Below are 48957 nucleotides of genomic sequence, written 5' to 3' on the forward strand. Positions count from 1 at the left end.
CAAACAGACACCAAAAACTGGCATCAAAAAACACCACACCCACAAACGGGAAAACAGGGCATGGCAAAAAACAACAACAAACAAAAACCACCAAACACACTATTGAGTTCTCAAACAACACACCCGCTTTTGGGGCAACCCTGCCAGTCTATACCGATCTGGACAGAGACGTCAAACCCCGTCCGCCAGTCCGATTGGCCTGGGGCCGTGGGCTTCTCATAAGAGGATACGCCAGTTCCGGACAAACCCCAAAGCGGGTTCCGGGGATAGGGGCAGTGCGCGCCAGCCCGGCGGCGCCGGTCAGGCTACGCGCTCGATTTCCGCGCCCAAGCTCTGCAGATTCTCGACAAACAGCGGATAACCGCGGTCGATGTGGAAGACGTCGTGGACCTCGGTATCGCCGTCGGCGACCAGCCCGGCCAGGACGAGCCCGGCACCGGCCCGGATATCGGACGACCAGACCGGCGCACTGGAAAGCTGCGGGATACCCCTGACCACCGCGTGATGGCCGTCGGTCCTGGCGTCGGCTCCTAGGCGCACCATCTCCTCGACGAATCGGAAGCGGGCTTCGAAGACGTTCTCGGTGATCATCGACGTGCCGTCGGCGATCGACGCCAGGGCGATCGCCATCGGCTGCAGGTCCGTCGGGAAGCCGGGGAACGGAAGCGTCGCGACGTTTACCGCCTTCGGACGCTCGTACTGGACCACCCGGAACCCGTCGTCGGACTGCGTCACGGTGGCGCCGGCGTCGTGCAGCTTGTGCAGGACCAGCTGCAGGTGCTGCGGGTCCACGCCGGTCACGGAGATGTCGCCGTGCGTCATCGCGGCGGCGATCCCCCACGTCGCCGCCACGATCCGGTCGCCGATCACCCGGTGCTCGGTTGGATGCAGTCGGTCAACGCCGGTGATCGTCATGGTCGGGGTGCCCGCGCCGGAAATCTGGGCGCCCATCTGGTTGAGCATCGCGCAGAGATCGACGACGTCGGGTTCGCGGGCGGCGTTGTGGATGGTCGTGACACCCTCGGCGACGACGGCCGCCATCAAGATGTTCTCGGTGGCACCAACGGATGGAAACTCCAGCTGGATCTCGGCGCCGCGGAGGTGGTCGGCCTCGGCCACCACGCAACCGTGCTCGATGTTGCACCGCGCACCCAGCTGGCGCAGGCCTGCCTGGTGCATGTCCAACGGTCGTGAGCCGATCGCGTCGCCGCCCGGCAGCGCGACCTTGGCACGCTTGCACCGGCCGACGAGCGGTCCCAATACGCACACAGAAGCGCGGAATTGACGAACGGCGGCAAAGTCGGCGTCGTACTTGGGTTCGTCGGGCGAGGTGATTCGGACGACGTCGCCGTTCAGCTCGACGGTGGCCCCGAGACCCCGTAGCACCTCGGCCATCAGCGGTACGTCGAGGATGTCCGGACAATTTGTGATCGTGCTGGTGCCTTCAGCCAGCAGGGTCGCGGCCATCAGCTTCAAGACGCTGTTCTTTGCTCCCCCGACGGCAACTTCGCCAGATAACCGGTTTCCGCCGGTCACCACGAATCGCTCGCTCACGCGGGTAAGTCTAAACAGCGCCGCGGGCCATGTCAGTTTCCTCGGCTACGGGTTCCGGTACGGTTTGACCATGGCGGTCCATCTCACCCGGATATACACGCGTACGGGCGATGACGGCACCACGGGCCTGAGCGATTTCAGCAGGGTGTCAAAGAATGACGCCCGCCTCGTGGCGTATGCCGACTGCGACGAAGTCAACGCCGCCATCGGCGTCGCCATCGCCCTGGGAAATCCCAGCGAGCAAACGTCGAAGGTACTCAAGCAAATTCAGAACGACCTCTTCGATGCGGGCGCCGACCTTTCGACTCCGGTGGTCGAGAACCCCGAACACCCGCCGCTGCGAATCACCCAAAGCTATATCGACCGACTGGAAGCCTGGTGCGACGAGTTCAACGAGCCGCTTCCCCCGCTGAATTCGTTTGTGCTGCCCGGCGGTACTCCCCTATCGGCCTTATTGCACGTGGCTCGCACGGTTGCCCGCCGCGCTGAGCGATCGGCCTGGGCAGCGGTCGAGTATCACGGCGATTCGATCACCGTGCTACCCGCGAAATACCTGAACAGGCTGTCGGACCTGCTCTTCATCCTGTCCCGCGCTGCCAACCCACAGGGCGACGTGCTGTGGCAACCGGGCGGTCCGGCAACGGATTAAAAGCTTCGGCGCCGCGCGCGAGGCGACGGCCGGGACTCCAGCCATGACAGAAACGCCGTCAGCGCACCACGATCCAGCGCGATCTCGTAGCCGCGACGACGTTCAGGGCTGGTATCGCGCAGCTCCAGCACCACGATTTCGTCGGTCATGATGTCGTACTCGTCGCCGCGCGGACCGCGGCGCGACACGATCTCCAGGCCGCGGCGGCTCAGCCGGCGGTCGGGCCACCAGCGCAGACTCGACAACCGATAGAAGCCGGCTTCGCCACCGCGATAACGCATTACACCGTGACGCCAGCCCTGGCCACCGACAGCCGGCACGTCCCGCAAAATCCCTGCGGTACCGCCTACCTGCCGTAGCTTCCACAGCCGGTAGAACAGCGCGATCACGACAAAAAGCAGCACGCAGATCAGCGCGACCATGACGAACATGAGCGCGCTCATCTGTCTATCCCATCGCTCCGCTCGCCCAGGTGCCGACCGCTAGTCGATCTGGCCCAGGGCGCGAAGCCTGGCTCGACCTTTTGCCGCGACTGCGGGATCGTCGGATTCGGAGTCCTGCCGCGCACGGTCGCTATCGATCTCGGACTCGAGTTCGGCGGACTCCGCAAGGATGATCACGCCTTCACCGGTGACCGACATGAATCCGCCGTCGACGGCGATGCGCAGATCCTCCTCGCCCTCTCGCTCGACGCGCACCATGGCGTCGTCGACGAGCTGAGCAACCAACGGGATATGGCGGGGCAAGATGCCGATCTCACCCGCAGTGGTGCGGGTGAACACGAACGTCGCCTTGCCCGACCAGATTTCCCGCTCGACGGCGACAATGTCGACGTCCAGATCTGCCATCGCTATTCGTCCTTGTCGGAATCGTCGCCCTTGTCGGCGTCGCCGTTCGAGTCCTTCTGAGCGGGGGCGCCATCACCGCCGCCGGAATCCATCTTGGCGCCGAGGCTTTCTGCCTTCTTCTCCAGATCCTCGAGACCACCGATCAGGAAGAACGCCTGCTCCGGCAGATGGTCGAAGTCGCCCTTGGTCAACTTGTCGAACGCTTCGATGGTTTCCTTCAGCGGAACCGTCGAGCCGGGCTGCCCGGTGAACTGCTCGGCCGCCATCATGTTCTGCGACAGGAAGCGCTCGATCCGGCGGGCGCGCTGCACCAGCTGCTTGTCCTCTTCGGCCAACTCGTCGATACCGAGGATCGCGATGATGTCCTGAAGGTCCTTGTAGCGCTGCAGGATTCGGATGACCTCTTGGGCGACGCGGTAGTGCTCGTCGCCGACCACGCTCGGATCGAGGATCGTCGAGCTGGAAGCCAGCGGGTCCACCGCCGGGAAGATGCCCTTGGAGAACACCGAACGGCTCAACTCGGTGGTCGCGTCGAGGTGGGCGAACGTCGTCGCCGGGGCCGGGTCGGTGTAGTCGTCGGCGGGCACGTACACGGCCTGCATCGAGGTGATCGAGTGGCCTCGGGTCGAGGTGATGCGCTCCTGCAGCTCACCCATCTCGTCGGCCAGCGTCGGCTGATAGCCCACCGCCGAGGGCATGCGGCCCAGCAGCGTCGAAACCTCCGAACCCGCCTGGGTGAATCGGAAGATGTTGTCGATGAACAGCAGCACGTCCTGGCCCTGCTCGTCACGGAAGAACTCGGCCATCGTCAACGCGGACAACGCGACTCGCATACGAGTGCCCGGCGGCTCGTCCATCTGGCCGAACACCAGCGCGGTGTCCTTGAGCACGTCGGCGTCGGCGAGCTCGACCCACAGGTCGTTGCCCTCGCGGGTGCGCTCACCCACGCCTGCGAACACCGACGTACCGCCGAAGTTGCGGGCGATGCGGTTGATCATCTCCTGGATCAGAACGGTCTTGCCGACGCCGGCACCACCGAACAGTGCGATCTTGCCGCCGCGGACGTAGGGGGTCAGCAGGTCGACGACCTTCAGACCCGTCTCCAGCATCTCGGTCTTGGGTTCGAGCTGATCGAACGCCGGCGGCTTGCGGTGGATCGACCAGCGGTCGAAATCCTTGCCGTAGCCGGGCTCGTCAAGGCAGTCGCCCAACGCGTTGAACACGTGGCCCTTGACGCCGTCACCGACCGGCACCGAGATCGAGCTGCCGGTGTCGGTCACCTCGACACCACGCACCAGGCCGTCGGTCGGCTGCATCGAGATGCAGCGCACGAGGTTGTCGCCGAGGTGCTGGGCGACCTCGAGGGTCAGCGTCTTGGCCAGGTCCTTGTAACCGATCTCGGCGTGCAGCGCGTTGAACAGTTCCGGCACGGAACCGCGCGGGAACTCGACGTCGACGACGGGGCCGGTGACACGTACGACGCGACCCGCGGTGTCGGTGCTGGTCGCTTTTTCAGCAGTAGCAGTCATTGTCTTCTTCGCTTTCTGGGGCTACTTCTTGGCGGCGTCCGCAAGCGCGTTCGCGCCACCGACGATTTCGCTGATTTCCTGGGTGATCTGAGATTGCCGTTCGCGGTTGGCCATCAGGGTCAGGTCCTTGATGAGATCGTCGGCGTTGTCAGTCGCCGACTTCATGGCGCGCCGGCGAGAAGCCGACTCCGACGCCGCCGCCTCGAGCAGCGCGGCGAAGATGCGGGTCGAGATGTAGCGGGGCAACAGGGCGCCGAAGAGGGTCTCGGCATCCGGTTCGAAGGAGAACAGCGTCTGCAGTCCGGGGTCTTCTTCGCTGTACTCCACCACCATCGGTGCGATCCGGCGTGCGATCGCCGACTGCGACAGCATCGACCTGAATTCGGTGAAGACGATGTGCAGTTCGTCGACTCCGAGGACGTTGTCGGCACCGGGGTCGTCGCCTTCGTCGTCCATGCCCGCCGTGAACGCGTCCACCAGCGTGCTTGCGATCTCCTGAGCGTTCTCGTAGTCGGGCCGCTCGGAGAACCCGGTCCACGACTCCTGGATGTCCCAGTTGCGGAAGCTGTAGTACCCGAGAGCTTTACGGCCCACCACGTACAGGATCGGTTCCTTGCCCTCCGAACGAAGAAGGGCAAACAGCTCCTCGGACCTCCGGAAGATGTTCGCGTTGTACGCACCGGCCAGACCTCGGTCCGACGACACCACCAATACGGCGGCCCGCCGGGGATTCTCACGCGGGACCAGCAGTGGGTGATCCAGTGCGCTCGCGCTGGCGAGTTCGGTGAGCATGTTTGTGATCTCGCGGTCGTAGGGCCGAGCCGCCTCGACTCGGGCCTGCGCCTTGGCGATTCGCGACGTCGCGATCAGCTCCTGGGCTTTGGTGATCTTTTTGATCGAGCCCGCGGAGCGGATGCGGCCGCGCAATTCGCGCAGTGTGGCAGCCATCTGTGTTCAGGCCTTACTTCTTCTTCGGTGCGGGCTTGCGGACCTTCACCGATTCCTTTTCGACGTCTTCCTCGTCCATCGCCTCGACATGCTCGTCGGGCACGACCGAGCTGCCGTCGGTGGTGGCGAAGCCCTTCTTGAAGTCGTTGACGACTTTTTCGAGCTTCTCCTCCAGCTCCTCGGAGAGCTTCTTGCTCTCCCGGATCTCCTTGAGGATGCCCTCCTGCGACCCCTTCACGTGATCGAGGAATTCGCGCTCGAACTTCTGAACGTCTTCGACGGGAACCGAATCCAGGTGCCCCCTGGTGCCGAGGAAGATCGCGACGACCTGTTCCTCGACGGGCATCGGGCTGCTCTGCGGTTGTTTGAGCAACTCGACGAGCCGGGCGCCGCGGTCGAGCTGCGCCTTCGAGGTCTCGTCCAGATCGGAGGCGAACGCAGCGAACGACTCGAGTTCGCGGTACTGCGACAGGTCCAGACGCAGCGACCCGGCCACCTCCTTCATCGCCTTGATCTGTGCGGCGCCACCGACACGCGACACCGAGACACCGACGTTGATGGCCGGCCGCACACCCTGGTTGAACAGGTCGGTCTCCAGGAAGCACTGACCGTCGGTGATCGAGATGACGTTCGTCGGGATGTACGCCGAGATGTCGTTGGCCTTGGTCTCGATGATCGGCAGCCCGGTCAACGAACCGCCGCCGAGCTCATCGGAAAGCTTCGCGCAGCGCTCCAGCAGCCGCGAGTGCAGGTAGAACACGTCGCCCGGGTACGCCTCGCGGCCCGGCGGGCGACGCAGCAGCAGCGAGATCGCGCGGTACGCCTCGGCCTGTTTGGTCAGGTCGTCGAAGACGATGAGCACGTGCTTGCCGTCGTACATCCAGTGCTGAGCGATCGACGATCCCGTGTACGGCGCAAGCCATTTGAAGCCGGCCGAGTCCGACGCCGGCGCGGCGACGATCGTCGTGTACTCCATGGCGCCGCCCTCTTCGAGGGTCTGGCGCACGCTGGCGATCGTGGTGCCCTTCTGCCCGATCGCGACGTACACGCAGCGGACCTGCTGATCGGGATCGCCGGACTCCCAGTTCTGCCGCTGGTTGAGGATGGTGTCCACACACACCGCGGTCTTGCCGGTCTTGCGGTCGCCGATGATCAGCTGACGCTGGCCGCGACCGATCGGGGTCTGCGAGTCGATGGCCTTGATGCCCGTCTGCAGCGGCTCGCTCACGCCCTGGCGCTGCACCACCGACGGCGCCTGGAGCTCGAGCGCGCGACGTTCGGTCGTCTCGATCTCGCCGCGGCCGTCGATCGGTTGGCCCAGCGGGTTGACCACGCGACCGAGGAAGGCGTCGCCCACCGGCACCGAGAGGACCTCGCCGGTGCGCTTCACCTGCTGGCCTTCTTCGATCTTCTCGAAGTCACCGAGGATGACGGCGCCGATGCTGTGCTCGTCGAGGTTCAGCGCCACGCCCAGCACGCCGCCGGGGAACTCGAGCAGCTCCTGGGTCATCACCGACGGGAGACCCTCGACGTGAGCGATACCGTCGCCGGCGTCGATGACGGTGCCGATCTCTTCGCGCTCGGTGTCCGCCTCGAAGCCGGAGACATACTCCTCGATCGCGCCCTGGATCTCATCCGCCGAGATCGTCAACTCTGCCATGGTCTTCTCCTCTTCGCGCGAGCGCTCATCGGCGGCTTTCTCGCTTTCCTACTTCGTGTGTGGGTCTTGGTGTGGTGGGTCAGTCGGGTAAACGGGTCTCGGCCGCCGCCAGCTTCGACGCCAGCGAGCCGTCGATCACCTCGTCGCCGACGGCGATCGTCAGGCCGCCGAGCAGTTCGGGGTTGACGTCGAGCTGAATCGACACCGGCCGGTCGTAGATACGGGTGAGCAGTTCGGTGAGCCGCTCGCTCTGGGTGTCGCTGAGCTCAGCGGCCGCGCGAACCTGCGCCACGACCTCGCCGCGCCGCGAGACGGCCAGGTTCGCCAGTTCGCGAACGGCCTCGTCGGCGCGCTCCCCGTGCAGCAGATCGAGCGTCTGACGCAGCAGGTCGGCGGTGTTCTTGCTCGCCCGTCGCCCAAGCACGTTGTTCAGCAACCCGATTCGTCCCTCGAGCGGGGCGGTGTACTCGCCCAGCAACGAGATCAGGCGCGGCTCGGAATCGAGGATGCGGCTGAACCGGAACAGCTGATCTTCGACGTCCTCGATCTGACCCTCCCCCTCGGCTCGCACAAGAAGCGCCAGCCGGGCGACGTGCTGGATGCTGTGAATCAGATCGGAGGTGGCCGACCACCGCTGCGACACAGCGGTTTTGACCAGGTCGAGCGCAGAGTCGGAGACCTGGCCCGAGAGCAGCCGCTCGACGAGCCGAACCTTGGGCTCGTCAGCGCTGGAGGGATCGGCCAGATGCCGGGAGAGCACAGGCTCGCGGCGCAACAGTTTCGAGGTGGACGCGAGATCGTCGGCCAGCCGCGTCAGCGCGTCCCCGTCCAGACCGTCGGCCACCCCGTCGAACCGCTCGACCAGCTGAGCCAGGGAGTCGCGGCTGGCGGCACGCAGCTTCGCCGTCACGACGTCGGTGAACGTCGTCGTCGACGGGGCCATCTCGTCGAGCTCGGCAAGGAAGCGGTCGACAGTCGCGGATTGTTCGGAGCTATCGGAGACGAAGTCGCGCACCAGGTCGCCTGCCCGCTGCACCGATTCGGCACCGAGGCTCTGCCGGAGCTCGCGAACGAGCTGCTGGCGCAGAAGCTGAACCTGTTGCGCCCCTAGCGTCTTGATGCGCTCCAGCTCGACGTCGGCCTGCGCGCGCAGTTGCTGGGCGATGATCTCGGCGTCCCTGCGGGCCTCTTCGATCACCTGTGCAGCCTCGGCCTTGGCCTGTTCCAGAGCTCTTGCGTGCTCGGTATCGGCGTCGGCCACCTTCTTCTCGGCCTCGGCGTGTTCGGTGAGCTGATCGCGGATCGTCTCCTGCTGGGTCCTCATCATGTTGCGCACCGGCGGCACGACAAACTTCACGATCAGGAACACAATGAGGACGAAGCCGATGAGCTGGCCGATAAAGGTCGACATTCGTCAGCGCTCCCGTCCTGTCGCGACCGGCACCGTGCGCGTAGCCACGTCGACGCCGAGCACCCGACTTGCGAGGTTGGCGGCCAACGTCTCCACCGACGACTGGAGATCGGTCGTCAGAGCCCGCGACTGCTGCGTGAGCTGTTCGTTCGCCTGCTGCAGAAGTGTCGAGACTTCCGCGTTGGCGCGGGCCCGCGCGTCGTCGACGATCTTGCGACCCTCTGCACGGGCCTCTTCACGGACCGACGTCGCCTCGCGGCGGGCGTCCGCCATCACGTTGCGATAGTCGGCGTCCGCAGCTGCCCTCAGTTGGGCTGCCCGTCGATTGTCCTCGGCCGTCTTGAACACCATCGCCTCGCGCTCGTGCAGGACCCGAGAAATCGGGGGCACGACCCACTTGGCGATCACTCCGAGCACGATCAAAAAGATCAGCAGCACGAAGATGAAGGTGCCGTTGGGGATGAGGAAGTTGCTCTGACCGCCTCCCTCAGCCGCCAACAGAACGACGTTCGAGTCAGCCATGGCCGGCTTTAACCTCCGACCGGCGTGGCGAACACGAACAGCGCCATGAACGCCAGGTTGATGAAGTACATGGCCTCCACCAGACCCACCGTGATGAAGAACGGCACGAACAGACGACCCTGAGCTTCAGGCTGGCGGGCTACGCCGTTGACCAGAGCGCTACCGACGACACCGTCGCCGATCGCAGCACCGATGGCGCCGCCGCCCAGAAGAAGTCCACCGCCGATGAGCGCTCCGGCAGCGATAGTGGGATCCATTCCTTATCCTCCTTGATTTCTGGTAGCAGTCCTACCAGGTGGTTTTGTCGAGCATTTACGCGTGGTCAGTGATGTTCATCCTCAAGCTCCATCGACTGACCGAAGTACAAGATCGTCAGCAGCGCGAAGATGAACGCCTGGATGGCGCCGATGAACAATTCGAACGACTTCCATAGGGCATTCGGTGCCCACAGAATGTATGCCGGAAACAGGGCGATGATCGTGACCATGATGCCGCCGGCGAAGACGTTGCCGAAAAGTCGGAGTGACAACGAGACTGGCTTGGCGAGCTCTTCGACGAGGTTGATCGGGGCGAGGAACGACACGTGCCCCTTGAGCAGTCGCACGGGGTGGCCGAGCGGACCGCGGCGCCAGAACCCGGCGGCGTGGTAGCAGATGAATACGAACAGGCCGAGCGCCAACACAAAGTTGATGTCGGCGGCCGCGGGTTTGAGCAGTTCGTGAATCCCGGTCTCGTCGCTGTACTGCCACGGAAAGACCGACAGCCAGTTCGCGATCAGGATGTAGACGAACAGCGTCACCGCGAGAGGCAGCACGAACGGCGCGATCTTCATACCGATCGCGGACTCGACCTGGTTGCGCACCTGGACGGTGATGGCTTCCCAGAAGAGCTGCACTCCGCTGGGCACACCGCTCGACGTCACCTTCGCGCGCAGGTAGAACGCGAGCGCCAGCACGATCACCGCGGCGATCGACGCGGAGAGCAACGTATCGGTGTTGACAGTCAGCCCAAACCAATTGGCCTCGGTATGCGTGCCGACGTGAATTCCGGAGTCGGCGGCGAGGATGGTTTCGGTCATTACTGGGTGGCCTCCCCTTGGGATCCAACGGTGTCAGTCGGGCTGCCTGCGCGCAGTTTCCGCGCAACGGGCACGGCGGTCGTGAACACGAGCAGCATCTGGAACAACGCCATTCCGAAGACCACACCCAGTCCCTCGGGCCGGAACGCAAATGCGATCACCAGGCCGATCACCGTCAGGACCATCAAGCGGACGGCGGAGTTCACGGCCATTTTGCTCTTCAGCGGGTGAGCGTGGGCGGTGATCCGCAGGGCCGATCGTCGTACCAGAATTGCGTTGAACAAGCCGAGGCCCAAGCCGATGCCGAAGAAGATTCCGACCATCGGATGGCCGAGCAGGGCGGTTGCCACCGTGGCGAGCACGGTCAGCGCAAAGCAGATCACCGAGAGCCGTAACGGGCGGAACGCAACGGATGGCAACACCAATGGCGCATCTTGCGCTGGCGTCGTCACAACTTCACCTCAATCCGCGGTTCACGGTGGCTGCCCCGATGATTTGCGTGCATGCGCCCTGAGCGTATCGGAGGGCGTTTGGCTCGCTGGAATCACCCACGGGGCAGCTCCCTTTGTCGGTCGTGGTTCCGTTCCGATCGGTGGTGTACCGATGGCCCGGGGGCCGGCAACCCGTGAGGTTTTTTCGGGTTCTGAATGCACCCTAACACATGGTGGGAGGCATAAAAGGGGGTCTACTACTTTTCGTCGTACATCGGCTGGAATTGGCCGTTTCGTCGACGGAGAAGAGGGATCAGGGTCACGACGACGGCGACGAGAATCGCGGCCAGCATGACGGCTCCGCTGTAGCGCGGATCGATGAAGATCGTGCTGGCCGCACCGAAGCAGACGATGGCCACCCACAGATAGATCACCAGGACGACTCGCCGGTGCGAATGACCGATCTGGAGCAACCGGTGATGCAGGTGCATCTTGTCCGGTGTCGTGAAATGCACGCCCGCGCGGGTACGCCGGATGATCGCCAGCAGGGTGTCGAGCGCGGGCACGAACATCACCGCGACCACGAGCAGGAACGGCGACAGCAGCGCGAAGACGTCGCGCACCCCGTACGCCGTCTGCGAGATGGGGCCCGCGGCGGTGGTGGCCGCCGCCGCCAGCATCAGGCCGATCAGCATCGACCCGGAGTCGCCCATGAAGATCCTGGCGGGGTGGAAGTTGTGCGGCAGGAACCCGAGGCACACCCCGGCCAGCACCACCGAGATCACCGCAGGCGGATAGAACAGGACATCGCCGCCGTGGTCGCGCAGCAGCCCGACGGAGAAGATGCAGATCGCCGATGCGGTGATCAGCCCGAGGCCGGCCGCGAGCCCGTCGAGCCCGTCGATGAAGTTCATCGCGTTGACGATCGACACCGTCAGGGCCAGCGTCAGCAGGATCGACGACACCTGATCCAAGACGATGGTGCCGACGCCGCCGATCGGGATGTAGAGCACGCTCCACGCCACCCCCATGGTGACGAGCACACTCGCCGCGGTGATCTGACCGGCGAACTTCGTCAGCGAGTCCAGGCCCCAGCGGTCGTCGATCAGGCCGACGACCATGATCAGCCCGCCGGCGACGACTACCGCGGGCATGCCCGTCGAGTAGACGAATCCCCGCGTCAGCGCAGGCAGTTGGGAGGCCAGCAGGACAGCGAACGCGACGCCGATGTACATGGCGAGCCCGCCCATCCGCGGGATGGGTTGCGCGTGCACGTCTCGGTCGCGCGGGATCGCGACGGCACCGAAGCGACGCGCCATGACCCTGACCCACCCGGTCGCGAAGTAGGTGATGATCGCGGCCGTCAGACCGACCAGCGCGAGCTCCCGGATCGGTACGCCCGCACCGCGATCGTTGAGTGCCAGCAGCGTGTCGGTGGCGTAGACCACCGGTGAACCGTACTGCACGAAAGCCAATCTCAGTCCGTCAAAGTCGTCGGCTCGACACCGAGCACGGTCGCGATCGCCTCCACACCGACCGGGCCTTCGCGTAGCAGGCGGGGGTGTGCGCCGGTGAGGTCGACGATCGTCGACGCGGCCTGCCGCTCGGATGGCCCTGCTTCCAGGTACACCTCGACTTGCTCGCCGAGTTGTTCGCGCGCCGCTTCTGCGGTGACGGCCGGGGGTTGTCCGGAGACGTTGGCACTCGAGACCGCCATCGGCCCGACTGCGCGCAGCAGTTCGATGGCCACCGGATGCAACGGCATGCGCAGCATCACGGTTCCGTGTGCATCGCCGAGGTCCCAATGCAGCGACGGCGCCTGGCGTACCACCAAGCTCAGCGCGCCCGGCCAGAAGGCGCGGATGAGTTCGCGTGCGCTGTTCGGCACGTTGTAGACCAGGCCCTCGATCGTGTGCCACGAACCGACCAGGACGGGCACCGGCATGTCACGGCCGCGCCCCTTGGCGGCGAGCAGGGCGGTGACGGCTTCACCGTCGAATGCGTCGGCGCCGACGCCGTAGACGGTGTCCGTCGGTAACACGACCAGACGGCCGCCTTTGAGCGCGCTGATCGCCGACGCGATACCGGACTCACGCTGGTCGGCGTCGGAGCAGTCGAACAACTGACTCATCCCGCGACTTCTCCTTCGGGCGTCATCTGGTCCTCCGCGCGGTCACGAACCGTGGCCGCCCGGTGAGGTCGTGCCGGGCGGTGATGTCGACGAAGCGCGTTGCGTGGCTGAACCGCTCGACGGTGCGGTCCGACGTCGTGTCGTCGTGCTCGACGGCCACAAGCCCGCCGGTGCGCAGCCACCGGCCCGCCAGGCCGACGATCGCCCCGATCACTCGCATCCCGTCCGGTCCCCCGAACAATGCGTGGGCCGGATCATGTTCGGCCACTTCGGGTTCCAGCTGCGCACCGTCGGGAATGTAGGGCGGGTTCGCGACGACGAGGTCGACCGAGCCGTCGAGTTCGGGCAGCAGCGCGGGTACGGTCACATCGGCGCAGACCACCTCGACGGCCGTTCCGGCGAGATTGCGTCGCGCGTATTGGAGCGCCGACTCCGAGTCGTCGACGGCGATGATGCGCGCGTCGGGCCGGTCATGCGCCAGCGCAAGCGCCAGCGCACCGCTGCCCGTGCACAGGTCGACGATCACCGGGGCATCGGGCAACCGTTGCGCCAGAGCCCATTCCAGCAAGGCTTCGGTCTCGGGGCGCGGGATGAACACACCAGGGCCGACGTGCACGTCGACCGGTCCGAACGCGGCGGTGCCGACCAGATGCTGCAGCGGGACGCGCCGGGCGCGCCGGGCGATGAGATCGTCGTATCGTTGCGCGAACTCAGGTCCGGCCTCGATGAACCGCAGACGGCCCCGGTCGGTGCCCAACACGTGCGCGGCCAGCAGTTCGGCGTCGACGCGCGGCGTGGCGACACCCGCTTCGGCCAGCACCGTCGCGGCGGCGTCGATGGTCTGGCTCAGCGTGGTGGATGCCGGCGCCGGGCTGGGCCGGGTCATGTGGCCTGCAGTCTCGCTTGCTTGTCGGCGGCGGCCAGCGCGTCGAACAGGTCGTCGAGGTCGCCGTCGAGCACCTGGTCGAGGTTGTGCGCTTTGAAGTTGATCCGGTGATCGGCGATCCGGTTCTCCGGGAAGTTGTAGGTACGGATGCGCTCGCTGCGGTCCACGGTGCGGATCTGGCTGGCGCGGTCGGCCGAGGCGTCGGCCTGCGCCTGCTCCTCGGCCATCGCCTGCAACCGCGCGGCGAGCACCTGCATCGCACGGGCCTTGTTCTGCAGCTGCGACCGCTCGTTCTGACAGGTGACGACGATGCCGGTGGGCAGGTGGGTGATGCGCACCGCGGAGTCGGTGGTGTTGACGCCCTGGCCGCCCTTGCCCGACGACCGGTAGACATCGACGCGCAGATCGGACTCGTCGATCTGCACCTCCTCGATCTCCTCGGGTTCGGGGTAGACGAGCACTCCGGCCGCGGAGGTGTGCACGCGGCCCTGCGACTCGGTGACCGGGACGCGTTGCACCCGGTGCACGCCGCCTTCGAACTTCAGCCGCGACCACACGCCGTCGGCCGAGTCACCCTTGCTCCGGATGGACAGCGTGGCGTCCTTGTAGCCGCCGAGGTCGGAGAAGGTCTCGTCGAGCACAGTGACGGTCCAGCCGTGGCGCTCGGCGTAACGGATGTACATCCGGGCCAGGTCGGCGGCGAACAGCGCGGACTCCTCGCCGCCCTCCCCCGACTTGACCTCGAGGACGATGTCGTCGGCGTCGTGCGGGTCGCGGGGTGCGAGCAGATCGGTCAGCTGGGTGTCGAGCTGCTCGACGGTGCCCACCAGCTCGTCGACCTCGGCCGCGAACGACGGGTCGTCGGCGACCAGCTCCCGTGCCGCCTCTAGGTCGCCGCGGGCCGCCTCGAGCTTGCGGTACGTCGCGACGATCGGCGACACCTGCGCGAAGCGCTTACTTACTTTGCGGGCGCGGGCGGCGTCGGCGTGCAGGTCCGGATCGCTGAGTTGGCGTTCGAGGTCGGCATGCTCGGCCAGCAGCGTGTCGATCGCTCCTCCCGACTGAGTCGGGGACTGCGCGCGAGCCATGTCGACCTCCTCTCCGTGGCCCCTCGCGAACGCAAACCGGCGCCCGGCCTGGCCGCTGATGCGGCAGAACGGGCGCCGGAAAGGACGCTACTTGTCCGCTGAGCCTTTGTCGGCGTTGTCGGCCGCGGCCTCGGTTTTTCCCGTCGCTGCGCTCGCCCCGGTGCGCTTGCCGTAGCGCTTCTCGAAGCGCGCCACCCGGCCGCCGCTGTCCAGGATCTTCTGCTTGCCGGTATAGAAGGGATGGCACTGCGAGCAGACCTCGACGTGAATCTGTCCGCTCTGCTTGGTGCTGCGCGTGGTGAACGTGTGGCCACAGCCGCAGTGCACCGTGGTCTCTACGTAATCAGGGTGAATACCCGTTTTCATGGTTTCCTCTTCGATCGTGGGCCCCGGGTCGCCCCTCCGTGCTGGAGGTGACGGGCGTGAACCGGAACCGAGGGTCGGCGGTCAATTATGCCAGCTAGGGCCACCAAGTGCCTAAACGCGTGCGCACCGGGCCGTATTCCGCTTCCACATTCGGCCGAACGTGGGTTACCGGCACGCGGCGGGGCCGGTTTGGCGTGCATATCCCCACATTCGCGCCTAGACAGGCTGGTACCTGCTGCCGTCGCGCCGCCACAGCGTCCTGCCGTCGGGTGTGACTCCTCGCGCCACGAGCTCACGCTTGAGGATCTTGTTGGTTGCGGTGCTGGGCAGGTCGTCGGCCAACCACACGTAGCGCGGCCAGGCCTTCGGCGAGAGGTCCCGCTGGGCTGCCAGGAAATGCTCGAACGTCTCCGGATCGAGGTCGGCGTCGTCCTGCAGCACCAGGGCGGCCATCACCTGGTCGCCGACGAGTTCGTCGGGCACCGGATAGACCGCGACGCGGTTGATCGCCGGCAACCGCAGCAGGATCCGCTCGATCGGCGCGGTCGCGAGGTTCTCGCCGTCGACCCGCATCCAGTCGGCCGTGCGCCCGGCCAGGTAGATGTAGCCGTCGGCGTCGCGGTAGGCCAGATCACCCGACCAGTACATGCCGTGGCGCATCCGCTCGTCGGTGGCTTCCCTGTCGTTGTAGTAGCCGCGGAACAGGCCGCTGCCGTCGGTGTTGACGAGTTCGCCGATCGCCAAATCGGCGTTGGTCAATGCGCCGTTCTCGTCGAACTCCGCCACCGGGCACTCGGTGACCGTGTCGCTGTTGTAGATTGCCACGCCTGGAAAGCCTTGTCCGATCGACCCTTTCGGTGTGTCGGGGGTGCGGGTGATGATCACGGCGTTCTCGGTCGAGCCGAAGCCGTCGTCGACGGTGACGTCGAAGCGTCGGCTGAACTGCTCGATGTCGCGGTCGGTGGCCTCGTTGCCGAATGCGACGCGCAGCGGGTTGTCGCGATCGTCGGGCTGCTCGGGTGTGGCCAGCACGTAGGCCAACGGTTTGCCCACGTAGTTCATGTAGGTCACGCCGTGGCGTCGGATGTCGGCCAGGAACCGGGACGCGGAGAACTTGGCGGGCACCATCGCGGCCCCGGCGACGAGTGCGGGTGCCCATCCGCCCACCACGGCGTTCGAATGGAACATCGGCATCGACAGGTAGCAGACGTCGCGCTCGGTGAGTTCGAACTTCTCGACCAGGGCGTTGCCCGCGAACAGCACCATCAGGTTGGCGACCTGGACCGCTTTGGGCTCGCCGCTGGTGCCGGACGTGAAGATCATCATGAATGTGTCCTCGACCGCGGCTTCCCGGTGCGCAACGCATGTCGTCGCGGTGGCCAGGAAATCGGACCAGGCGGTGGTGGAGGTGTCGAGCACCGTGACCCCCGGCAGGTCCAGGCCGTCGAGCAGCGGACGGTGCTCGGCGTCGGTGATCAGGAACTGGCAGTGCACCTTGGCGACGTCGCGCGCCAGGGCCTCACCGCGGCGTGTGGTGTTGATACCGCATACGACATAGCCCCCGAGGCCGGCCGCAGCCAGCGCGATCAGCATGTCGGGGGTGTTGCCGAGCAGGACGCCGACGTGCAGGGGACGGTCCTGGTCGGCGGCCCCGATGAGCGCGGCGGCCTGCGTCTTGGCCTCGGCGACGTACTGGCGGTACGTCCAGGCTCGGTCGCCGTACCGGATGGCGACGGTGTCGCGGTCGGCACGCTCGTTGAGCAGCTGCTGGAGCGTGTCCGCCATGGCTCACCTTCCGACAGTGAACAGATTCGCGATTGTGTCTACCATGACACAATGCTCCGATCGGCCCACTTGAGGGCGAGGTTAACGGAGGAGCCCACCCGGTGACGAGCGATGCCGCCACCAAGAGCGTCCACGATCGACTGATCGACGCGGCCGAGGTCTGCCTGCGCGCCAAGGGAATCCGCTCGACCACTGTGTCCGAGGTAGCCGAGGTGGCGGGGGTCTCCCGCGGTTGGCTGTATCGCCACTTTCCCGACAAGGTCTCGCTGCTGGGGGCGGCGATCGTGCGGCTCAACGAGGCCTATTGGTCCGAGGCGCACGAAATGCTCGAGCGCGTCGACGGCCTCGACCGGCAGCTCGCCGCCGGCGTCCTGCACGGGCGCACGGCCTATGACGACCCTGGCACGTTGTTGATGAAGCTGCGCATCGACGAGCCCGAGGAGTTCGCCGCGTGCGCGGGCGCCGGCGTCCAGGGCTTGGTGCCCGATCTGGCCGACTTCTGGTCTCGCTACCTGGTTACCGCGCGGGAGTCGGGCGAGATCCACCCCGACACGGATATCGCCGAGGCATCGGAATGGCTTGCCCGCGTGCTGATTTCGTTGGCAACGGTACCCGGTAAGACACTCGATCCCAGCGACGGCGACGCGGTGTTGCGGCACCTGCGCCGCTATGTCATGCCGGGACTGCGAGCCGACCCCGCCGTGTGATCTCTAGGCGACGTCGATGGCGACGGCGGGCCGGCCGACGAGCGTCATGAGGATGTCACGGATCGGCGCATCGACGCGTCGGCCCTGGCCGGCCTGGAAGTCGGCGTCCGTCGCGGCGAGTTGGACGCCACGAAAGCGTCGCTGCGCCTGGAAGGGAAAGCCCATCGTCCACACCCTTTCGGCCGCAGCGACCGCCGCGTCCACGGGCATGGGACGGTCGATCCCCAGAGGCACCGCGATGTCCTGGGTGTGCACCAACACATCCATCAACGGGTCGAGTTCGGCGGTGCCCGGCGGGCGTTTACGCGATCCCCGCATGGCGCGCAGCGCCGCGGTGAGCTCTGCAGGAGATCGGTTGTCCTGCACCGCTACTCGATAGATCATCGCGTTGATCCGAAAGCCGGATCGCAGCAGTTCGAACAACAATCTCGGTTTACCCGACGCGGAGTGTGTGATGTGCGCGGCCACATGACGAACGGTCCATCCCTCGCACAGGGTCGGTGTCGACCATTGTTCGGGTTCGAGGCCGTCGAGCATGTCGGCAAGGCCCGCGCGCTGTTCGTCGATATGCCGCCAGACGGTGTCGGATTCCACGCACGCCTCCTCCGGTTAGTCAGGTATCCTGACGAATATAGTCAGGTTTCCGTACTAAGGTCAATGGGGTGAGCGACTGGGTCAGCACGGCGACGTTGATGTTCATCGGCCATCGCGCTGCCGAGGCACGCGTCATGGAGGCATTAGTCGCGGCAGGTGCCGACGACATCACGCTCGCGCAGTCCAGGCTCATGCAACGCCTCGACCTGCGGCAGGTGAATTCGAGCGGAATGCGGCTCACCGATCTCGCCGAGCAGGCACGCGTGACCAAGCAGACCGCCGGCGCACTGATCGATCAACTGGAGCGGTCCGGCTATGTGGTGCGCACGACGGACCCCACGGATGCGCGCGCTCGGCTCGTCACATTGAGCGACAAGGGCATGGCGGTGTGCCGGGCCGCGGGCGAGGAGATCGCCAACGTCGAGGACGAGTGGCGACGCTACCTCGGTGAGCGCCGGTTTGAGCAACTTCGCGACGCACTGACGGCGCTGCGCGAGATCACCGACCCCTACCGGTGAGCGGTTTCGGTGCAACTCGTCGCGCTCAGCGCGACCGGCGGCACCGAAATCAACACGCGGTCAGTCGGCGTCCATGGAGCTCGGAGCGGTCTTGGAGACCTGCACCAGGAACTCGTAGTTGTTCTTGGTCTTGCGCAGCTGGCTCATCAACAGGTCGATGGCCTGGTGCGGATCCAGCCCCGACAACACGCGACGCAGCTTGTGCACGATCCCGAACTCGTCCGGCGAAAGCAGCAGCTCGTCCTTGCGGGTGCCGGACGGGTTGACGTCGACGGCCGGGAAGACGCGCCGCTCGGCTATCTTGCGGTCGAGCTTGAGCTCGGCGTTGCCGGTGCCCTTGAACTCCTCGAAGATCACCGTGTCACCGGTCGAGCCGGTCTCCACCATCGCGGTGGCGACGATGGTCAGCGAGCCGCCCTCTTCGATGTTTCGGGCCGCGCCGAGGAACCGCTTGGGCGGATACAGCGCAGTGGAGTCGACACCACCGGACAGGATGCGACCCGAGGCCGGTGACGCGTTGTTGTACGCGCGGCCGAGGCGGGTGATCGAGTCGAGCAGCACGACCACGTCCTTACCCTGCTCGACGAGCCGCTTGGCCCGCTCGATCGCCAATTCGGCGGCCTGGGTGTGATCGGACGGCGGCCGGTCGAACGTCGAGGCGATGACCTCGCCCTTGACCGAGCGCTGCATGTCGGTCACCTCTTCCGGACGCTCGTCGACGAGCACCACCATCAGGTGGCATTCCGGATTGTTGGTGGTGATCGCGTTGGCAATGTCCTGAAGGATCGTCGTCTTACCGGCCTTCGGCGGCGACACGATCAGCGCGCGCTGCCCCTTGCCGATCGGCATGATCAGGTCGATGACGCGGGTGGTCAGCTTCTCGGTGTTGGTCTCCAGGCGCAGCCGCTCGTTCGGGTAAAGCGGCGTGAGCTTGTTGAACTCGGGCCGCTTCTTGGCCTCCTCGACCGGCTTGCCGTTGACGGTGTCCAGGCGCACCAGCGGATTGAACTTCTGCCGCGGATTCTTGTCGCCGCCTTCTCCGTCTCGGGGCACGCGCACGGCGCCGGTCACGGCGTCACCGCGGCGCAGGCCGTTCTTGCGCACCATGTTCATCGAGACGTACACGTCGTTCGGGCCGGCCAGATAACCGGAGGTGCGCACGAACGCGTAGTTGTCGAGAACGTCGAGGATGCCGGCGACGGGTTGAACGACGTCGTCCTCACGCAGTTCGGTGTCGCGGTCACCGCCGCCGTCACCGCCACCGCGCTCACGGCGCCTGCGGTCCCGGAACCGGCGACCGCGACGACCGCCACGGCCTTCGCCGTCGTCGTCGTTGTTGTTGCCGCCTCCGCCACCGCCGCGGTTCTGGCCACCCTGCTGGTCGCCCTGCTGCTGGTCGGCGTCGGACTTGCTATCCGACCTGCTGGACTGGTCGCTCTTGCTGGACTGGTCGTTCTGGCGGTCACCGGTCTTGGCGTCCGCAGCTGCGTTGTCCGGCTGATTACCCGAGGCGTCGGGTGTGCCGGCTCCGCGCGACGCGCCACGACGCTCACGGCGCCGGGGCTGCTGCTCGGCGTCGGCATTCGAACCACGGTCGTCGCCGCTCTCGGTGCCCTGCTCGGCGTTCGGAGCGTTTTTGGCCGGTTCGGCGGTCTTGGCCTCGCTGGTCGCAGGAGCCTCGCCACCGGCGGAAGCCTTTCCGCGGCCGTTCGAATCGCCGCGCCGCTCACGGATGGCGGCGACCAGTTCGCTCTTGCGCATACCGGACGCGCCCTCGACGCCGATTTCCTTGGCCAAAGCGCGCAGTTCGGGCAGCACCATGGTCGACAAGGCGCCGCCGCGGTTGCCGGAAGCGACCTCGGCGGTCGGTGCGGTTTCCGCGGTCGGCGCGGCGTTCGGCGCGTCCGTCGCAGAAGTTGAAGAGTCTGAACTCACGGCGTTTGGCAGCTCACCGTTTTCGCTGCTGCCCCCAGCCGTGATCAGGTCCGTTTCAGTCACGGATGTCCTTTCTTTCCCTCGCAGAACGAGTCGTGCGGGGATTCGGTGCGATCAGTCGATCCACTGAACGCATGGGCCCCACCATTGCCCCTGCAACGGTGATGGCCGGGCCTCGCCGGTATACGGCGAACCGTCAATCCACGAGTAGACCACGGGGAAAATGGGTGGTGTCCTATTGTCGGCGCAGGTAGAGACGCTGCGATTGCCTGACGACAGCGAGAATATCCCGCATCGGGACGGGAAGCAAGAAAGACATGGGTGTCGTGTTGCTCCTGTGATTCCTGTTCCGACCGCTTTCAGCGCCGTGCTGCTGCGCCCGACATCCACTTCGCGCCGTCACCAATGGTCATGGGTTTGACGGTGAACCCGTTCGCGGTGCCGCACTCGAGAGCTTCTGTGGGCAACTCCGGTGACGTGCACAGTGCAAGTACCGAAGGACCCGCTCCTGAGAGCACCGCTGCCACGCCACAACGTCGCAGGACCCCCAGGTATTCCGCGGAAGCAGGCATGGCCGACGCCCGTTGCGGCTGATGCAGGACGTCTTCGGTCGCGGGCAACAGCAGGTCGGGCCGCGTTGTCAACGCGACCATCAGCAGGGCGGCCCTGCTCACGTTGAAGCGCGCGTCGGCATGGCTGACCTTCTCCGGTAGGAGCACGCGTGTCTCGGCGGTCGACGAGCGCTCGTCGGGTATCGCGACGAACAGGCGGATGTCGGGGTGCACCCGGATCGGCGCGGCGTCGAATCGGGGCGCCGACTCCGGTCCTTCCGTCCAGGACACCACGCCGCCGCCCAGCACCGCCGCCGAGGCGTTGTCGGGATGCCCTTCGAACTCCGAGGACAGCTGGACGAGGTCGTGTTCGGAAAGGATCTCCGAAGAAGTTTGCGCGGCAAGGCCGTTGACGACCGCGAGCCCGCTGACCACCGCTGCTGCCGAGGATCCGAGGCCTCTCGAGTGTGGGATGTCGTTGCGGCACCGCACCGTCATGCCGGGAGCGCTGATGTCCAACGCCTCGAGTCCTCGCTGGATGGCCCGCACCACGAGATGGCTCTCATCCAGCGGCACTTGTCCCCGGCCCTCACCTTCGACCTCGACCGTCAGACCGGAATCCGTTGTCTCGACCACGATCTCGTCGTAAAGGCCTAACGCGATGCCCAGGCTGTCGAAACCTGGGCCGAGGTTCGCGCTGGATGCCGCCACCACGGAGGTGGCCCTCAGTCCCGGCGGCAAAAGGTGAGTCACCGGCTATCCCAGCCCCAACTGCTCGACGACGGCCACCGGATCGACAGGCACCGCGACTACCGACGGCATGCCCTTCAACGCGGTGTCCGGATCCTTGAGCCCGTTGCCCGTCACCGTGCACACGACCGTCGAACCCTTGGCCACCCAACCGTCTTCGACCGATTTGAGCAGACCGGCGATGCTGGCCGCCGATGCGGGCTCGACGAACACACCCTCGCTGCTGGCCACCAGGTGGTAGGCCTCGAGGATCTCCTCATCGGTGGCGGCCAGGAATCGACCGTCGGACTGCTGCGCTGCGGCCACGGCGGTGGTCCACGACGCGGGCGAGCCGATTCGGATAGCCGTTGCGATGGTCTCCGGATTCTTGACCGGTTGCCCGTGCACCAGCGGCGCCGCGCCGGCCGCCTGCGTCCCGAGCATGCGGGGAAGACGATCCGAGACCCCGTCGCGGTGGTATTCGGTGTAGCCCTTCCAGTAGGCGGTGATGTTGCCTGCGTTGCCCACCGGCAGCGAGTGCACATCGGGCGCGACACCCAACGCGTCGACGATCTCGAAGGCCGCGGTCTTTTGTCCTTCGATCCGGTAGGGGTTGACGGAGTTGACCAGCGAGATGGTCGGGAAGTCGGCGGTCAGCTTGCGCGCGAGTTCCAGGCAATCGTCGAAGTTGCCGTCGACCTGGATGATCTTCGCACCGTGCATGACGGCCTGGGCCAGCTTGCCCATCGCGATCTTGCCCTGCGGCACCAACACTGCGCAGGTGATCCCCGCCCTGGCCGCATAGGCCGCTGCCGATGCCGATGTGTTGCCCGTCGACGCGCACAGCACCGCCTGCTGGCCGCGCGCCACTGCCTCGGTCACTGCCATGGTCATACCGCGGTCCTTGAACGAACCGGTCGGGTTGAGCCCCTCGACCTTGAGATGCACTGTGCACCCGGTGAGTTCGGACAACCGCTGCGCAGGCAGCAGCGGAGTCCCACCCTCACGCAGGGTGATCGGCGTCCAGCTGTCCTCGACCGGCAGCCGGTCGCGGTACGCGGCGATCAGGCCGGGCCAGGGTTGGTGAACGGTCTGCGCGGAGGCGCTCATTCGGTGGTTCCTTCCATGCGCAGCACGCTGTTGATGCTCTGCACAACATCGAGGTCGGCCAGTGCCGCCACGGTCTCCGACAGTGCCGCGTCCGTGGCCTCATGGGTCACCACCACGATGCGCGCACCGCAGCGCTGGCCGTCCTCGTCGAGCATGCCCTCCTGGCGCACCTCGGCGATGCTGACGTCACGTTCACCGAATTCGGCTGCCACAGCGGACAACACGCCGGCTCGATCAGCGACGTTCATGTTCACGTAGTAACGAGTGGGGATGAAGCCGATGGGCGCGATCGGCAACTTGGCGTATTTCGATTCGCGCGGCCCGCGACCACCCTGTACACGGTTGCGAGCCGCCATCACGAGGTCACCCATCACTGCAGAGGCCGTGGGCGTACCGCCGGCCCCCTGCCCGTAGAACATCAGGCGGCCTGCGGCTTCGGCTTCGACAACCACCGCGTTGAACGCCCCGTTTACGGCGGCCAGTGGATGGTCCAACGGCACTAGCGCGGGGTACACCCGCGCCGAAACCCGCTGCTGACCCTCATCGCCGGTGAGCCGCTCGCAGATGGCCAGAAGTTTGATGGTGCAGCCGAGCGCCTTGGCAGACTCGAAGTCGGCGCTGCTGACCTTGGTGATGCCCTCGCGGTACACGTCGTTGGAGCTGACGCGGGTGTGAAAGGCGATCGAGGCCAAAATCGCCACCTTCGCCGCGGCGTCGTACCCCTCGACATCGGCCGTCGGGTCTGCCTCCGCGTATCCGAGGGCGCTCGCGTCGGCCAGCGCGCTCGTGTAGTCGGCGCCCGTACTGTCCATCTCCGAGAGGATGTAGTTGGTGGTGCCGTTGACGATACCCGCCACCCGGACGACCGAGTCCCCCGCCAACGACTGGGTCAGGGGACGGATGACAGGGATCGCACCGGCGACCGAGGCCTCGAAATACAGGTCAACACGCGCGTTTTCGGCCGCCTGCGCCAACTCCCCGGTCGAGACCGCCATCAGCGCCTTGTTTGCGGTGACCACGGACTTGCCCTGCTCTAGCGCGGTCAGGATCGCTTTGCGCGCGGGTTCTACGGGCCCCATCAACTCGACGACGATGTCGACGTCGTCGCGGGAGACGAGTTCCTCGATGTTGTCGGTGAGCTTGTCGATCGAGATTCCGCGGTCGTCGGCCACTCGACGGACGCCGACGCCGCGCAGCACCAACGGCGCGCCGATGCGTGCGGCCAGGTCGTCGGCGCTCTGCTCGATGATGCGCACAACCTGGCTACCGACGTTCCCAAAGCCGAGAACCGCCACGCCGATGGGCTTTTCGGAATCAGTCATCGTTACCTCACTTCCAGACTCAGCAGATCGTCGGCCGTCTCCCGGCGCAGGATCAGGCGGGCTTGTCCGTCGCGCGCGGCGACCACGGCGGGACGGCCGATCAGGTTGTAACGGCTCGACATGGAATAGCAGTAGGCGCCGGTCGCCGCGACTCCCAGCAGGTCGCCGGGCCGGATATCGTCGGGAACCCAGGTGTCGCGGACGACGATATCGCCGCTCTCACAGTGCTTTCCGACGATACGACCGATTGTGGGCGCGGCATCGGTGGTGCGTGATATCAGCCGTGCGTCGTATTCCGCGCCGTAGAGCGACGTGCGGATGTTGTCGCTCATACCGCCGTCCACGCTGACGTAGCGGCGATGCGCAGTCGGACTCACGGCGACATCCTTGACGGTGCCGACCTCGTAGAGCGTGATGGTCCCGGGACCCGCGATGGCCCGACCCGGCTCGACAACCAACCGTGGAGTGGGTAGCCCGACGGCAGCCGACTCGTCGCGCACGATCGCGGTCAGCTTGGCCGCCAGGTCAGCGATCGGCGGTGGATCGTCCTGGGGCAGATACGAGATGCCGAGGCCGCCGCCCAGGTCGACGATCGACATCTGCGAGGTCTTGTCGACGCCGAACTCGGCAATAACGTCGCGAAGGAACCCGATTACCCGATGGGCGGCGATCTCGAACCCGGCGACGTCGAAGATCTGAGATCCGATATGGCTGTGCAGACCCTTGAGGCGCAGGTGATCGGCCTCGAACACCCGCCGGACGGCATCCATGGCGGCACCCGAAGCCAGGGAGAGCCCGAATTTCTGGTCCTCGTGCGCGGTCGAGATGAACTCGTGCGTGTGCGCCTCGACGCCGACCGTGACGCGGACCAGCACGTCCTGGACCACACCTGCGGCGCCGGCGATCTGGTCGAGTCGGTCGATCTCGATCATCGAGTCGACCACCACATGCTCGATACCGGCCTTGACGGCCGCGGTCAGCTCGGCAACCGATTTGTTGTTGCCGTGCAACGCGATCCGTTCGGCGGGGAAGCCACCGGCCAGCGCGACGGCCATCTCACCTCCGCTGGCCACGTCGAGCGAGAGGCCTTCTTCGGCGATCCAGCGGGAGACCTCGGTGCACATGAACGCCTTGGCGGCGTAGCGGACGTTTTCGCCCCCACCGAATGCCGCGGCGATCTCACGGCAGCGCGACCGGAAGTCGTCCTCGTCCACCACGAATGTCGGCGTGCCGAACTCTGCGGCGATGTCGGTGACCGGCACACCGCCGATCGACACCAGACCGTCGTCATCACGAACGGTGCTGCGGGGCCACACATTCGGCGCCAACAGCAGAAGCTCGGACGGCGACTGTGGGCGCGGCGGTGCACCTCCGTGGTGGATTTCTTCGGCGTGCCGGGGGCCGGCGGGATGGGCGATCACATGCGCTCCGGAGCTGAGACGCCGAGGATTCCAAGGCCGTTCGCGATCACCTGACGGGTGGCTGCGCAGAGCGCCAGGCGCGCACTGTGCAGCTCGTTGGGTGTCTCGTCGCCCTGCGGCAGCACACGGCAGGAGTCATAGAACCGGTGGTAGTCGCCGGCCAGATCCTCGAGGTATCGCGAGATGCGGTGCGGTTCTCGCAGTGCGGCAGCCGTTTTGAGCACGCGCGGGAATTCGCCGATGTTGCGGATCAGCGTGCCTTCCTTGTCGTGGTTGAGCAGTTGCAGGTTCTCGGTGCTGGGTACGACACCCAGTTCGGCGGCGTTGCGGGCCAGCGCCGACAACCGCGCGTGCGCGTATTGCACGTAGTAGACCGGGTTTTCGTTGGACGCCGACGACCACAGCTCGAGGTCGATGTCGATCGGGCTGTCGACCGAGGACCGGATCAGCGAGTAGCGGGCCGCGTCGACGCCGATCGCCTCGACCAGGTCGTCGAGCGTGATCACCGTGCCGGCCCGCTTGCTCATCCGGACCGGCTGGCCCTCGCGCACCAGGTTGACCATCTGACCGATGAGCACCTCGACCGTGGCCGGGTCCTCGCCGAGCGCGGCCGCCACCGCCTTGAGCCGGGCGATGTAACCGTGGTGATCGGCGCCGAGCATGTAGATGCACAGGTCGAATCCGCGCTCGCGCTTGTCCAGGTAGTAGGCGATGTCGGCGGCGATGTAGGCAGCCGCACCGTCGCTCTTGATGACGACGCGGTCCTTGTCGTCGCCGTAGTCGGTGGTGCGCAACCAGGTTGCGCCGTCCTTCTCGTAGATGCTGCCCGCCTCGCGCAGGCGCGCGATGGCCTGCTCGACCCGTCCGGACGTGTGCATCGAATCTTCGTGGGTGTAGACGTCGAAGTCGGTGCCGAAGTCGTGCAACGACTGCTTGATGTGGGCGAACATCAAATCCACGCCGATGGCGCGGAAGGTCTCGCGCATCTCGTCTTCGGGCAGGCCCAGCGCGTCGGGCTCCTTGGCGAGCACCTGCGCGGCGATGTCCTTGATGTAGGCGCCCGCATAGCCGCCCTCGGGTGTCGGTTCGCCCTTCGCCGCGGCGATCAAGGAGCTGGTGAACCGGTTGATCTGGGCACCGTGGTCATTGAAGTAGTACTCGCGGGTGACCGCGGCGCCCTGGGTCGACAGCAGCCGGCCGAGAGCGTCGCCGACGGCCGCCCAGCGGGTGCCGCCGATGTGGATCGGCCCGGTGGGGTTGGCGGAAACGAACTCGAGGTTGATGTTGCGTCCTGCGAGTGTCTCGGAGTGACCGTAGGCGGCGCCGGCCGTCAGGACGTCGGTGACGATGACGTTCTGCGCCGACGCCTCCAGGCGCAGGTTCAAGAAGCCGGGGCCGGCGACGTCCGCAGCGGAAATCCCGGCGTTGTCGGCCAGGGCCTCGGCCAGCCAGCCGGCCAGTTCCCGCGGGTTGGCGCCGACTTTTTTGCCCAGTTGAAGGGCGAGGTTGGTGGCATAGTCGCCGTGCTCGGGATTGCGCGGGCGTTCGACGGTGACGGTCTCCGGCAGCGCTGACGCGTCGAGCCCATGCTGGGCCAGCACCGCGGCAGCGGTGGACTTGAGCAGGTCGGCCAGGTCGGCGGGGGTCACGGGGGTCCATCCTATGGTCTCGGGTGGTCAGGCCCCGAATCCGTTTCCGATGAGCTGAATGCGTTAGGCTGTGCAGGCCCATCGGCGCTGTTTCTCACGCGCCCCCGTAGCTCAGGGGATAGAGCGTCTGCCTCCGGAGCAGAAGGCCGCAGGTTCGAATCCTGTCGGGGGCACCACTAAAATACCTGGTGAGAGGGCATTTTCACCTCTTTCATCGACGAAGTTTGCAACATGTTTGCGCTACCGGTCGGCAACCGCGACCGTTTCGGCGCAACTCCTTGCATCGGGTATGACACGGGTGGCATTATCGGCCTCGCCTCATCGTTTCCCGGATGAGAGTCACCGAGGCCCAGAACAGGGTGCGACTGTCGGCCCCTCCCCAGCAGGGAGGGCACCGCGACCGACAGGAACCGCACCCGTGTCCAGGCCATCGACGGCATCCAGCCCGTCCACACCTCGCCGCAAGAATCTGACCAGCGCTGAAGCCGCCGACTACTTGAATGTGTCGATGCGGACGCTTCGCAATTGGCTAGAGCAGGGAATCATCACCGGCCACCGACTCGGGCCGCACCTTCTGAGATTCGACGCTGACGAACTCGACGCCGCCCGTAACCACCTCTGAATAACGACGATGCCCCGGCCCGCTGGCCGAGGCACGTCAACTGACCCTGTGGAAGATCACCGATGAATATACCCGCCGACCCGCACCCGCACCCGCCAGCATCGTGGGCCGAACGACGCTTCGAAGCAGCGCGCCGGATGGAGCCGTTGCCGCACTCCATGCTCGCCGACCCCGACAACGTTAAGCCCCCGATGTACATGTTCCTGCGGGCTGGCACCACCGAACAGCTCTTCCGATCCGCTTTCACCCGTGGCGCACTCGACGGTCTACGGGAGGCATACCGGGAGTGCTGTCCTGAGTGCCGCTCGATCATCACCGGTATCGCTAGCTGTTACCAAGCCCAGGCGGCAGCATGACCGACCGGATAGGCCGCGCATTAGCGATTGCCGAACGACTCAACGCCGAGTTTCGGGACGAGCGAAACGGCCACGAGCAGGCGATCCCGCCTCCTGGCGCTGGCCCTAACGATTCGCGGCACGCGAGCAATGACGACGCCCGCGATGTGTGGCCGGTGCTCGATGACACCGCCCTATACGGAAACGCAGGTGCGATAGTCGATCTCCTTGCCCCGCACACCGAAGCGGACAAGCCCGCGTTGCCGGTACATCTTCTCGCCAGCTTCGGTGCGGCAGCTGGTCACAGCCCGCACATTCTGGTCGGCGGCAAGTGGCATCCTCCGCTGTTGCACGGGCTGGTCGTGGGCCGCACGTCGGACGGCGCGAAGGGCACGGCCTGGGACATCGTCCGCGCAGTTCTCCTGAGGGCGTTACCGGACTTCGCCGACAACATCATGTCCGGACTGACCTCCGGTGAAGGTGTCATCGAACTTGTCCGCGACGCCAGCGGTGACGACCCCGAGGCCAAGGACTTCGACCCCGGCGTAAGCGACAAGCGGCTGCTGATCATCGAAGAGGAATACCGCTCGGTGCTCAGCCGATCCCACGTCGAAGGCTCCCGCCTCGCAACGGTGTTGCGTGATGCGTGGGACGGGAACACGCTCGCCAGCCTTGCCCGCAAGCGGAACAAGATGGTTGCGACCGACCCGCACATCACCTTGATCGGCCACATCACCCCCGGCGAATTACGGGATTCACTTCGAGACTCGGACCTCTCCGGTGGCAGCATCAACCGGCTGGTGGTGGTGCTGTCTCGCCGGTCCCAACTTCATCCACGGCTAGGCAACGTACCCGACGACGAGATGGCGACAGCCGCAGCGATCCTCGCTGCCGCTCACACCTTCGCCGACAAGGTGGGCACCCTCAGTTTCACCGAACGCTTCTGGCGGCGTTGGGATCACGTCTACCCCGAACTTCGGGCCAGCCGACCCGACACCTGGGCATCGAAGTCCGTCGCCCGAGGCCCAGCGCAAGTCCTCCGCATCTCCATGCTGCACGCACTCTTCAACGAGACGGATGTCATCGACGCCGACCACCTCGATGCCGCGATGGCACTGTGGCGGTACGCCGAGGCGCGTGTGCTGTGGATATTCGACCAACCAGCCAGCGAGGACACCGGGCCTGCCGCGCTGGAACAGTTCATCCTCGAAGCTGGCAAACGCGGATGCTCACGGACGGACATCAGCGTCAAGCACTTTCACCGGAACAAGACCTCCGCTCAGATCGACGCTGAACTACAACCCTTGCTCGATGCTGGCCGGGTAGCCGAACGCCGGATCGACACGTCGGGAAGGGCACGTACCACCTACGTCCACGCTTCCCTCAACGAAAGAAACGAAAATACGAAAAATGCTGGTAACAGCCATGTTTAGCGTTCGTTCGTCGTACGAACTCAACGAATTAAGGGTGCCCTTTTTTCGTCTTAGTTCGTACCACGTTCGTACCCGAAAATGGGCGCTGACCAGGATCTTTCGTTTAGTTCGTTTAATTCCCGAAGTGACAACAAAATTCCGGTGCACTACACCAAAAGGAGGAACACCTGCATGACCACCCCTGAGCTTGATCCAAACCCGACTCCCGGTGACCGAATGCGCGCAGGTATGGCCGTCCGGGCATGGGTGCAAGACGACCACCGAATGATCGGCTACCTCAGTGCGCAAGCCACCGAAGAACATCGGGGCTATCACTTGCTCGCGGCACTGTGCGCCCAGATAGCCGACATGCTCAAGTTGCGCGGCAATGATGAGGCGATGGAACGGCTGGACCGGGCTATCGCCCGCTATGCCGAAGATGAGCGGAGACGATTGGAGGGCAACGCTTGACCAACAATGGCGTAACCATCTCTTCACCAGCCGAACTCACGGACTTGCACACCATCCTGTTCGGAGACATGTTCACCGCCCTGGTCGTGCTGCTGGCGACCGTGGACAAGCGGGTGCGGTGGCTGGCCGACCACCTTGTCGCCGACCCCGACACCGACCCGACCCGCGTGCTGTGGTTCACGGCCAACTACGGCGCACGCACCTTCCCCGCTCGCATCATCAGCACCGAAGCCGCCAGGTTGACGATCCTCGGCCAGCTTGACGAACTGCACCTATCCGCAACTCAGTTCACCCATTGGAGGACACCATGACCCGCCGCAGGACCGACCCCACGACCGACGCTCAGACACCCGAAACCACCGCCCCAGAGCCACGCACAGCCACCGAATCGGTTGGCGCGGAAGAGGACACCCGACAAGACGTTTCCGAGGCTGAGGACGCCGCCACCGAACAGCCGGCTGCTGATGAGTTGGAGCCGCGTTCGCTTCCCTGGTGGAAGAACCGTGCTCGCACCGCTGAATGGTTGCTGGCCGAAGCCAACGCGCAACGCGACCAACTACAGGCACGTTTGGACACGGTGCAGCAACGCGAAGTTGAGTCGCTGGTGACCGGCACGCTCCACGATCCGAGCGACTTGTTCCGGTTCGGTCCTCCGCTGGCCGAGCTGCTCGATTCGGAGGGGAACGTGGACCCCGAGAAGGTGAACACCGCACTCGCCGCCGTCGTGGCCGAACACCCACACCTCAGCACCCGGCACGGCATCAGCCCCGCCGCACCCGCCAGCATGGTGACGAGTCGCGGCGTGCCCGACCCCACCCAAACGAACACACCAACCTTCAAAGACCTGCTTTCGGGGGCCGTGCGAAACCGGTAAGCTCACCGACAACGGTTGCCTGGCAAGGTAACTCGGCACTTAGCCCGGTTGGGCTGACGTGGGTAGCCGGTCGGCACTCGCGGTAATTGCACAACGACGCTGACTGTCCCCCATGCGGGACGGTCACGCCGTTGTCTTACCGAAGAGGCACGACATGGCATTCCTTAGTGACGCTGCATCAGGCATTCTCACCCCCGAGGAGGTCGGCGAACTCATCGTCCGCCCAATCCAAGACGAATCCGTGGCTATGCGGCCCGAAGTCGCCACCGTCGTCAACACGGCCAGCCCGACATTTCGAATCCCGGTCGTGGACGAGGACGCTGCCGCCGCCTGGGTGCCCGAAGGCAACGACATCGACCTCACCGACCCCACCGTCACCGAAGAGGTCGTCACTCCGCTGAAAGTAGCTGCGCTGGTGAAGGTGTCGAGTGAACTCGCTGAGGACAGCTCACCGGAGGCAACCGAGGTCGTCCGGGCGTCCCTCGCCCGAAGCGTGGCACGCAAGATCGACGCCGCATTCTTCGGCAACACCGTCACCAACGGCCCGTCTGGGTTGCTGTCCCTGAACGACACCCAAACCGTCAGCGCGGGTTCAACACTCACGAATCTGGACTGGGCTATCGCCGCGAAGACTGCTCTCCGCAAGGTAGGTTCCACCGCCACCTCGTTCGTCGCCAACGCGGACACCGTCGCCAGCATCGAATCCCTCAAGACCGAAGCCAACTCGAACCAACCGCTGTTGGCTTCGACCGTTGGCGACGCCACCCGCGCACCGGGCGAAACCGTGTTGGGTGTGCCGTTGGTCGCTGTCGCGGACGGCACGTCGGTCGCTGACGGGCTGATCTGGGCACTCGACAAGGCCAAGGTGTTCGTCGTGCTGCGCCGAGACGTGACCCTCGACGTGTCAAGCGACTACTTCTTTAATAGCGACTCCCTTGCCGTCAGGGTTACCTGCCGGGTGGGCTTCGGCTTCCCGCACCACCAAGCCATTGCGAGGATCGGGATCGGCGGGAGTTAGATTCGGTCGTGGGCCGGTGTTACTCCTTCAGCCATGAGGCACCGACCCACTCATCCCCTGCCCAAAGCCCGCCGCGCCTCCTTCATTCCTCCCACGGCGGTCCTGAAAGGGGATCAACAGCCGCCCCGGCGCGTCGGTTCAGAATTCAGCCGATTCGCCGGGGCGACTGATCCTTTGATGCAAAGTCGACAAGGTTGACAGTCATCCTCGTATCGTTAGCTGCATGAGGGGATGGATAGTCACGGGGGCCACACTGATCGGCGTCCTTTGCGGGTGTTACACGGACAACAGCGGATCGTCATCGTTCACCCCCGGTGAAGTGATCGCAACCAGCGGAGTCCCCTCGGTGTCCGCATCCCCACCGCCGCAACAGAATGCTGTCATCGGTGCAACAATCCGGGCCACAACGGAAGTAACGACGATAGACGCGAGTGGCAACCCCTCCTTCGCTCCCGGCACAGCCGCCTACACTGTCGCGAACTTGCAACCAATCGCCCAGACGAATAGCTACACCGAAGTCACCGGAACCCTCTACTCGGTTGATGTGACGGTCCAGACCATCTCCGGAGTGGTCACCGTGCATCCGTGGAGTTTCGCCTTGCGCACTAGCGACGGCACGAACTTGACGCCCGACCTGAACGCGGTCAGCAACGGGCTACCCGCCACCGACCTGCCGCAAGGCCAGAAAGTGTCCGGTCCTATCGCCGTTGACGTACCACCAGGAAAGTCGATTACGGAAATCGTCCTGACAGATGGATACGGCGGCAGGCAGCTCGGTCGATGGACTGTCGCGTGACCCTGGCCCTTGAGCGTCCGGGTGCCCCGCATAGACGACGACAGCCAAGAACAGAGGGCGACTCCATTCCGGAGTGGATTATCTCACGCCAATTACTAGGTCTCGTGCGGCCTTATCATGCCAACCCTGCATCCGACCAGAGCTATCAAACAGTGGCGATAAGTACACCAGCAAAGCTCCTACGAGGAGAATGAGAGCTCCTACGAACGGGATAACTTGCCGTACAAATGCCGGACCAATGCCGATCACTGCGCCCGTATACTGGTCGACCACTTTTATGCCCACCGCCATTTTCCCGACCGTCGCGCCTCGGAAGGCGATAAATAGCCATTCGTACAACAATATGAAGGCCAGCGCCAGGATGCCCGTTAAGACGAAAATGACGTTCCCAATACCTGAAGATATCTGATAAAAGGCGCCAGCGATCGCCCGAAGGACGACGAGAATCACAACTACAAAAACAAAGTCGATCGAACGAGCGGCCAGACGCCGCCCAATTGAGGCTAGCGGCACCTCCCCCAATCCCCCGATCCGAACAAGGCCGGAAGGGGCTTCGGGCGTGTAACCCCCCTGTGGAGCACGCGGTTGGACTTGCTTGGTGACGGTCGGATTCTTGGCGGCGATTGGAGTCTTGACGGCGGTTGAGGTCTCGACGTTGGAAGCTCGGATGACCTTAAGTTGGTCAGTAGTAAAGCGGTAGCTATGTAACCCCATCGGTCTGAATGCGACCCAGATGTCGACTCCACGAACTTGCTCGACCAAACCGGTTTTTCCGTGGCGCTTGTCGCCTGGCTTCACCACTTGAACTGTGTCACCTATCGTAGGACGACGTTGGGCCTTACCACTCGGGCGATTTTCTATGGTTGGCTGTGTTGGCTTGGTCAATGCGGCTCCGCATTGCCCGCAATAGAGCTGGTCGTCAGGATTCTGATGGCCTTTTGCGCATTTCACCATTGAATTCACCCCTGACATCTCTATAGGTTGTGTTAACCCGCTTCGGACACAGTCGCCCGTAACCACCCCATGCACCGGACGTTAGCAGCCCGGCGCGCCTGCGACCAGATAGAGCAATGCCATGCACGCGCTTCCACGCAAACCCCCAACTAGGCACCCGGGGTGTCCCACTCCCCCGCCGTCTTCCGAAACTCCCACGGCACGGACTGAAGATTCCGCTGGGCGCACGCATATGATGTTGAATTAGACTGTGCCGCAGCCGGTTACGATGGGTGTCATGGTGAAGCGAACACGCGAGGCACAACGTTTGCTTGATGCGTTGGATGCTGAGTTGGCTCGGTCGTCGGAGCGTGCGGGTACGTCGTTGTCGTGGTCGGCGGCTGAGCGTGAGCACCTGGCGATGATCGGGGAGTGCATCGACCGCAAGGTGCATCTTCGGGGCCGGTACGAGAATTGCGACCCGACCGACCACAAGAATCTGTGCCGCTTGTCCACGGAGATAAGGCTGCTCGACAGCACCGTCTCGCGGCTCCTCAAGAACGTCGCCACCGATCTACCGCAACCGATGAGTCCACGGTCGGCGAAAGCACAGAGGGCCGCACTCGCACGCTGGGCGAGGGACAAAGGTGCCGTTAGCTGAACACACCGGGCCGGTCGGGCTGCGCATCCCTGGTCTGTACCGGCGCATCAAGACCTACGAGCTGGCGGTGTCCCTTCGACCCGACCCGCGCCTGGTGATCGGTGACGTGTCCGCTGAGGAACGCGCCGCGCTGGCGTCCCAGGCGTACGCACCCACCGCGCTGAATCAAGTCGAGTCGCTGAGGCACAACCTGCCGGTGACGGTGCCGCGCTGGTACATCGGCGGGCGCTCCTACCCCGAAGTCAACGGCTGGCACCCGTACGACAACCGCCGCGTTGATTTGTTCATTGTGTTCCCGAACGATGACATCAGCCCGCGCTGACGTACGAGGTGAAACAATCACCTCCATGACTGACCCCTGCGCTGATGCCGAACGAGCAATGGAGCAAGCACTACGCCTTATCGCTCAACTCATGCCCAGCACGACCGAAGTCGACATGGGGACCGTCACCGACAACGGTCGCGGATTCGACATCACCGACTTCCGCGCCGACCTACCCGAAGGCTTCATCGTCAACGCCCCACACCTGACCATCCGCACGCGATGATTCGCTAGCGGCCTCGCCTGGGCCGCGCCACGTCCGCGAACGCCGCCCTAATCACGACCCTCTGGTGATCGCTGAGGGGTGGTGCGTCGGCGACCGCCCGCTTGATGTAGTCCCGTTCTTCATCGGTCAGCTCGTCGTATCGGCTCACGTCTCCTCCTGCGTGGCCGCGCCCTCCGCGAGCTTCGATAGTGCCTCGGCAATCTCGGTGTCGCGTTCATCGACCGCCGCCTGATACAGCATCGCCGCCTTGGCGGTCTTGTGCCCGAGACGCCGTTGCGTCTCGGCGGGTGTGGCACCGGCCCGCGCCGCCATCGTGCCGCCGAAGTGCCTCAGCATGTGCATCGTGACGCCCGTGCGCCCGATGGCGTCCAGCGCGGGCCGATAGTAGGAATCGGCGAAGACCTTGTCGTTGAGGTGGCATCCGCCGCGAATGGGTGTGAACAGCAACGCCTCTGGTCGGTCGTCGGTATGGATGTCGAGGTGGTGTTTGAGCGCCGCTCGGATGTGCGGGGGCACCGCGACGGTGCGCACGTTGCTTGCCTTGGTGGTGTCCACTCGGCACCCGCCTTTGTGGGTAACGGCCCGCTCGACGGTGATGGACAAACACCCTGCGCTCACGTCGCGGCGACGAAGCTCGGTGACCTCCCCCCACCGCAATCCGCACCACGCCGTCAGCAACAACAGCGCCTTGTACCGCTCGGGCATCTTGTCGCTGTCGGCCAGCGCCGCCACCTCCGCCACCGACAGAATGACCGGCTGACGCTTCCGCGTGGCGTTCGACGCACCCTTGATTTGGCACGGATTGGTGCTCAGCACGCCGTCGCTGACCGCCGTCTCAAGAATCGAGTGCAACAGCCCGTAGACGCGGGCGTTGCGGGTGGGCTTGTCGGCGTCGAGCGACGCATACCAGCCGCGCACCCGCTCGGCTGTCATGTGGCGAACCTGGACGCTGCCCAGCACCGGCTTGATGTGCAACGCGAACTGTGACTCATACAGGCCACGGGTGCCCGGTTTGACCTTGCGTTCCGCTATCCACCGCTTGCCGAACTCCGCGACGGTCTCCCCCTTCGTCCACCGCTCCACCTCCCGCTCAGCCGGTGGCCGCCAGTCGCCGCCGTCGAGTAACCGGCGTTCCTCGCTGAGCCACCGCTCAGCACTGAGCCGGTCGGCGAAGGTGTGCGGTGCCTTGTGCCTCCGGTTGTCGCGCCCGATGTAGGAGGCTTGCCAGCGCCCCCGTCCTGGTGCGCGCCGCGAGGGAAGACGCCGGAGCGCACCCCACCCTCGCCGCTGTCGTCTCGCCATCTGACCCTTCCCGACTTTGCAATATCTTTGCAATATAGGTTGCGATTCGATGCTACCGCGTGCACTCGGTTGCATGGCCGGAACGGTGGATATGCCCACGTCAGAGGGTGTTTCAGGTGGCCAACGGCCTAGTGGCCCAACCACTTCCGTCAGTTTCGAATCCTGCCGGGGGCACCACTGCCCGAACAACGATTGGTCCGCTACCCTTACTCGCAGGCCAATTCCAGTCCTTCGAGGCGGCGCACGAGGAGGCTCGGTAGCCACCGCCCAATCTCAGCTACTTCGATCTTCGACGTCCGGTCAAGGAGTTGACCAAGCACGATGCGGGCCTCCAATCGAGCGAGCGCCGCCCCGACGCAGAAGTGCGCACCCTTGCCGAATGTGATGTGGTTCTTGCCGGCCGGCCGGTCGAGTCGGAATTCGTCGGGATCATCGAAGTGCGAAGGATCGCGGTTGGCCGCTCCCCATAACAGTAGAAGGCGCGAATGCGCAGGAAGTTCGACACCACACAGTGTGGTGTCGGTGACGACGTGACGATAGTGGCCCCGAAACGGCGGCTCGTATCTCAATACTTCTTCTAGGAACGCGCCCAGCAACTCCGGGTGAGCACGAATTTGCTCTTGGATATCAGGACGAGTCGCCAAAACCCAAGCCGCGGAACCGATTAACGATGCCGTGGATTCGCCTCCCGCGCTGAACAAGATGATCATCATCGCCTGCGCGGTCAGCTCTTCCAGCTCACCCGATGTACACGCGATGGCCAGGTCGCCGAGCAAGTTGTCTTGCGGGTCGGCGGCAGCATGCCGAAACTGATCGGTGATGTAGGCCGCGAGTTCCATCACGGCGATGCCAGCAGCGGCGAGTTGATTTTGGCTGACAAGCCCTTCCACCACCTGCGTCGCTGAATAGCCCCATCGCACGAGGTTGTCGACGTCGGCGTCCGGGACACCGATGATGCGACCCACGACCATCATGGGCAGTCGATTCGCCATGGCGCTCATCCATTCGATGCGCCCATTTCGCACGTTGGCATTCCAGAGCTGCTCGGCTGTTTCAGCGATGAACGGCTCGAAGGCACGGATACGTTTGGCCGCCAACTGCGGCAGCAACGCTTTCCTGTGCACCGCATGCGCGGGCTCGTCGGCGGTGGCCAACACATGGCTCTTTCCGCCCAATCCCTCCATCTCGAAGGTGCCGACCTCGCCACCGGGCTGATACGTCATCGTCGCGGTCAAATTCGACGAGAAGTCTTCGGGTCGAGCGATCGCGTCGTTGACCGCATCCCAACTGCACACCGCGTAGAACCCAGAATCGCCGATCTGATGCACGGGCGCCGTGGACAACATCCGCCGGTAGAGAGGGTAGGGGTCCTGTACGCAATCATCGTCGAACAACTCGATGCCAAGCCGCGTCATGTCTTCACGTTGATCGCAGTCGTCTGCCCACGTCAATCGTCTGCGCACAAGATGAGACCCGTGCTCGGCCCCCCGCGAGGCATCCGTCGCAAGCTGCACTCGCTACCTGCAACGACGTGAGAATCAGCGCCGATTTTGTCTCAGCCTTGAGACGATTAGTATCCTCGATTCGAGGAGGTCACTGTGGTCCGAGACGATTGGCTCCTTGGAGGCGAGCGCCGTACGGCAGCAGCAGACCGTATCTATGCCGCGGCGACCGACCTCGTCTTGCGGGACGGCCTAGACGGCTTCGACATTGATGCCTTGGCCGCCCGAGTGCACTGTTCGCGGGCGACCATCTACCGCTACGCCGGAGGCAAAGCCCAGATCCGCGACGCCGTGCTACTTCGCCTGGCGGCCCAGATCGTCGACTCGGTGCGACGCGCCGTGAACAACTTGAGTGGCGCGGAACGAGTGGTGACGGCGATAACAGTCGCACTCGAACACGTGCGATCAGATCCGATGCGCCAGATGATGATTGGGTTGAGCGCCGGCCGCGATCTGACAGAACTCCCTTCTTCGCCGGTGCTGGGCCGTCTAGCCGCAGACCTCGCCGGCATAACGGACGACGACCCTCAGGCAGCCCAATGGATCGTCCGCGTCGTCATGTCGCTGGCGGTCTGGCCGATCGGCGACACCGAGGTCGAACGCCAGATGGTGGAGCGCTTCGTCGCACCAGCTTTCAACTGACGAGTCCCGTCGGCACAGTGAGCGACTCCCACCACGAACCCAACGGCGACGCCTCGATGGCTCTGTGCCGCATTCGGCGCACCCTGAACCGTCGAGCGAAGCCCACCCGTCGTGTTCTGGACCGTCGAGCGCAGATCACCCGGTGCGTTCGCGCCACCCGGACCACCGGAAGTGCGCCCGTTCCCGATCGTCGTCGGCCCACCCGGGTTCCCATGCCGGTGATGACGTTGAGCCGCGGACGTGTTTCGTTCAACGCGACCATCTGCTGCGCCAGCCCTTTGGCCGCGAGGCCGTAATCATCGGCCGAACGGTTCAGATCGGCAGGCTCGTACGGGTTTCCTTCTCGGCGAACTCCCAGAGCCTTCTGGCGTCGTCGTAATCGCATGCGACGGCACCCCGGCCGCTCAACGTCGGCGCACCCTTCAAGCCGTACCTGCTGTCGATGCCGACATAGCTGCCGGGAGGAATCGGCTCGGTGATGCAGTACAGCGTCGGGGCCGCGCCCGCGTCGAGATCGTTGGCGAGCACCCGCGCCGCCACCTTCACCGCGGCGTGAAACGCGGCCATCGCGGGCTTTTCCGAGACGTTGGACAGATTCGACGCCACCCAGCCGGGGTGTGTCAGGAAGCTGGCGATCGGCGAGCCTGCCTCGCGCAGCCGGCGATCGAGTTCGAGTCCCCACAGCATCACGGCCAGCTTCGAGCGGGCGTACGCAGGGAACGCCGACCATTTGCTGGAGCGCAGATGCGGGTCGGCGAGGTTGATGCTTGCCGACTTGTGGGCATCGGAGCCCACGTTGATGATCTTCGACCGCACCCGCCCGAAGAGCACGTTGGTCAACGCGAACGGTCCCAGGAAGTTGGTGCCGAGGGTGGTTTCGAACCCGTCCACGGTTACGCCGCGGTGCTGCGCGACGAGGCCCGCGTTGTTGATGAGGATGTCGACGTCGCCGTCGAGCAGGTCGGGGAAGGCGCGCACCGACGACTGGTCGGCCAGGTCGAGTTTGACCACCGTCGTGTCGCCGCCCATTTCGGCGGCCCGTTGGGCACCCAACTCGAGGTTGCGCACCGCGAGGATCACATGTGCGCCCGCGCCGACCAGCGCCCGCGCCGTCGCCAGGCCGACGCCGTTGGTGGCCCCCGTGACGATGATCCGGTTTCCGCTCAGATTGCCGAGCCGGCTCGGCGACCAATTCGTAGCCACCGCATGAGGTTAGCGACGGCCCCTGCGCGCGTGATCGTTGACACGACACATCGGTGCTGGTTGTCTACTCGCCGATGAGCGACTCCGCCCGCGAGATCGAGAATCTCGTCTACACCTATGCCGAGCGGATCGACGCCGGCGATTTCGACGGTGTCGGCGCACTGTTCACGCACGGCCGGATCCACGGCGTCGAGAACGGGCCGCCGGAAACGGTTTTCGAGGGCGCAACCCGGGTGCGGCAGATGTTCGAGATGGCCGTGCGCCTCTACGACGACGGCACTCCCAAGACCAAACACCTCACTACCAACGTGACGGTGCACGTCGACGAAGACGCCGGGACGGGCCACGGCAGCGCCTACTACTGCGTCACGCAGTCCACACCCGAACTACCCCTGCAGGTCATCGTGACCGGCCGTTACCGCGACACCTTTCACCGCGTCAACGGCACCTGGTGGTTCGACAGTCGCACCATGTTCATCGACCAGGTCGGCGACACCAGCCACCACCTGAAGTTCTAGGCGGGGACGCCCCGGGCTACCTCCACCACTTCCAGGGCTTGTCCCAGTGTCCTGGCGGCGGCACGCCGGGGAGGTGGGCGATATGCCCCGGTGGCACCTTCGGGACATGGACATGCACTACCGGCGGTCCCGGAATGTGGACATGGCCAGGTCCTGGCGGATCCCAGCGCCAGTCGTCGGCGGCGGCCTGGCTCGCACCGAGGCCGGCAGAGGCGACTCCCAGCGCACCGGCCAACACGGCTCCGGCCGCAAACCTCTTCAATCCTGTCATCGTCATCGTGATTTCCTTTCGGCGATCTGCCCCCGCCGCTGCTATGGACGCTCGGTATTGCTGTCCAACGCGACGCGACCCTCACGACTTCCCCGACGGCTCCATCCTGCCACTGCGGTGGGTACGACCGCCAACCGCCCTACGGCGCGAATTCGTTGACGACCTCGGCAATTTTGCGCACCTGGTCGACGTCCGAACTCGTTGGGATCAGATGAATTTCGTCGGTGCCGATGTCCTCGAACCGGCGCAAGACGTCGAGCAATTCCCGTTCGGTGCCCGCCCAACCGGTCATGGGCGCCATCGCATCGACCACGTCGGCGGGAATCCAGTTCATATAGCGCCGCAGATGCCGATGCACCTGCTCGCGCGGTTGGTCGCCCTCACCGATCGCGAACCAGAACGACGTCGCCAGGTGCGGTGCAGGCTTGCCGGCCTCGGCCCAGGCGCCGCGCGCGACGTCGAACAGTTCGTTCTGCCGGTCGACGTCCAGATCGAGCGTTGTGCCAGCCAGCCCGTCGGCCCACTGCGCGGCGCTGCGCACGGTCTTCGGCCCGATCGTGCCGACCAACAGTCTCGGACCGCCGGACTGCACCGGCGCCGGGCCGACCGGCAGGACGGATTCGGTGACCTTCTCCCCCGCCCAGACCCTGCGCATCACCGCGACGCGATCGGCCATGCCCCGCATGGTCTGGCCGGCCGGGTCCGCGCCGACCGCACGGTAATCCTCTTCCCTACCGCCGACGCCGAGACCGACCGTCAACCGCCCGCCGCACAGCAGGTCGCCGGTGGCCAGCGCCTTGGCCAGCATCACGGGGTCGTGCAGCTGAGGGACCACCACGGTGGTCACCAGGCGGACCCGATCTGTCCACGCGGCGACCGCGCCGAGCAGCGTCAGCGAGTGCGGGTTGTCGAACGCGATGCGCTCGCCCCAGCACAGCGACGAGAAGGGTCCGCCGTCGATTACCCGAGCCCACGTCTGAAGCGTCTCGGCATCAAGGTCTGCTTCCATGACAGGCAGCGTCATCCCGATTTGCACGACGGCGATTCTGGCACGGCTGGCAGCATGGGGGCATGGCGATCACCACCACGTCCGTCGCGCACATCCGGCTGACCGTCACCGACATCGAGCGGTCGCGCGAGTTCTACGAAGCCGTGTTCGGCTGGAGCGTGTACATCGAGCTTCCGGAGGGCGCCGACGTGGCAACCCGCCAGGCGCTCAGCTTCCTGTACGGCGGCGTCATCTACGACCTCGGTGGTGTGCTGGTGGGCCTGCGACCGGCGGCGGTGGGCACCGACACGTTCGACGAGAACCGCCCGGGCCTCGACCACGTCGCGTTCCGGTTGACCAACAAGAGCGAACTCGACTCCGCGGAAAGCCATCTCGACGCTCTCGGCATCGCGCACGAACCGATCAAGGACATCGGTCCGATGTACATCCTGGAGTTCCGCGACCCCGACAACATCGCGCTGGAGTTGACCGCCCCGAAGTGACCGGTCAGGCGAGTCCGCGCATGATGTCGGCCACCGAACCCGGCCTTGCCTCGCCGAAACCGGTGCCCGCCCACACGTTCACCCCGTGGGGATCGCCCGCCCGCACGGCCGCGGCCCGCATCGGGCTGGTCAGGTAGTGCACCTCGGGGTATCCCAACGGCGCCTCGTCTTCGTGGTCGTCGACGAAGCGGTTGCGCAGGCCGCGTGCGTAACGACCCGAGAACGCCTTCGTGACCACGGTTTCGGTGAATCGGCGATCCTGCAACGCCGCACGGTGCACGGGGCTGCTGCCCGCTTCGTCGGCGAGCAGAAACGCGGTGCCGAGTTGCGCGGCCACCGCGCCCGCGCGCCGCACCCGCGCGACGTCCCGGGCGGTCATCAGACCGCCCGCCGCGACGACGGGCACGTCGACGTTGGCGATCACCGAAGCCAGCAGTTCGTCCAGCGGGACCTCTGACGGCCGCGCCGTCGGGTCGAACGTGCCGCGATGACCTCCGGCACCGGGGCCCTGCACGGCGACCGCATCGATGCCGCGGGCCACCGCCTGCTGCGCTTCGGCGAGCGTGGTCACGGTGCCGACCGTGGTGATGCCGGCCGCGCGCAACCGCTGTATCTCCTCGGCGCTGGGCAGACCGAAGGTGAACGACGCCACCGCGGGCTTGAGGTCGGCCAAGACGTCGATCTTGGCCGCCCAGGCGTCGTCGTCGAACCGGGGCTCACCGAGCGTGGCGCCGTAGCGTTCGGCGTCGCGGGTCAGCGCCTGCGCATAGCGGGCGATCATCTCGGGATCGGCGGCGCTGGGCTGCGATGCGAACAGATTGGCACCCACCGGGCCGGTCGTCAGCCGCTGTGTCGCACTGAGACGTTCGCCGAATACCTCAGCCGTTAGGTAACCGGCGGCGACGAAGCCCAAGCCGCCCGCATTGGTTCCCGCGGCGGCGAGTTGCGGAGTGGAAGGGCCGCCCGCCATCGGGGCCACGATGACGGGATGCTCAAGGTCCCCGAAGTCGAACGTCACGCGTCCATCGTGCATCGTTGTCGGCGCGCCACCGCGGTGGTTGACTGAATCGGTATGGCCATCACGTTCAACCACACCATCGTGGCCTCGAAAGACCGCGAGGAATCGGCCCGGTTCTTCACCGAGTTGTTCGGGTTGCCCCCTGCCAGGGAGTTCGGCCACTTTCTGGTCGTGGACCTGGCGCACGACGCCAGCCTCGATTACGCCCAGGTCGGCGCGGACGAGGACATCCGTCCGCAGCACTACGCATTCCTGGTGTCCGAGGACGAGTTCTCCGAGATCTACGACCGCGTCCTGGCGCGGGGCCTGCAGCACTGGGCAGATCCGCGGGGCATGCGCCCGGGCGAGATCAACCACAACGACGGCGGTCGCGGTGTCTACTTCCAGGACCCGGCGGGCCACTATCTCGAGATCATCACCCGGCCCTACGGTTCCGGCGCGAACTGACCCGCGCCAAGGACGCTAGTTCAGCGAGTGTCCCCGCCTGGTCTCCTGATCGCGGTAGTCGTCGGCGAGCTTGCGGACGTGCTTGGGCAGCGCATCGGCGGCCACGTCGGCGATGCTCGTCTGCTCGAGCACCGATCGCATGCTTGCGCGCAGTGCACGCCAGACATCGGTCAGCGGCGTCGTCGGGCCCGTATAGGGCAGATCTCCCAGTCCGATGTCACGAACGCTGGCCAGCGGACCGTCGATGCAGCGCAGCACGTCGGCGATGCTGATGTCTTTCGCCGGGCGGGCCAACTCGTAGCCGCCTTCGCGGCCGCGGTGGCTGCGCACGAGTCGATCGGTGCGCAGAGCGGACAGGATGTCGACGAGGAACTGCGGAGGAATGCCCTGCGCCTTGGCCAGGTCGTCGGTGGTGACGAGGACACCGTCGTCGGCGGTGGCCAGTTGCACCATCGCGCGGACGGCGTACTCCGCTTTGGCCGACATACGCATCTGAAGGATTCTGCCACTGACCGCGTGCACGTCCCGGTTGGTACGTTCGGCAGCTATGGCGGGTGAGGGTTGGCGGGCACTGGTCGACGGGATGCGCACGGCCGGGGAGATGCTGGCCGAGTTCACCGAAGGGCTCGACCCGAGCGAACAGGCCGACGGCCAGCGGGCACTGACGCGGGCCCTCAACAATCTGCTGGGCCGCCTCGAAGTCGACCGCGATCGTCCGGAACTGGTGCCGTTCAACGGGTGGCGGGAGAAGTTCTTCATGGACAATCCCGACTTCCGGTATTGGATCACCGACATTCGCGACGACCGGACCTACCGAATCTCGGGCAACGTCGGAGACTCGGTGTACCAGTCGATCACGGTGTACAGCGGGACCGGTGTGGCCGACGCGGCAGCGGTCGCACGCCTTCAGACCGGCGACCTGGAGATCGACTCCGACGGGAAGTTCACCGCCACGCTGGCGGACCTGCCGCCGGGGTCGTCGTCGGTGTGGGTGCGCTATGCGCATCACAGCTCGGATCCGGCAAGCCCCGGCTGGTGCCACATCGAGGTACTCGACGCCGACGACACACCCCCTTCCCCCACTGATCTGGACCGCGCGCTCTCGCGGCTGGGCACCGTGATCGCCAACGTGCCCAAGGTTTTCGAACTGTCGACAGCCGCCGACTTGAAAGCACCGAACGCCGTGCGGCACTGGTCGGCGGTGGCCGGGGGCGCGGCGTTCACCGAGCCGGGCATCCACTACGTTCGCGGCGCGTGGCAGTTGGCCGACGGTGAGGCGTTGGTGCTCGAAGGCTCGGTACCGGCGTGCCGGCACTGGAACATCGTGCTGTACAACCGCTTCCTCAACTCCCTGGACCACCGTCACCGCACCGTCACCCGTACCGCGGCCTCGACCACGCTGACCGACGGCAGGTTTCGGTTCGTGCTCGCGGCGGAGAATCCGGGCGTCGACGGCTACGACTGGCTCGACACCGAGGGCCGGCCCTTCGGGCTGTTCGTCCTGCGGTTCCTCCACCCCGTCGGAGAACCTGAACTACCCGCCGCGCGCCGGATCCGGCTGGAGGAGCTGCGATGACGTGGCGGCCGCCGCGGCGCACCGAAGTGGCCGAGCAGATCTACACCGAGGCCGCCAAAGACCGGGCCGAGAATCCGCACCGTTACCGGTTCGACGCGCAACGTGTGGTCGAACGGGCGTGCCGGCGTGGCGAATACACCCCTGAGCAGTTCGCGCCTGGATGGGCCGACGGGTTGGACGCCTTCCTGGGCTCGGCCGAGCAGGACGGCAGGCTCAACGCCGTCGGCATCCGGATGGCGCTGCAGTCGGCGACCGGAAGGCTGCTCGCGGGTGCGCGGATTGCGCAGTGCCGTGCTGCGCGGCGCGATCTGTGCGACGTCGCGTTGCCCCCGCCGATCGTGATCATCGGCGGGTGGCGCACCGGCACGACGTTTCTGTTCCGCCTGCTGGGCACCGACCCTCGTCTGCACGCACCGCTTCCGGCCGAATTGGTATCGCCCTGGCTGTTCGTCGGCCCCGACCGTCCCAACCCCGTCGAGGTGGGCGCGACGGCCAGCCAGTTGCTGCATACGCTCAACCCGGACATGGCGATCGTGCATCCGTCCGGCCCATCGTTGCCCGAGGAGTGCGTGCTTGCCATGGGCACCGATCTGCGCAACTGGGGTTTCACGTCGATGATGCGGCTGCCAGGCTACGCCGATTGGCTTGCCGCGCAGGACTTCACCGCGCCCTACGCACGCTACCGAGAGATACTGCAACTGCTGGCCCGCCACGACGACCGTCGATTCGTGCTCAAGGCTCCCGCGCACACCGCCGAGTTGGACCACTTGATCGAGACGTTTCGGGGGCTGGTGGTGGTGCAGATCCACCGCGACATCGTGTCGACGCTGACCTCGGGTGCAAGCCTGTTCGCGGTGTACCGCAGCACCTACAGCGACGATGTCGACGCGTTCGAGGTGGGCCGCCAGCAGGTCACGCAGAGCGAGCTGTGGTTCCGGCGTGCCCTCGAGGTGCGCGACCGGACGCCGGCGCATGCGGCCACGTTCGTCGACATCGACTACCGAGACTTGGTGTCGTCACCGAAAACAGCGCTGGAGCAAATCTATTCAGCTGCCGGAATGGCACCACCCGACGATCTCGACGCATTCGTCGATCAGTACAACCGCGCCAATCTTCGCGACGCGAAGGGCCTGCACCGTTACTCCCCGGAGGAGTTCGGGCTGGTGCCCGATGAGATCCGGGAACGGTTTGCATTCCTGGACTAGGGTTTCGGGCTGGGTTTTCGGGCTGGGTTTCGGGCTAGTCAGCCGCGGTGACCCGCAGCACCGCGTCGGCCAGTTCGGGCCGGCACACCACCAAGTCGGGCAGTAGCGGATCGCGGCGGTTGTAGGACAGCGGCGAGCCGTCGATTCGTGAGGTGTGCAGCCCGGCGGCGCGGGCGACGGCGACGGGGGCTGCCGAGTCCCACTCGTACTGGCCTCCCGCATGCACATAGACATCCGAGCGTCCCTGCACGACAGAGGCGACCTTCGCTCCGGCAGAGCCCATGTCGACCAGCGTGCCGCCCAGCGCGTCGCGCACCGCGAGCGCGATGGCCGGAGGCCGCGTGCGCGACACAACGATTCGGGGCGTCTCGGGTTTCGGCGGGGGCGGCGTGACCGTCGGGGTGGCCAGCGTCATGCCCTGCGCCGGGAGCGCAACGGCCCCGGCTACCAGTCCTCCTGCCTGCCAAAGGGCAACGTGCACCGCCCAGTCGTCGCGTCCGAGTTCGGAGAATTCCCGGGTGCCGTCGAGGGGGTCGACGATCCAGACACGTTCGGCGGTCAGGCGCACCGGGTCGTCGGCGCCCTCCTCCGACAGCACCGCGTCGTCTGGGCGCTCCGTCGCCAGCGCTTCGGTCAGGAAATCGTGGGAGCGTTTGTCCCCGGCAGCCTTTCGCTCAGCGGCGGTCGCGTCAGCGAGCTCGTCCCGGACGTCGAGCAGAAGCTTTCCGGCCGCCGTGGCCAGCCGGGCGGCGAGATCATGATCGCTCACTGCCGACTTTCCAGCAGTGCGATCACCATCTGAGCCAGGTCCTCGGGATCGCGTTCGGGTGTCAGGCGCAGGTCAGGATTCTTCGGCCGCTGGTAAGGGCTGTCGATGCCGGTGAAGTGGGTGATGTCACCAGCACGGGCCTTGGCGTACAAGCCCTTCGGATCGCGTCGCTCACAGTCCTCCAGCGGGGTGTCGCAGAACACCTCGAAGAAGTCGAGCCCGGCCTCGGTGGTGACCTTTCGAGCCAGGGCCCGGTGCTCCTCGAGTGGGCTGATCGCGGGCACCAGCACTACCTGTCCGGAGTCGGCGAGGATCGCCGCGACGTGGGCCAGCCTGCGCTGGTTCTCGGCGCGGTCGGCCATCGAGAAACCGAGGTCGGCGTTGAGACCGTGACGCAGGTTGTCGCCGTCGAGAACATAGGCGGGAACGCCCTTTTCGATCAGTTTCTGCTCGACGAGCATCGCCACCGACGACTTGCCGGAGCCCGACAGGCCGGTGAACCACACGGTCCTGCCCTTGCTCAGCCGGTCCTCGGCCTTGCACAGCGACTCGTGCCGGACGGTGTTGGGGCTCGAGGTGCGGGCGGTCACCTGCGGCAGGATCATGCCGGCGGCGACCGTGCCGTTGGTGTTCGGGTCGATGAGGATGAACGAGCCGGTGGTCGCGTTGCGGCTGTACTCGTCGAGCAGCAGCGGCTGTTGTGTGCGCAGCGAGATGCGGCCCAGCTCATTGAGTTTGAGCGCGGTGACGTCCTTGTCCCGGTGCAGCGTGTTGACGTCGAGGCGGTAGTCCAGCGCCGTGACCCGCGTCCGCGTGGTGCGGGTGGTGTGCTTGATGACGTAGTCGCGGCCGGGTTCCAGCGCGGAGCCGTCGGCCATCCAGCAGACGGTGGCATCGAACTCCTGCGCCACCCGCGGCTGGTTGTTCGGACGTGCGATGAGATCGCCGCGCGAGATGTCGATGTCGTCGGTGAGGCTGATCGCCACCGCCATCGGAGGAAAGGCCTCATTGATCGGGCCGCTGGGCCCCTCGATCGCCGCGATCCGTGACGTCAGGCCCGCGGGAAGCACGACGACCTCGTCGCCGACCTTCATCACGCCGCCGGCGACGGTGCCCGCATAGCTGCGGTGGTCGTGATGTTCCAGGGATTGCGGGCGGATCACGTACTGAACCGGGAATCGCACGTCGACGAGGTTGCGGTCGCCGGCGATGTAGACCTCTTCGAGGTGGTTCAGCAGCGGCGGGCCCTCGTACCACGGGGTGTTGTCGGATTTGGTGACGACGTTGTCGCCGTTGAGTGCCGACAGTGGGATCGTCGTCACGTCGTGGATGTCCAAGCGGGCGGCGAAGTTATGAAAGTCGTCGCGGATCTTCTCGAAACGCTCTCTGTCCCAATCGATCAGGTCCATCTTGTTCACCGCGAGCACGATGTGCCGAATGCCGAGCAGCGATGCGAGGAACGCGTGGCGCCGCGACTGCTCGAGCAGGCCGTGGCGCGCGTCGACCAGGACGATCGCCAATTGCGCGGTGGACGTACCGGTCACCATGTTGCGGGTGTACTGGATGTGGCCCGGGGTGTCGGCGATGATGAATTTGCGCTTGGGCGTTGCGAAGTAACGGTAGGCGACGTCGATCGTGATGCCCTGCTCACGCTCGGCCCGCAGGCCGTCGGTCACCAGCGCCAGGTCGGTGTAGTCGTGACCGCGTTCCTTGGAAGTCCGCTCGACAGAGGCCAGTTGGTCTTCCATGACGGCCTTGGAGTCGAACAGCAGCCGTCCGATGAGGGTCGACTTGCCGTCGTCGACGGAACCCGCGGTGGCGATCCGCAGCAGCGTCGCGGCGGGCCGGGTGGTGGGCCGGGTGGTGGGCCGCTCGGTGGTGCGAGTCATCAGAAGTAGCCCTCTCGCTTACGGTCTTCCAT

At 65.6% G+C, this 48957-nt stretch carries 54 protein-coding genes and 1 tRNA gene; 20 read left to right on the forward strand and 35 right to left on the reverse strand.

The genetic code is table 11. The features are described 5' to 3' along the window. Positions 1-300: 300 nt before the first annotated feature. Complete coding sequence (murA, locus tag CEX88_RS24315) at positions 301-1554, reverse strand: UDP-N-acetylglucosamine 1-carboxyvinyltransferase (protein ID WP_064397820.1); 1254 nt, start codon at positions 1552-1554, stop codon at positions 301-303. A gap of 70 nt (positions 1555-1624) precedes the next feature. Here murA and CEX88_RS24320 point away from each other — a divergent pair, with 70 nt between their 5' ends. Next, a complete protein-coding gene (locus tag CEX88_RS24320; RefSeq protein ID WP_094295444.1) occupies positions 1625-2203 on the forward strand; it encodes a cob(I)yrinic acid a,c-diamide adenosyltransferase in 579 nt (192 codons plus the stop codon). On the opposite strand, the gene CEX88_RS24325 is transcribed toward CEX88_RS24320, so the two are convergent. From CEX88_RS24325 to fadD1, 16 genes are all read right to left on the reverse strand, one after another. Further along, on the reverse strand, positions 2200-2646 hold the full coding sequence (locus tag CEX88_RS24325; RefSeq protein WP_066842442.1) for a DUF2550 domain-containing protein: 447 nt from the start codon (positions 2644-2646) through the stop codon (positions 2200-2202). The genes CEX88_RS24320 and CEX88_RS24325 overlap by 4 nt on opposite strands. Before the next feature lie 39 nt (positions 2647-2685). After that, positions 2686-3051 (reverse strand): F0F1 ATP synthase subunit epsilon, encoded by a 366-nt coding sequence (locus CEX88_RS24330; RefSeq protein ID WP_064397815.1) that lies wholly within the window; start codon positions 3049-3051, stop codon positions 2686-2688. A 2-nt stretch (positions 3052-3053) separates the two neighbouring features. After that, positions 3054-4580, reverse strand: a complete 1527-nt coding sequence (gene atpD / locus CEX88_RS24335) for a F0F1 ATP synthase subunit beta (protein WP_066842443.1) — start codon at positions 4578-4580, stop codon at positions 3054-3056. 21 nt (positions 4581-4601) lie between these two features. Next, on the reverse strand, positions 4602-5528 hold the full coding sequence (locus CEX88_RS24340; RefSeq protein ID WP_064397811.1) for a F0F1 ATP synthase subunit gamma: 927 nt from the start codon (positions 5526-5528) through the stop codon (positions 4602-4604). Positions 5529-5541: 13 nt separating this feature from the next. Next, positions 5542-7188, reverse strand: coding sequence for a F0F1 ATP synthase subunit alpha (gene atpA, locus CEX88_RS24345; RefSeq protein ID WP_064397810.1), 1647 nt, complete (start codon positions 7186-7188; stop codon positions 5542-5544). Positions 7189-7267: 79 nt separating this feature from the next. Beyond that, positions 7268-8599: a F0F1 ATP synthase subunit B/delta gene (locus CEX88_RS24350; protein ID WP_094295445.1), complete on the reverse strand. Its 1332-nt coding sequence runs from the start codon at positions 8597-8599 to the stop codon at positions 7268-7270. Between the two features lie 3 nt (positions 8600-8602). Beyond that, on the reverse strand, positions 8603-9121 hold the full coding sequence (locus CEX88_RS24355) for a F0F1 ATP synthase subunit B (protein ID WP_064397807.1): 519 nt from the start codon (positions 9119-9121) through the stop codon (positions 8603-8605). 8 nt (positions 9122-9129) lie between these two features. Next, complete coding sequence (locus CEX88_RS24360) at positions 9130-9378, reverse strand: F0F1 ATP synthase subunit C (protein ID WP_064347125.1); 249 nt, start codon at positions 9376-9378, stop codon at positions 9130-9132. A 65-nt stretch (positions 9379-9443) separates the two neighbouring features. After that, positions 9444-10199 (reverse strand): F0F1 ATP synthase subunit A, encoded by a 756-nt coding sequence (gene atpB, locus CEX88_RS24365; RefSeq protein ID WP_064397804.1) that lies wholly within the window; start codon positions 10197-10199, stop codon positions 9444-9446. Continuing rightward, positions 10199-10651 (reverse strand): ATP synthase subunit I, encoded by a 453-nt coding sequence (locus CEX88_RS24370; RefSeq protein WP_094295446.1) that lies wholly within the window; start codon positions 10649-10651, stop codon positions 10199-10201. The genes atpB and CEX88_RS24370 overlap by 1 nt, the downstream gene beginning before the upstream one ends. A gap of 236 nt (positions 10652-10887) precedes the next feature. After that, positions 10888-12096 (reverse strand): glycosyltransferase family 4 protein, encoded by a 1209-nt coding sequence (locus CEX88_RS24375; protein WP_068194543.1) that lies wholly within the window; start codon positions 12094-12096, stop codon positions 10888-10890. An 11-nt stretch (positions 12097-12107) separates the two neighbouring features. Continuing rightward, positions 12108-12761 carry an L-threonylcarbamoyladenylate synthase gene (locus tag CEX88_RS24380; protein ID WP_094295447.1) on the reverse strand — a complete coding sequence of 218 codons (654 nt, stop codon included), beginning with the start codon at positions 12759-12761 and terminating at the stop codon, positions 12108-12110. Positions 12762-12783: 22 nt separating this feature from the next. Beyond that, positions 12784-13647 (reverse strand): peptide chain release factor N(5)-glutamine methyltransferase, encoded by an 864-nt coding sequence (prmC, locus tag CEX88_RS24385; protein ID WP_094295448.1) that lies wholly within the window; start codon positions 13645-13647, stop codon positions 12784-12786. Next, positions 13644-14735 (reverse strand): peptide chain release factor 1, encoded by a 1092-nt coding sequence (gene prfA, locus CEX88_RS24390; RefSeq protein WP_068194489.1) that lies wholly within the window; start codon positions 14733-14735, stop codon positions 13644-13646. The genes prmC and prfA overlap by 4 nt, the downstream gene beginning before the upstream one ends. Before the next feature lie 87 nt (positions 14736-14822). Next, positions 14823-15101 carry a 50S ribosomal protein L31 gene (rpmE, locus tag CEX88_RS24395; RefSeq protein ID WP_066842455.1) on the reverse strand — a complete coding sequence of 93 codons (279 nt, stop codon included), beginning with the start codon at positions 15099-15101 and terminating at the stop codon, positions 14823-14825. A 216-nt stretch (positions 15102-15317) separates the two neighbouring features. Beyond that, positions 15318-16886: a fatty-acid--CoA ligase FadD1 gene (gene fadD1, locus CEX88_RS24400; RefSeq protein WP_094295449.1), complete on the reverse strand. Its 1569-nt coding sequence runs from the start codon at positions 16884-16886 to the stop codon at positions 15318-15320. Between the two features lie 101 nt (positions 16887-16987). Here fadD1 and CEX88_RS24405 point away from each other — a divergent pair, with 101 nt between their 5' ends. Next, positions 16988-17593 (forward strand): TetR/AcrR family transcriptional regulator, encoded by a 606-nt coding sequence (locus CEX88_RS24405; RefSeq protein ID WP_094295450.1) that lies wholly within the window; start codon positions 16988-16990, stop codon positions 17591-17593. A gap of 3 nt (positions 17594-17596) precedes the next feature. Here CEX88_RS24405 and CEX88_RS24410 read toward each other — a convergent pair whose 3' ends face one another. Then, positions 17597-18187, reverse strand: coding sequence for a maleylpyruvate isomerase family mycothiol-dependent enzyme (locus CEX88_RS24410; protein WP_094295451.1), 591 nt, complete (start codon positions 18185-18187; stop codon positions 17597-17599). A 68-nt stretch (positions 18188-18255) separates the two neighbouring features. Between CEX88_RS24410 and CEX88_RS24415 the strand changes: the two genes are divergently transcribed. Next, a complete protein-coding gene (locus CEX88_RS24415) occupies positions 18256-18705 on the forward strand; it encodes a MarR family winged helix-turn-helix transcriptional regulator (protein ID WP_094295452.1) in 450 nt (149 codons plus the stop codon). Between the two features lie 60 nt (positions 18706-18765). Here CEX88_RS24415 and rho read toward each other — a convergent pair whose 3' ends face one another. The 6 genes from rho to argS form a co-directional block, all read right to left on the reverse strand. Beyond that, positions 18766-20703: a transcription termination factor Rho gene (gene rho / locus CEX88_RS24420; protein WP_094295453.1), complete on the reverse strand. Its 1938-nt coding sequence runs from the start codon at positions 20701-20703 to the stop codon at positions 18766-18768. A gap of 296 nt (positions 20704-20999) precedes the next feature. Further along, positions 21000-21944, reverse strand: coding sequence for a homoserine kinase (gene thrB, locus CEX88_RS24425; RefSeq protein WP_094295454.1), 945 nt, complete (start codon positions 21942-21944; stop codon positions 21000-21002). A 3-nt stretch (positions 21945-21947) separates the two neighbouring features. Continuing rightward, positions 21948-23030 carry a threonine synthase gene (gene thrC, locus CEX88_RS24430; protein ID WP_094295455.1) on the reverse strand — a complete coding sequence of 361 codons (1083 nt, stop codon included), beginning with the start codon at positions 23028-23030 and terminating at the stop codon, positions 21948-21950. After that, positions 23027-24352: a homoserine dehydrogenase gene (locus CEX88_RS24435; protein WP_066842471.1), complete on the reverse strand. Its 1326-nt coding sequence runs from the start codon at positions 24350-24352 to the stop codon at positions 23027-23029. The genes thrC and CEX88_RS24435 overlap by 4 nt, the downstream gene beginning before the upstream one ends. Before the next feature lie 2 nt (positions 24353-24354). Then, entirely contained in the window at positions 24355-25734 is a 1380-nt protein-coding gene (gene lysA, locus CEX88_RS24440; protein ID WP_202931637.1) for a diaminopimelate decarboxylase, read from the reverse strand. 35 nt (positions 25735-25769) lie between these two features. After that, a complete protein-coding gene (gene argS, locus CEX88_RS24445; RefSeq protein WP_094295457.1) occupies positions 25770-27422 on the reverse strand; it encodes an arginine--tRNA ligase in 1653 nt (550 codons plus the stop codon). Between the two features lie 100 nt (positions 27423-27522). Between argS and CEX88_RS24450 the strand changes: the two genes are divergently transcribed. The 8 genes from CEX88_RS24450 to CEX88_RS24490 all read left to right on the forward strand — a co-directional run bounded on the left by CEX88_RS24450 (position 27523) and on the right by CEX88_RS24490 (position 32950). Next, a tRNA-Arg gene (locus tag CEX88_RS24450) sits at positions 27523-27598 on the forward strand. A 113-nt stretch (positions 27599-27711) separates the two neighbouring features. Then, entirely contained in the window at positions 27712-28044 is a 333-nt protein-coding gene (locus CEX88_RS26640; RefSeq protein WP_094295458.1) for a helix-turn-helix domain-containing protein, read from the forward strand. Between the two features lie 352 nt (positions 28045-28396). After that, complete coding sequence (locus CEX88_RS24465; protein ID WP_094295460.1) at positions 28397-29812, forward strand: DUF3987 domain-containing protein; 1416 nt, start codon at positions 28397-28399, stop codon at positions 29810-29812. A 171-nt stretch (positions 29813-29983) separates the two neighbouring features. Next, positions 29984-30262 (forward strand): hypothetical protein, encoded by a 279-nt coding sequence (locus CEX88_RS24470; protein ID WP_126315834.1) that lies wholly within the window; start codon positions 29984-29986, stop codon positions 30260-30262. Continuing rightward, positions 30259-30573: a hypothetical protein gene (locus CEX88_RS24475; RefSeq protein WP_094295462.1), complete on the forward strand. Its 315-nt coding sequence runs from the start codon at positions 30259-30261 to the stop codon at positions 30571-30573. Before CEX88_RS24470 ends, CEX88_RS24475 begins: the two co-directional genes overlap by 4 nt. After that, positions 30570-31136, forward strand: coding sequence for a hypothetical protein (locus tag CEX88_RS24480; RefSeq protein ID WP_094295463.1), 567 nt, complete (start codon positions 30570-30572; stop codon positions 31134-31136). Before CEX88_RS24475 ends, CEX88_RS24480 begins: the two co-directional genes overlap by 4 nt. Positions 31137-31248: 112 nt before the next feature. Beyond that, positions 31249-32154, forward strand: a complete 906-nt coding sequence (locus CEX88_RS24485; protein WP_094295464.1) for a phage major capsid protein — start codon at positions 31249-31251, stop codon at positions 32152-32154. A gap of 223 nt (positions 32155-32377) precedes the next feature. Beyond that, positions 32378-32950: a DUF1942 domain-containing protein gene (locus CEX88_RS24490; RefSeq protein WP_094295465.1), complete on the forward strand. Its 573-nt coding sequence runs from the start codon at positions 32378-32380 to the stop codon at positions 32948-32950. A 78-nt stretch (positions 32951-33028) separates the two neighbouring features. Here the strand turns inward: CEX88_RS24490 and CEX88_RS24495 are convergent, their stop codons facing one another. Next, a complete protein-coding gene (locus CEX88_RS24495; RefSeq protein WP_202931635.1) occupies positions 33029-33748 on the reverse strand; it encodes an RDD family protein in 720 nt (239 codons plus the stop codon). 433 nt (positions 33749-34181) lie between these two features. Between CEX88_RS24495 and CEX88_RS24500 the strand changes: the two genes are divergently transcribed. The 3 genes from CEX88_RS24500 to CEX88_RS26185 are packed head-to-tail and all read left to right on the forward strand — an operon-like array spanning position 34182 to position 35092. After that, on the forward strand, positions 34182-34544 hold the full coding sequence (locus tag CEX88_RS24500) for a hypothetical protein (RefSeq protein ID WP_126315833.1): 363 nt from the start codon (positions 34182-34184) through the stop codon (positions 34542-34544). Then, positions 34531-34866, forward strand: coding sequence for a hypothetical protein (locus tag CEX88_RS24505; RefSeq protein WP_126315832.1), 336 nt, complete (start codon positions 34531-34533; stop codon positions 34864-34866). The genes CEX88_RS24500 and CEX88_RS24505 overlap by 14 nt, the downstream gene beginning before the upstream one ends. A gap of 25 nt (positions 34867-34891) precedes the next feature. Further along, positions 34892-35092 carry a hypothetical protein gene (locus CEX88_RS26185; protein WP_126315831.1) on the forward strand — a complete coding sequence of 67 codons (201 nt, stop codon included), beginning with the start codon at positions 34892-34894 and terminating at the stop codon, positions 35090-35092. A gap of 4 nt (positions 35093-35096) precedes the next feature. On the opposite strand, the gene CEX88_RS26190 is transcribed toward CEX88_RS26185, so the two are convergent. The 3 genes from CEX88_RS26190 to CEX88_RS24515 all read right to left on the reverse strand — a co-directional run bounded on the left by CEX88_RS26190 (position 35097) and on the right by CEX88_RS24515 (position 37809). Beyond that, complete coding sequence (locus tag CEX88_RS26190) at positions 35097-35240, reverse strand: hypothetical protein (protein WP_202931636.1); 144 nt, start codon at positions 35238-35240, stop codon at positions 35097-35099. Then, positions 35237-36394, reverse strand: a complete 1158-nt coding sequence (locus CEX88_RS24510; RefSeq protein ID WP_094295469.1) for a tyrosine-type recombinase/integrase — start codon at positions 36392-36394, stop codon at positions 35237-35239. The genes CEX88_RS26190 and CEX88_RS24510 overlap by 4 nt, the downstream gene beginning before the upstream one ends. A gap of 206 nt (positions 36395-36600) precedes the next feature. Further along, positions 36601-37809 (reverse strand): cytochrome P450, encoded by a 1209-nt coding sequence (locus CEX88_RS24515; RefSeq protein ID WP_094295470.1) that lies wholly within the window; start codon positions 37807-37809, stop codon positions 36601-36603. 183 nt (positions 37810-37992) lie between these two features. On the opposite strand from CEX88_RS24515, the gene CEX88_RS24520 reads away from it, so the two are divergent. Beyond that, positions 37993-38538 (forward strand): TetR/AcrR family transcriptional regulator, encoded by a 546-nt coding sequence (locus tag CEX88_RS24520; protein WP_094295471.1) that lies wholly within the window; start codon positions 37993-37995, stop codon positions 38536-38538. A gap of 312 nt (positions 38539-38850) precedes the next feature. Here the strand turns inward: CEX88_RS24520 and CEX88_RS24525 are convergent, their stop codons facing one another. After that, complete coding sequence (locus CEX88_RS24525) at positions 38851-39741, reverse strand: SDR family NAD(P)-dependent oxidoreductase (RefSeq protein ID WP_094295472.1); 891 nt, start codon at positions 39739-39741, stop codon at positions 38851-38853. 74 nt (positions 39742-39815) lie between these two features. Between CEX88_RS24525 and CEX88_RS24530 the strand changes: the two genes are divergently transcribed. After that, positions 39816-40259 carry a nuclear transport factor 2 family protein gene (locus tag CEX88_RS24530; RefSeq protein WP_094295482.1) on the forward strand — a complete coding sequence of 148 codons (444 nt, stop codon included), beginning with the start codon at positions 39816-39818 and terminating at the stop codon, positions 40257-40259. 16 nt (positions 40260-40275) lie between these two features. Here CEX88_RS24530 and CEX88_RS24535 read toward each other — a convergent pair whose 3' ends face one another. Then, positions 40276-40536, reverse strand: coding sequence for a hypothetical protein (locus tag CEX88_RS24535; RefSeq protein ID WP_238382190.1), 261 nt, complete (start codon positions 40534-40536; stop codon positions 40276-40278). Positions 40537-40669: 133 nt separating this feature from the next. Then, entirely contained in the window at positions 40670-41554 is an 885-nt protein-coding gene (locus CEX88_RS24540; protein WP_094295473.1) for an LLM class flavin-dependent oxidoreductase, read from the reverse strand. 47 nt (positions 41555-41601) lie between these two features. Between CEX88_RS24540 and CEX88_RS24545 the strand changes: the two genes are divergently transcribed. Then, entirely contained in the window at positions 41602-42021 is a 420-nt protein-coding gene (locus CEX88_RS24545) for a VOC family protein (protein WP_094295474.1), read from the forward strand. 4 nt (positions 42022-42025) lie between these two features. Here the strand turns inward: CEX88_RS24545 and CEX88_RS24550 are convergent, their stop codons facing one another. Further along, positions 42026-43054 (reverse strand): nitronate monooxygenase, encoded by a 1029-nt coding sequence (locus tag CEX88_RS24550; protein ID WP_094295475.1) that lies wholly within the window; start codon positions 43052-43054, stop codon positions 42026-42028. A gap of 39 nt (positions 43055-43093) precedes the next feature. Between CEX88_RS24550 and CEX88_RS24555 the strand changes: the two genes are divergently transcribed. Next, positions 43094-43486: a VOC family protein gene (locus CEX88_RS24555; protein WP_094295476.1), complete on the forward strand. Its 393-nt coding sequence runs from the start codon at positions 43094-43096 to the stop codon at positions 43484-43486. A gap of 15 nt (positions 43487-43501) precedes the next feature. On the opposite strand, the gene CEX88_RS24560 is transcribed toward CEX88_RS24555, so the two are convergent. Beyond that, positions 43502-43978: an Rrf2 family transcriptional regulator gene (locus tag CEX88_RS24560; protein WP_094295484.1), complete on the reverse strand. Its 477-nt coding sequence runs from the start codon at positions 43976-43978 to the stop codon at positions 43502-43504. A gap of 55 nt (positions 43979-44033) precedes the next feature. Between CEX88_RS24560 and CEX88_RS24565 the strand changes: the two genes are divergently transcribed. Both CEX88_RS24565 and CEX88_RS24570 read left to right on the forward strand, forming a co-directional pair. Further along, complete coding sequence (locus CEX88_RS24565; RefSeq protein ID WP_094295477.1) at positions 44034-45062, forward strand: DUF1214 domain-containing protein; 1029 nt, start codon at positions 44034-44036, stop codon at positions 45060-45062. Continuing rightward, positions 45059-46267, forward strand: coding sequence for a sulfotransferase (locus CEX88_RS24570; RefSeq protein ID WP_094295478.1), 1209 nt, complete (start codon positions 45059-45061; stop codon positions 46265-46267). Before CEX88_RS24565 ends, CEX88_RS24570 begins: the two co-directional genes overlap by 4 nt. Positions 46268-46301: 34 nt before the next feature. Here CEX88_RS24570 and CEX88_RS24575 read toward each other — a convergent pair whose 3' ends face one another. Beyond that, the gene (locus tag CEX88_RS24575) at positions 46302-47036 is read right to left on the reverse strand and encodes a 3'(2'),5'-bisphosphate nucleotidase CysQ (RefSeq protein WP_094295479.1); all 735 of its coding nucleotides are present in this window, start codon (positions 47034-47036) and stop codon (positions 46302-46304) included. Further along, positions 47033-48925: a sulfate adenylyltransferase subunit CysN gene (cysN, locus tag CEX88_RS24580; protein ID WP_094295480.1), complete on the reverse strand. Its 1893-nt coding sequence runs from the start codon at positions 48923-48925 to the stop codon at positions 47033-47035. The genes CEX88_RS24575 and cysN overlap by 4 nt, the downstream gene beginning before the upstream one ends. Between the last annotated feature and the right edge of the window lie 32 nt (positions 48926-48957).

It is taken from the genome of Mycobacterium neumannii, assembly GCF_002245615.1.
GTDB lineage: Bacteria > Actinomycetota > Actinomycetes > Mycobacteriales > Mycobacteriaceae > Mycobacterium > Mycobacterium neumannii_A.

Bases quoted from the DNA above. Each gene is read 5' to 3' on its own strand.
- CEX88_RS24320 (WP_094295444.1), top strand. From the start codon at position 1,625: ATGGCGGTCCATCTCACCCGGATATACACGCGTACGGGCGATGACGGC.
- CEX88_RS24325 (WP_066842442.1), bottom strand. From the start codon at position 2,646: ATGAGCGCGCTCATGTTCGTCATGGTCGCGCTGATCTGCGTGCTGCTT.
- CEX88_RS24330 (WP_064397815.1), bottom strand. From the start codon at position 3,051: ATGGCAGATCTGGACGTCGACATTGTCGCCGTCGAGCGGGAAATCTGG.
- atpD (WP_066842443.1), bottom strand. From the start codon at position 4,580: ATGACTGCTACTGCTGAAAAAGCGACCAGCACCGACACCGCGGGTCGC.
- CEX88_RS24340 (WP_064397811.1), bottom strand. From the start codon at position 5,528: ATGGCTGCCACACTGCGCGAATTGCGCGGCCGCATCCGCTCCGCGGGC.
- atpA (WP_064397810.1), bottom strand. From the start codon at position 7,188: ATGGCAGAGTTGACGATCTCGGCGGATGAGATCCAGGGCGCGATCGAG.
- CEX88_RS24350 (WP_094295445.1), bottom strand. From the start codon at position 8,599: ATGTCGACCTTTATCGGCCAGCTCATCGGCTTCGTCCTCATTGTGTTC.
- CEX88_RS24355 (WP_064397807.1), bottom strand. From the start codon at position 9,121: ATGGCTGACTCGAACGTCGTTCTGTTGGCGGCTGAGGGAGGCGGTCAG.
- CEX88_RS24360 (WP_064347125.1), bottom strand. From the start codon at position 9,378: ATGGATCCCACTATCGCTGCCGGAGCGCTCATCGGCGGTGGACTTCTT.
- atpB (WP_064397804.1), bottom strand. From the start codon at position 10,199: ATGACCGAAACCATCCTCGCCGCCGACTCCGGAATTCACGTCGGCACG.
- CEX88_RS24380 (WP_094295447.1), bottom strand. From the start codon at position 12,761: ATGAGTCAGTTGTTCGACTGCTCCGACGCCGACCAGCGTGAGTCCGGT.
- prmC (WP_094295448.1), bottom strand. From the start codon at position 13,647: ATGACCCGGCCCAGCCCGGCGCCGGCATCCACCACGCTGAGCCAGACC.
- prfA (WP_068194489.1), bottom strand. From the start codon at position 14,735: ATGGCTCGCGCGCAGTCCCCGACTCAGTCGGGAGGAGCGATCGACACG.
- rpmE (WP_066842455.1), bottom strand. From the start codon at position 15,101: ATGAAAACGGGTATTCACCCTGATTACGTAGAGACCACGGTGCACTGC.
- fadD1 (WP_094295449.1), bottom strand. From the start codon at position 16,886: ATGGCGGACACGCTCCAGCAGCTGCTCAACGAGCGTGCCGACCGCGAC.
- thrC (WP_094295455.1), bottom strand. From the start codon at position 23,030: ATGAGCGCCTCCGCGCAGACCGTTCACCAACCCTGGCCCGGCCTGATC.
- CEX88_RS24435 (WP_066842471.1), bottom strand. From the start codon at position 24,352: ATGACTGATTCCGAAAAGCCCATCGGCGTGGCGGTTCTCGGCTTTGGG.
- CEX88_RS26640 (WP_094295458.1), top strand. From the start codon at position 27,712: ATGACACGGGTGGCATTATCGGCCTCGCCTCATCGTTTCCCGGATGAG.
- CEX88_RS24465 (WP_094295460.1), top strand. From the start codon at position 28,397: ATGACCGACCGGATAGGCCGCGCATTAGCGATTGCCGAACGACTCAAC.
- CEX88_RS24470 (WP_126315834.1), top strand. From the start codon at position 29,984: ATGACCACCCCTGAGCTTGATCCAAACCCGACTCCCGGTGACCGAATG.
- CEX88_RS24480 (WP_094295463.1), top strand. From the start codon at position 30,570: ATGACCCGCCGCAGGACCGACCCCACGACCGACGCTCAGACACCCGAA.
- CEX88_RS24485 (WP_094295464.1), top strand. From the start codon at position 31,249: ATGCGGGACGGTCACGCCGTTGTCTTACCGAAGAGGCACGACATGGCA.
- CEX88_RS24490 (WP_094295465.1), top strand. From the start codon at position 32,378: ATGAGGGGATGGATAGTCACGGGGGCCACACTGATCGGCGTCCTTTGC.
- CEX88_RS24500 (WP_126315833.1), top strand. From the start codon at position 34,182: ATGGTGAAGCGAACACGCGAGGCACAACGTTTGCTTGATGCGTTGGAT.
- CEX88_RS26185 (WP_126315831.1), top strand. From the start codon at position 34,892: ATGACTGACCCCTGCGCTGATGCCGAACGAGCAATGGAGCAAGCACTA.
- CEX88_RS24510 (WP_094295469.1), bottom strand. From the start codon at position 36,394: ATGGCGAGACGACAGCGGCGAGGGTGGGGTGCGCTCCGGCGTCTTCCC.
- CEX88_RS24515 (WP_094295470.1), bottom strand. From the start codon at position 37,809: ATGACGCGGCTTGGCATCGAGTTGTTCGACGATGATTGCGTACAGGAC.
- CEX88_RS24530 (WP_094295482.1), top strand. From the start codon at position 39,816: ATGAGCGACTCCGCCCGCGAGATCGAGAATCTCGTCTACACCTATGCC.
- CEX88_RS24535 (WP_238382190.1), bottom strand. From the start codon at position 40,536: ATGACGATGACAGGATTGAAGAGGTTTGCGGCCGGAGCCGTGTTGGCC.
- CEX88_RS24540 (WP_094295473.1), bottom strand. From the start codon at position 41,554: ATGACGCTGCCTGTCATGGAAGCAGACCTTGATGCCGAGACGCTTCAG.
- CEX88_RS24545 (WP_094295474.1), top strand. From the start codon at position 41,602: ATGGCGATCACCACCACGTCCGTCGCGCACATCCGGCTGACCGTCACC.
- CEX88_RS24550 (WP_094295475.1), bottom strand. From the start codon at position 43,054: ATGCACGATGGACGCGTGACGTTCGACTTCGGGGACCTTGAGCATCCC.
- CEX88_RS24555 (WP_094295476.1), top strand. From the start codon at position 43,094: ATGGCCATCACGTTCAACCACACCATCGTGGCCTCGAAAGACCGCGAG.
- CEX88_RS24560 (WP_094295484.1), bottom strand. From the start codon at position 43,978: ATGCGTATGTCGGCCAAAGCGGAGTACGCCGTCCGCGCGATGGTGCAA.
- CEX88_RS24565 (WP_094295477.1), top strand. From the start codon at position 44,034: ATGGCGGGTGAGGGTTGGCGGGCACTGGTCGACGGGATGCGCACGGCC.
- CEX88_RS24570 (WP_094295478.1), top strand. From the start codon at position 45,059: ATGACGTGGCGGCCGCCGCGGCGCACCGAAGTGGCCGAGCAGATCTAC.
- cysN (WP_094295480.1), bottom strand. From the start codon at position 48,925: ATGACTCGCACCACCGAGCGGCCCACCACCCGGCCCACCACCCGGCCC.